Annotated in this window: 66 protein-coding genes and 2 tRNA genes (1 of these 68 running past the window's edge); 40 read left to right on the top strand and 28 right to left on the bottom strand. The window is 64.1% G+C overall.

Translation table 11 applies throughout. From position 1 onward, the window contains the following. Positions 1 to 144 precede the first annotated feature (144 nt). From WHZ77_RS17905 to WHZ77_RS17895, 3 genes are read left to right on the top strand one after another with little or no spacing between them, the layout of a single operon-like run. Positions 145 to 399 carry a PilZ domain-containing protein gene (locus WHZ77_RS17905; protein WP_375309146.1) on the top strand — a complete coding sequence of 85 codons (255 nt, stop codon included), beginning with the start codon at positions 145 to 147 and terminating at the stop codon, positions 397 to 399. 55 nt (positions 400 to 454) lie between these two features. Continuing rightward, positions 455 to 703, top strand: coding sequence for a porin (locus tag WHZ77_RS17900; RefSeq protein WP_375309145.1), 249 nt, complete (start codon positions 455 to 457; stop codon positions 701 to 703). Between the two features lie 5 nt (positions 704 to 708). Next, positions 709 to 876 carry a hypothetical protein gene (locus WHZ77_RS17895; RefSeq protein WP_375309144.1) on the top strand — a complete coding sequence of 56 codons (168 nt, stop codon included), beginning with the start codon at positions 709 to 711 and terminating at the stop codon, positions 874 to 876. Positions 877 to 997: 121 nt separating this feature from the next. Here the strand turns inward: WHZ77_RS17895 and WHZ77_RS17890 are convergent, their stop codons facing one another. From WHZ77_RS17890 to WHZ77_RS17875, 4 genes are all read right to left on the bottom strand, one after another. After that, positions 998 to 1,636 (bottom strand): glutathione S-transferase family protein, encoded by a 639-nt coding sequence (locus tag WHZ77_RS17890; protein WP_375309143.1) that lies wholly within the window; start codon positions 1,634 to 1,636, stop codon positions 998 to 1,000. 297 nt (positions 1,637 to 1,933) lie between these two features. Beyond that, complete coding sequence (locus tag WHZ77_RS17885; RefSeq protein WP_375309142.1) at positions 1,934 to 2,386, bottom strand: VOC family protein; 453 nt, start codon at positions 2,384 to 2,386, stop codon at positions 1,934 to 1,936. A gap of 136 nt (positions 2,387 to 2,522) precedes the next feature. Then, positions 2,523 to 3,182, bottom strand: a complete 660-nt coding sequence (locus WHZ77_RS17880) for an oxidoreductase (RefSeq protein WP_375309141.1) — start codon at positions 3,180 to 3,182, stop codon at positions 2,523 to 2,525. A gap of 185 nt (positions 3,183 to 3,367) precedes the next feature. After that, entirely contained in the window at positions 3,368 to 3,835 is a 468-nt protein-coding gene (locus tag WHZ77_RS17875) for a MarR family winged helix-turn-helix transcriptional regulator (protein WP_375309140.1), read from the bottom strand. Positions 3,836 to 3,889: 54 nt separating this feature from the next. On the opposite strand from WHZ77_RS17875, the gene WHZ77_RS17870 reads away from it, so the two are divergent. From WHZ77_RS17870 to WHZ77_RS17860, 3 genes are all read left to right on the top strand, one after another. Continuing rightward, complete coding sequence (locus WHZ77_RS17870) at positions 3,890 to 4,258, top strand: VOC family protein (RefSeq protein ID WP_375309139.1); 369 nt, start codon at positions 3,890 to 3,892, stop codon at positions 4,256 to 4,258. Positions 4,259 to 4,438: 180 nt separating this feature from the next. Further along, complete coding sequence (locus tag WHZ77_RS17865; protein WP_375309138.1) at positions 4,439 to 4,639, top strand: hypothetical protein; 201 nt, start codon at positions 4,439 to 4,441, stop codon at positions 4,637 to 4,639. Next, positions 4,639 to 4,917 (top strand): hypothetical protein, encoded by a 279-nt coding sequence (locus WHZ77_RS17860; RefSeq protein ID WP_375309137.1) that lies wholly within the window; start codon positions 4,639 to 4,641, stop codon positions 4,915 to 4,917. The genes WHZ77_RS17865 and WHZ77_RS17860 overlap by 1 nt, the downstream gene beginning before the upstream one ends. Positions 4,918 to 4,973: 56 nt before the next feature. Here WHZ77_RS17860 and WHZ77_RS17855 read toward each other — a convergent pair whose 3' ends face one another. After that, positions 4,974 to 5,174: a hypothetical protein gene (locus WHZ77_RS17855; protein WP_375309136.1), complete on the bottom strand. Its 201-nt coding sequence runs from the start codon at positions 5,172 to 5,174 to the stop codon at positions 4,974 to 4,976. Positions 5,175 to 5,671: 497 nt separating this feature from the next. Between WHZ77_RS17855 and WHZ77_RS17850 the strand changes: the two genes are divergently transcribed. Continuing rightward, positions 5,672 to 5,839: a hypothetical protein gene (locus WHZ77_RS17850; protein WP_375309135.1), complete on the top strand. Its 168-nt coding sequence runs from the start codon at positions 5,672 to 5,674 to the stop codon at positions 5,837 to 5,839. Positions 5,840 to 5,881: 42 nt separating this feature from the next. On the opposite strand, the gene WHZ77_RS17845 is transcribed toward WHZ77_RS17850, so the two are convergent. The 3 genes from WHZ77_RS17845 to WHZ77_RS17835 all read right to left on the bottom strand — a co-directional run bounded on the left by WHZ77_RS17845 (position 5,882) and on the right by WHZ77_RS17835 (position 7,270). After that, the gene (locus WHZ77_RS17845; protein WP_375314753.1) at positions 5,882 to 6,376 is read right to left on the bottom strand and encodes a hypothetical protein; all 495 of its coding nucleotides are present in this window, start codon (positions 6,374 to 6,376) and stop codon (positions 5,882 to 5,884) included. Positions 6,377 to 6,725: 349 nt separating this feature from the next. Further along, the gene (locus tag WHZ77_RS17840; protein ID WP_167527508.1) at positions 6,726 to 6,902 is read right to left on the bottom strand and encodes a hypothetical protein; all 177 of its coding nucleotides are present in this window, start codon (positions 6,900 to 6,902) and stop codon (positions 6,726 to 6,728) included. Between the two features lie 65 nt (positions 6,903 to 6,967). Continuing rightward, entirely contained in the window at positions 6,968 to 7,270 is a 303-nt protein-coding gene (locus WHZ77_RS17835; protein ID WP_375309134.1) for a hypothetical protein, read from the bottom strand. 195 nt (positions 7,271 to 7,465) lie between these two features. Between WHZ77_RS17835 and WHZ77_RS17830 the strand changes: the two genes are divergently transcribed. Both WHZ77_RS17830 and WHZ77_RS17825 read left to right on the top strand, forming a co-directional pair. Further along, the gene (locus WHZ77_RS17830; protein ID WP_375309133.1) at positions 7,466 to 7,642 is read left to right on the top strand and encodes a DUF3606 domain-containing protein; all 177 of its coding nucleotides are present in this window, start codon (positions 7,466 to 7,468) and stop codon (positions 7,640 to 7,642) included. A gap of 456 nt (positions 7,643 to 8,098) precedes the next feature. Further along, on the top strand, positions 8,099 to 8,308 hold the full coding sequence (locus WHZ77_RS17825) for a hypothetical protein (protein WP_375309132.1): 210 nt from the start codon (positions 8,099 to 8,101) through the stop codon (positions 8,306 to 8,308). Positions 8,309 to 8,456: 148 nt separating this feature from the next. Here the strand turns inward: WHZ77_RS17825 and WHZ77_RS17820 are convergent, their stop codons facing one another. Then, positions 8,457 to 8,600: a hypothetical protein gene (locus WHZ77_RS17820; RefSeq protein ID WP_375309131.1), complete on the bottom strand. Its 144-nt coding sequence runs from the start codon at positions 8,598 to 8,600 to the stop codon at positions 8,457 to 8,459. 106 nt (positions 8,601 to 8,706) lie between these two features. Between WHZ77_RS17820 and WHZ77_RS17815 the strand changes: the two genes are divergently transcribed. After that, positions 8,707 to 8,901, top strand: a complete 195-nt coding sequence (locus WHZ77_RS17815) for a hypothetical protein (protein WP_375309130.1) — start codon at positions 8,707 to 8,709, stop codon at positions 8,899 to 8,901. A gap of 287 nt (positions 8,902 to 9,188) precedes the next feature. Continuing rightward, positions 9,189 to 9,482 carry a hypothetical protein gene (locus WHZ77_RS17810; protein WP_375309129.1) on the top strand — a complete coding sequence of 98 codons (294 nt, stop codon included), beginning with the start codon at positions 9,189 to 9,191 and terminating at the stop codon, positions 9,480 to 9,482. A gap of 109 nt (positions 9,483 to 9,591) precedes the next feature. Here WHZ77_RS17810 and WHZ77_RS17805 read toward each other — a convergent pair whose 3' ends face one another. Beyond that, positions 9,592 to 9,777 carry a hypothetical protein gene (locus WHZ77_RS17805; protein WP_015686278.1) on the bottom strand — a complete coding sequence of 62 codons (186 nt, stop codon included), beginning with the start codon at positions 9,775 to 9,777 and terminating at the stop codon, positions 9,592 to 9,594. Between the two features lie 317 nt (positions 9,778 to 10,094). Between WHZ77_RS17805 and WHZ77_RS17800 the strand changes: the two genes are divergently transcribed. Next, positions 10,095 to 10,391 (top strand): HU family DNA-binding protein, encoded by a 297-nt coding sequence (locus WHZ77_RS17800; RefSeq protein WP_007591377.1) that lies wholly within the window; start codon positions 10,095 to 10,097, stop codon positions 10,389 to 10,391. Between the two features lie 315 nt (positions 10,392 to 10,706). On the opposite strand, the gene WHZ77_RS17795 is transcribed toward WHZ77_RS17800, so the two are convergent. Beyond that, the gene (locus tag WHZ77_RS17795; protein ID WP_375309128.1) at positions 10,707 to 10,925 is read right to left on the bottom strand and encodes a hypothetical protein; all 219 of its coding nucleotides are present in this window, start codon (positions 10,923 to 10,925) and stop codon (positions 10,707 to 10,709) included. 279 nt (positions 10,926 to 11,204) lie between these two features. Here WHZ77_RS17795 and WHZ77_RS17790 point away from each other — a divergent pair, with 279 nt between their 5' ends. The 3 genes from WHZ77_RS17790 to WHZ77_RS17780 all read left to right on the top strand — a co-directional run bounded on the left by WHZ77_RS17790 (position 11,205) and on the right by WHZ77_RS17780 (position 12,250). Beyond that, entirely contained in the window at positions 11,205 to 11,342 is a 138-nt protein-coding gene (locus tag WHZ77_RS17790) for a hypothetical protein (protein WP_375309127.1), read from the top strand. 258 nt (positions 11,343 to 11,600) lie between these two features. Next, complete coding sequence (locus WHZ77_RS17785) at positions 11,601 to 11,726, top strand: hypothetical protein (protein WP_375309126.1); 126 nt, start codon at positions 11,601 to 11,603, stop codon at positions 11,724 to 11,726. Between the two features lie 326 nt (positions 11,727 to 12,052). Beyond that, entirely contained in the window at positions 12,053 to 12,250 is a 198-nt protein-coding gene (locus WHZ77_RS17780) for a hypothetical protein (RefSeq protein ID WP_151650354.1), read from the top strand. Here the strand turns inward: WHZ77_RS17780 and WHZ77_RS17775 are convergent. Together WHZ77_RS17775 and WHZ77_RS17770 are read right to left on the bottom strand one after the other, a co-directional pair. Then, positions 12,247 to 12,372 carry a hypothetical protein gene (locus tag WHZ77_RS17775; protein WP_375309125.1) on the bottom strand — a complete coding sequence of 42 codons (126 nt, stop codon included), beginning with the start codon at positions 12,370 to 12,372 and terminating at the stop codon, positions 12,247 to 12,249. The two genes, WHZ77_RS17780 and WHZ77_RS17775, sit on opposite strands and share 4 nt — an antisense overlap. A gap of 71 nt (positions 12,373 to 12,443) precedes the next feature. Further along, the gene (locus tag WHZ77_RS17770; protein ID WP_375309124.1) at positions 12,444 to 12,674 is read right to left on the bottom strand and encodes a hypothetical protein; all 231 of its coding nucleotides are present in this window, start codon (positions 12,672 to 12,674) and stop codon (positions 12,444 to 12,446) included. A 281-nt stretch (positions 12,675 to 12,955) separates the two neighbouring features. Between WHZ77_RS17770 and WHZ77_RS17765 the strand changes: the two genes are divergently transcribed. Further along, positions 12,956 to 13,243 (top strand): hypothetical protein, encoded by a 288-nt coding sequence (locus tag WHZ77_RS17765; protein WP_375309123.1) that lies wholly within the window; start codon positions 12,956 to 12,958, stop codon positions 13,241 to 13,243. Between the two features lie 67 nt (positions 13,244 to 13,310). Here WHZ77_RS17765 and WHZ77_RS17760 read toward each other — a convergent pair whose 3' ends face one another. Further along, positions 13,311 to 13,475 (bottom strand): hypothetical protein, encoded by a 165-nt coding sequence (locus WHZ77_RS17760; protein ID WP_014495457.1) that lies wholly within the window; start codon positions 13,473 to 13,475, stop codon positions 13,311 to 13,313. Positions 13,476 to 13,762: 287 nt separating this feature from the next. On the opposite strand from WHZ77_RS17760, the gene WHZ77_RS17755 reads away from it, so the two are divergent. The 4 genes from WHZ77_RS17755 (at position 13,763) to WHZ77_RS17740 (ending at position 16,178) form a co-directional block, all read left to right on the top strand. Further along, positions 13,763 to 14,524, top strand: coding sequence for an NAD-dependent deacetylase (locus WHZ77_RS17755; RefSeq protein ID WP_375309122.1), 762 nt, complete (start codon positions 13,763 to 13,765; stop codon positions 14,522 to 14,524). A 198-nt stretch (positions 14,525 to 14,722) separates the two neighbouring features. Further along, the gene (locus WHZ77_RS17750) at positions 14,723 to 15,385 is read left to right on the top strand and encodes a cold-shock protein (RefSeq protein WP_375309121.1); all 663 of its coding nucleotides are present in this window, start codon (positions 14,723 to 14,725) and stop codon (positions 15,383 to 15,385) included. A 147-nt stretch (positions 15,386 to 15,532) separates the two neighbouring features. After that, the gene (locus WHZ77_RS17745) at positions 15,533 to 16,015 is read left to right on the top strand and encodes a DUF192 domain-containing protein (RefSeq protein ID WP_375314752.1); all 483 of its coding nucleotides are present in this window, start codon (positions 15,533 to 15,535) and stop codon (positions 16,013 to 16,015) included. Between the two features lie 86 nt (positions 16,016 to 16,101). Further along, positions 16,102 to 16,178, top strand: a tRNA-Pro gene (locus WHZ77_RS17740). A gap of 49 nt (positions 16,179 to 16,227) precedes the next feature. On the opposite strand, the gene WHZ77_RS17735 is transcribed toward WHZ77_RS17740, so the two are convergent. After that, complete coding sequence (locus WHZ77_RS17735; RefSeq protein WP_375309120.1) at positions 16,228 to 16,449, bottom strand: RNA-binding protein; 222 nt, start codon at positions 16,447 to 16,449, stop codon at positions 16,228 to 16,230. Between the two features lie 277 nt (positions 16,450 to 16,726). Between WHZ77_RS17735 and WHZ77_RS17730 the strand changes: the two genes are divergently transcribed. Together WHZ77_RS17730 and WHZ77_RS17725 are read left to right on the top strand one after the other, a co-directional pair. Continuing rightward, positions 16,727 to 17,101, top strand: coding sequence for a hypothetical protein (locus WHZ77_RS17730; protein WP_375309119.1), 375 nt, complete (start codon positions 16,727 to 16,729; stop codon positions 17,099 to 17,101). 748 nt (positions 17,102 to 17,849) lie between these two features. After that, on the top strand, positions 17,850 to 18,044 hold the full coding sequence (locus tag WHZ77_RS17725; protein ID WP_375309118.1) for a hypothetical protein: 195 nt from the start codon (positions 17,850 to 17,852) through the stop codon (positions 18,042 to 18,044). Positions 18,045 to 18,080: 36 nt separating this feature from the next. On the opposite strand, the gene WHZ77_RS17720 is transcribed toward WHZ77_RS17725, so the two are convergent. Then, positions 18,081 to 18,479, bottom strand: a complete 399-nt coding sequence (locus WHZ77_RS17720; protein ID WP_375309117.1) for a translational machinery protein — start codon at positions 18,477 to 18,479, stop codon at positions 18,081 to 18,083. Positions 18,480 to 18,654: 175 nt separating this feature from the next. After that, positions 18,655 to 19,833 carry an OpgC domain-containing protein gene (locus WHZ77_RS17715; RefSeq protein ID WP_375309116.1) on the bottom strand — a complete coding sequence of 393 codons (1,179 nt, stop codon included), beginning with the start codon at positions 19,831 to 19,833 and terminating at the stop codon, positions 18,655 to 18,657. A 261-nt stretch (positions 19,834 to 20,094) separates the two neighbouring features. Here WHZ77_RS17715 and WHZ77_RS17710 point away from each other — a divergent pair, with 261 nt between their 5' ends. The 3 genes from WHZ77_RS17710 to WHZ77_RS17700 all read left to right on the top strand — a co-directional run bounded on the left by WHZ77_RS17710 (position 20,095) and on the right by WHZ77_RS17700 (position 21,622). Continuing rightward, positions 20,095 to 20,400, top strand: a complete 306-nt coding sequence (locus tag WHZ77_RS17710) for an ETC complex I subunit (RefSeq protein WP_375309115.1) — start codon at positions 20,095 to 20,097, stop codon at positions 20,398 to 20,400. A gap of 201 nt (positions 20,401 to 20,601) precedes the next feature. Then, on the top strand, positions 20,602 to 21,102 hold the full coding sequence (locus tag WHZ77_RS17705; protein WP_375309114.1) for an Lrp/AsnC family transcriptional regulator: 501 nt from the start codon (positions 20,602 to 20,604) through the stop codon (positions 21,100 to 21,102). A 223-nt stretch (positions 21,103 to 21,325) separates the two neighbouring features. Then, positions 21,326 to 21,622: a DUF3551 domain-containing protein gene (locus WHZ77_RS17700; protein WP_375309113.1), complete on the top strand. Its 297-nt coding sequence runs from the start codon at positions 21,326 to 21,328 to the stop codon at positions 21,620 to 21,622. 66 nt (positions 21,623 to 21,688) lie between these two features. Here the strand turns inward: WHZ77_RS17700 and WHZ77_RS17695 are convergent, their stop codons facing one another. Then, on the bottom strand, positions 21,689 to 22,717 hold the full coding sequence (locus tag WHZ77_RS17695; RefSeq protein ID WP_375309112.1) for an AraC family transcriptional regulator: 1,029 nt from the start codon (positions 22,715 to 22,717) through the stop codon (positions 21,689 to 21,691). Between the two features lie 144 nt (positions 22,718 to 22,861). Between WHZ77_RS17695 and WHZ77_RS17690 the strand changes: the two genes are divergently transcribed. The 4 genes from WHZ77_RS17690 (at position 22,862) to WHZ77_RS17675 (ending at position 28,600) form a co-directional block, all read left to right on the top strand. Next, positions 22,862 to 23,989: an isovaleryl-CoA dehydrogenase gene (locus WHZ77_RS17690; RefSeq protein WP_375314751.1), complete on the top strand. Its 1,128-nt coding sequence runs from the start codon at positions 22,862 to 22,864 to the stop codon at positions 23,987 to 23,989. Positions 23,990 to 24,059: 70 nt separating this feature from the next. Continuing rightward, positions 24,060 to 25,664, top strand: a complete 1,605-nt coding sequence (locus tag WHZ77_RS17685) for a carboxyl transferase domain-containing protein (RefSeq protein WP_375309111.1) — start codon at positions 24,060 to 24,062, stop codon at positions 25,662 to 25,664. Between the two features lie 4 nt (positions 25,665 to 25,668). Continuing rightward, positions 25,669 to 27,684, top strand: a complete 2,016-nt coding sequence (locus WHZ77_RS17680) for an acetyl/propionyl/methylcrotonyl-CoA carboxylase subunit alpha (protein WP_375309110.1) — start codon at positions 25,669 to 25,671, stop codon at positions 27,682 to 27,684. A gap of 4 nt (positions 27,685 to 27,688) precedes the next feature. After that, positions 27,689 to 28,600 (top strand): hydroxymethylglutaryl-CoA lyase, encoded by a 912-nt coding sequence (locus WHZ77_RS17675; RefSeq protein WP_375309109.1) that lies wholly within the window; start codon positions 27,689 to 27,691, stop codon positions 28,598 to 28,600. 19 nt (positions 28,601 to 28,619) lie between these two features. On the opposite strand, the gene WHZ77_RS17670 is transcribed toward WHZ77_RS17675, so the two are convergent. The 3 genes from WHZ77_RS17670 to dctP are packed head-to-tail and all read right to left on the bottom strand — an operon-like array spanning position 28,620 to position 31,548. After that, positions 28,620 to 29,978: a TRAP transporter large permease gene (locus WHZ77_RS17670; protein ID WP_375309108.1), complete on the bottom strand. Its 1,359-nt coding sequence runs from the start codon at positions 29,976 to 29,978 to the stop codon at positions 28,620 to 28,622. After that, a complete protein-coding gene (locus WHZ77_RS17665) occupies positions 29,975 to 30,529 on the bottom strand; it encodes a TRAP transporter small permease (RefSeq protein WP_375309107.1) in 555 nt (184 codons plus the stop codon). Before WHZ77_RS17665 ends, WHZ77_RS17670 begins: the two co-directional genes overlap by 4 nt. Continuing rightward, positions 30,526 to 31,548 carry a TRAP transporter substrate-binding protein DctP gene (gene dctP, locus WHZ77_RS17660; protein WP_375309106.1) on the bottom strand — a complete coding sequence of 341 codons (1,023 nt, stop codon included), beginning with the start codon at positions 31,546 to 31,548 and terminating at the stop codon, positions 30,526 to 30,528. The genes WHZ77_RS17665 and dctP overlap by 4 nt, the downstream gene beginning before the upstream one ends. Positions 31,549 to 31,926: 378 nt before the next feature. On the opposite strand from dctP, the gene WHZ77_RS17655 reads away from it, so the two are divergent. Next, positions 31,927 to 32,169 carry a pentapeptide MXKDX repeat protein gene (locus WHZ77_RS17655; RefSeq protein WP_375309105.1) on the top strand — a complete coding sequence of 81 codons (243 nt, stop codon included), beginning with the start codon at positions 31,927 to 31,929 and terminating at the stop codon, positions 32,167 to 32,169. Positions 32,170 to 32,297: 128 nt separating this feature from the next. On the opposite strand, the gene WHZ77_RS17650 is transcribed toward WHZ77_RS17655, so the two are convergent. After that, a complete protein-coding gene (locus WHZ77_RS17650) occupies positions 32,298 to 32,645 on the bottom strand; it encodes a DUF6481 family protein (RefSeq protein ID WP_375309104.1) in 348 nt (115 codons plus the stop codon). Positions 32,646 to 32,913: 268 nt separating this feature from the next. On the opposite strand from WHZ77_RS17650, the gene WHZ77_RS17645 reads away from it, so the two are divergent. From WHZ77_RS17645 to WHZ77_RS17635, 3 genes are all read left to right on the top strand, one after another. After that, positions 32,914 to 33,150, top strand: a complete 237-nt coding sequence (locus WHZ77_RS17645; protein WP_375309103.1) for a hypothetical protein — start codon at positions 32,914 to 32,916, stop codon at positions 33,148 to 33,150. Between the two features lie 76 nt (positions 33,151 to 33,226). Next, complete coding sequence (locus WHZ77_RS17640; protein ID WP_375309102.1) at positions 33,227 to 33,481, top strand: hypothetical protein; 255 nt, start codon at positions 33,227 to 33,229, stop codon at positions 33,479 to 33,481. A 176-nt stretch (positions 33,482 to 33,657) separates the two neighbouring features. Continuing rightward, the gene (locus tag WHZ77_RS17635; RefSeq protein ID WP_375309101.1) at positions 33,658 to 34,473 is read left to right on the top strand and encodes a hypothetical protein; all 816 of its coding nucleotides are present in this window, start codon (positions 33,658 to 33,660) and stop codon (positions 34,471 to 34,473) included. A gap of 89 nt (positions 34,474 to 34,562) precedes the next feature. Here WHZ77_RS17635 and WHZ77_RS17630 read toward each other — a convergent pair whose 3' ends face one another. Then, positions 34,563 to 34,724, bottom strand: coding sequence for a hypothetical protein (locus WHZ77_RS17630; RefSeq protein WP_375309100.1), 162 nt, complete (start codon positions 34,722 to 34,724; stop codon positions 34,563 to 34,565). Between the two features lie 116 nt (positions 34,725 to 34,840). On the opposite strand from WHZ77_RS17630, the gene WHZ77_RS17625 reads away from it, so the two are divergent. Continuing rightward, complete coding sequence (locus WHZ77_RS17625; protein WP_375309099.1) at positions 34,841 to 35,164, top strand: hypothetical protein; 324 nt, start codon at positions 34,841 to 34,843, stop codon at positions 35,162 to 35,164. Positions 35,165 to 35,460: 296 nt separating this feature from the next. Here the strand turns inward: WHZ77_RS17625 and WHZ77_RS17620 are convergent, their stop codons facing one another. The 3 genes from WHZ77_RS17620 to WHZ77_RS17610 all read right to left on the bottom strand — a co-directional run bounded on the left by WHZ77_RS17620 (position 35,461) and on the right by WHZ77_RS17610 (position 37,020). Then, positions 35,461 to 35,679: a hypothetical protein gene (locus WHZ77_RS17620; RefSeq protein ID WP_375309098.1), complete on the bottom strand. Its 219-nt coding sequence runs from the start codon at positions 35,677 to 35,679 to the stop codon at positions 35,461 to 35,463. Between the two features lie 204 nt (positions 35,680 to 35,883). Continuing rightward, positions 35,884 to 36,780: an exonuclease domain-containing protein gene (locus WHZ77_RS17615; RefSeq protein ID WP_375309097.1), complete on the bottom strand. Its 897-nt coding sequence runs from the start codon at positions 36,778 to 36,780 to the stop codon at positions 35,884 to 35,886. Between the two features lie 163 nt (positions 36,781 to 36,943). Continuing rightward, positions 36,944 to 37,020 (bottom strand) — tRNA-Arg (locus WHZ77_RS17610). 402 nt (positions 37,021 to 37,422) lie between these two features. Here WHZ77_RS17610 and WHZ77_RS17605 point away from each other — a divergent pair. From WHZ77_RS17605 to WHZ77_RS17580, 6 genes are all read left to right on the top strand, one after another. After that, positions 37,423 to 42,627: an alpha-2-macroglobulin gene (locus tag WHZ77_RS17605; protein WP_375309096.1), complete on the top strand. Its 5,205-nt coding sequence runs from the start codon at positions 37,423 to 37,425 to the stop codon at positions 42,625 to 42,627. 134 nt (positions 42,628 to 42,761) lie between these two features. After that, the gene (pbpC, locus tag WHZ77_RS17600; protein WP_375309095.1) at positions 42,762 to 44,822 is read left to right on the top strand and encodes a penicillin-binding protein 1C; all 2,061 of its coding nucleotides are present in this window, start codon (positions 42,762 to 42,764) and stop codon (positions 44,820 to 44,822) included. A 50-nt stretch (positions 44,823 to 44,872) separates the two neighbouring features. Continuing rightward, positions 44,873 to 46,615 (top strand): ArnT family glycosyltransferase, encoded by a 1,743-nt coding sequence (locus WHZ77_RS17595; RefSeq protein WP_375309094.1) that lies wholly within the window; start codon positions 44,873 to 44,875, stop codon positions 46,613 to 46,615. A 1-nt stretch (position 46,616) separates the two neighbouring features. Beyond that, positions 46,617 to 47,462, top strand: a complete 846-nt coding sequence (locus tag WHZ77_RS17590) for a phosphatase PAP2 family protein (protein ID WP_375309093.1) — start codon at positions 46,617 to 46,619, stop codon at positions 47,460 to 47,462. 69 nt (positions 47,463 to 47,531) lie between these two features. Continuing rightward, on the top strand, positions 47,532 to 48,266 hold the full coding sequence (locus WHZ77_RS17585; RefSeq protein WP_375309092.1) for a glycosyltransferase family 2 protein: 735 nt from the start codon (positions 47,532 to 47,534) through the stop codon (positions 48,264 to 48,266). Continuing rightward, positions 48,263 to 48,601, top strand: a complete 339-nt coding sequence (locus WHZ77_RS17580; protein WP_375309091.1) for a lipid-A-disaccharide synthase N-terminal domain-containing protein — start codon at positions 48,263 to 48,265, stop codon at positions 48,599 to 48,601. Before WHZ77_RS17585 ends, WHZ77_RS17580 begins: the two co-directional genes overlap by 4 nt. 26 nt (positions 48,602 to 48,627) lie before the next feature. Here the strand turns inward: WHZ77_RS17580 and WHZ77_RS17575 are convergent. After that, positions 48,628 to 49,570, bottom strand: a protein-coding gene (locus WHZ77_RS17575) for an IS630 family transposase (protein WP_375309090.1) whose coding sequence is annotated in 2 segments (ribosomal slippage) — positions 48,628 to 49,233 and positions 49,235 to 49,570 — 942 coding nt in all. Because the reading frame shifts where the segments join, the coding sequence is not laid out codon by codon here. Positions 49,571 to 49,659: 89 nt separating this feature from the next. Further along, positions 49,660 to 51,240, bottom strand: partial view of a Na/Pi cotransporter family protein gene (locus tag WHZ77_RS17570; protein ID WP_375309089.1) — the 3' portion only. The gene runs 111 nt beyond the window's last position; 1,581 of the gene's 1,692 nt are visible here — the last part of the coding sequence; its start codon lies off the right edge, out of view; it ends in the stop codon at positions 49,660 to 49,662.

Below are 51,240 nucleotides of genomic sequence, written 5' to 3'. Positions count from 1 at the left end.
ATAGTGGCCTTTGGGCCGGTCGGCAAGCCGTTCGGGACCGGTCTTTTGCGCCCCGTGGATAGCTGTCCCGGAATCATTCCAGGGGCGATTTCAACGGTTTCTTAGGTTCCCCGGCGTAGCGCTGGAGCGGGAGATTTTTAGCCGATGCCACCGCCCAAGAAGCGCGCAGCCCGCAAGCTGCTGTCGCAGCACGCCTGGATCACGCTCGACGGCGGGTTCGCGGCGCGGCATTGCCTGGTCCAGGACATCTCGGCCTCGGGCGCGAAGATCACGATGGACGACGACGCCAGCCAGCTGCCGGGCGTCATCCGGATGGCGTTCGCGCGCGATGCGCGGACCGGGCAGAGCTGCCAGGTGGTCTGGCGCCGCGGCAAATCGGCCGGCATCAAGTTCATCTGATCGGGGCACCCGGACCCGGATGGCGCGGCGCGCCGGTCCGGGCTAGAACGGCGGCATGCGCACGCCGCCCCTCATCCTCATCTCGTTGCTAGCCTCGTCCGCAGCGGCTGCCGAGGCCCTGCGCCTGCCGGCCACCGAGCCGGCGCAGGCCAGCAAGACGCTGCCGCTGAAGAAGGGCACAGGCGGCATGGCGAAGGCGGGCGCCTGCGCCTCCTATGGCCGTGGCTACTACATGGTCGAGGGCACCGGCACCTGCGTCAAGATCGGCGGCTCGATCAGCGTCGAGACCACGGTCAGGCGGTAGGCCGCATGCCGCCGGATCTGTTGCGGCTCGATCTGGTCGTCCCCGTGCTGATGTATTGCGCGCTGCTGTGGTGGGTCGGCCGCGGCCTGAGCTGGACCGCGCGGCTTGCCACTGCGGCCGTGACGCTGGTGCTGATCATCTGCGTGCTGCTGGTCGAGCGCGGCCGGGGCTGAAACAAAAAGCGCGAAAACAACCCCATGCACAGTAGCCGTCAAGTGCGGGGGCGCCGCAATCCGCGTGCGCCGGCACGCCGATTCATCGCGCTCTCACCGCAGCTTGCGCCGCGCCAGGTCGTCACGACATCGGCGGTGCGACGAACTGCGCAAATCCGGCGCGCTTGCCGAGCTCGGCGAGCCAGCGCGTCAGGTGCGGCTGCGCCGGCCGGGTGATCCCCTCGACGCCGAGCCAGCGCCGCGCATAGGAGCCGATGGCGATGTCGGCGAGCGTGAACTGCTCGCCCTCGATGAAGCGGCGCGCGGCGAGCAGGCGGTCGGCGATCGCCCAGACCTCGGCGGCCGCATCGGCATCCTTCTGCACCTGGACCATGTCGCGCTCGGCGGGGGCCGTGCGCACGATGCCCCAGAACACCGGGCGGTCGACCGGCTGCACCGCCGACAGCGTCCAGTCGAGCCAGCGGTCGACGCTGCTGCGCAGCTTCGGCGCCTCCGGATAGATCGGCGTGCCGCGCCCGTGCGCGAGGCAGAGATAGCGCATGATCGAATTGGACTCCCACAGCACGAAATCGCCATCGACCAGCGTCGGGATCCGCGCATTGGGATTCATCGCGAGATAGTCGGCCTCGCGGGTCTTGCCGTATTGCATGCCGGCGTCGATGCGCTCGAAGGGAAGGCCGAGCTCGGTCAGGCACCACAGCACTTTCTGCACGTTGACCGAATTGGCGCGGCCCCAGATCGTGAGTTTGGCGTCCGGCATAACAGTTCTCCCGCGCGTTTTTCGTTGTCCATCGTGCGCGGGTGATAGCGGAATTCGGCGATGGCGGCGAGCCGCGATTGCGGCGCGCCCTCATGCAAAAAGCTCCGCCGACAGGCGGAGCTTTCATTGCAGCGTTGCGCGATGATCAGCGGCCGAAGAACAGCCACAGCAGCAGGATCACCGGAATCGGCACGCCCAGCATCCACAACAACAATCCACGTCCCATGTCGTCCTCCTCAGTTGCATTTGTCGAGGAGTGAACGCGCCGGACGGGCGGTGGTTCCTGCCGTAAAAACCCTACCAGTGGCCCGTATTCGGCATCGAGGCCCACGGCTCCTGCGGCGGCTTCGGCTCGCCCTTCTGCAGCAGCTCGATCGAGTGCAGGTCGGGCGAGCGGACGAAGGCCATGTTGCCGTCGCGCGGCGGACGGTTGATGGTGACGCCGGCCTTCATCAGTCTGTCGCAGGTGGCGTAGATATCGTCGACCTCATAGGCGAGATGGCCGAAGAAGCGGTCCTCGCCATAGGTCTCCTCGTCCCAATTGTAGGTGAGCTCGACCAGCGGCGCTCCACGCGTCTGCGGCTGCTTCTTCAGCGCCTCGAGATCGTCCGACGAGCACAGGAAGACGAGCGTGAAGCGCCCCTTGTCGTTCTCGATCCGCCGCACCTCCTTCAGCCCGAACGCATCGACATAGAATTTCAGCGCGACATCGAGATTGCGCACGCGCAGCATGGTGTGGAGGTAACGCATGGGTGGGGCTCCCTGGAACGGTGGGGTTTTGCTTTGGGCCGGGACGGCAGGGGACAGGAGATAGCAGGAAAGTGGGAAGAGGGGCAGGGGGCGTGGGCACATGTGCGTGAAGGCCGTCCGTTCGGCTCAGATTGCTTCACGTCCGAAGCAGTGCGGCCATCTCCTTCCAATGATAGATTCGTACTTTCTCCGTTTGATGTCGTGTGGCATTGGCGATGGCGTGCGCGATCTCGTTGCCGGTGAGCCCGCGATACCGGTCGGCTGGGCCAGCGAGCAGCGGATTGAGAACGCTCCATATCGCGATGAAGAGCCGCTCACGCGGGCGGTCTTCATCGCGCTCGCCCAGGATCATCGACGGGCGGAAAATATGCGTGTGGTCGAAATTGAGCGCCCGAATGTCCCGCTCCACCTCACCCTTGGTCCTGACATAGAACACGCCGGAGCCGGCGTTGGCGCCGACCGCCGTGACCAGAAACACCGACCGCGCGCCGTTTGCCTTGGCGATCTCGGCCGCCCGCAGCGGATAATCATGATCGATCTTGTAGTACTCAGCCTCGTCGGGCGTGTGCTTGCGCGTCGTTCCCAGCGCGATGAAGATCTCGTCCGCGACCAGTTGCGGCTTCAGCGCGGGCAGGGAGGCGAGATCGCCGATCAGCACCGTGAGCTTCGGATGGTTCAGCGCGAGCGGCTTGCGAACCACCGCAATGACCCGCGAATAGTCGGGGCTGTTCAACAGGTCTTGCAGCAAATGCGAGCCGATGAAGCCTGTGGCGCCGAAGATAAGTGCAGTTTTCATTCAAGCCGCCGTTTAGTGTTGATTGTCTGATCGCCTGTTGAGGGCCAGAAGAGTCGGTGGTCGAAGGCAGTTCATCTGGGAATTACGGTGCACTCAATTGACGGTGTCCGCGAAGCGTTGACCGAGCTGCGCGGCCGGCAGGGGCGACGTCAAATGAATGGAATGCACTGTCTATCCGTAACTCTTCAGACTTTGGAACGGTCGTCGGCGCTCTCGAGCGCCTTGGCGCAGCGACGGAGTAAGCTGCCAAGTAGCTTGGCTTCTTCAGGATTCAGGTTCGAGAGCATTTGACGCTCGACCGTATCGGCCGCAATCGCCCCCGCCTGCACAGCTTTGCGTCCGGCCTTGGTCAACTCGGTCACGATGATCCGTCCGTGGACCGCATGAGGGCTGCGCACGATCAGGCCCGCCCGCTCGAGATTGACTAGAATCCCCTGCATCGTTTGAGGCGTTACGAACGCGGAGCGTGCCAGGGTAGCGTTGGAAATGCGTGGGTTTGCGGCAACTGCCTGCAGGACCGCGTTCTGCGGGGCTGAGATGCCAATCCCAGCGAGCTCGGCGTCAAGTCTCTGTCGCAGCAAGTGTTGCGTAATTTTGAGACTATAGCCGATCCAGCCACCCTCGGCATCCGGGTCCATTTTTGACGTTGACATATAAGGGACCTGATAATAAATATAAGGAGCCTTATATTACATTGGAAAGCAGCCATGACAACGATTTTCGGCCCCGACTTCCTCGCGCTACAAGTCCGCAACCTCGAAGCGTCGGTCAAGTTCTACAAGGATGTGTTCGGCTTCGAGGCTGAAGCCAAGAGCCCCCCCGGCGCGGTGCTTTTCAGAACCAAGCCGATCTCGCTCGCGCTGCGAGAGCCACTCCGTCCGCTTCCTGAGACAGGCCCGCTCGGCGTAGGCATGTCGCTTTGGGTTGGTTGCGAGGACGCCAACGGTCTTCACGATCTGATTGTGAACAAGGGCGGCGCAATCCTCAGCCCGCCTAACGACGGCCCATTTGGACGCTTCTTTGTCGCGCGCGACCCTGATGGCTACGGCATCACTTTCCACACCGCTCGCGCCTAGGTGAACTGGCGCTTCGCCGTGTTGATTTACAGATTACGGCGACAGTGCACTCAATTAACGGTGCCGCCCATTCATTGACGAAGCGGCGGGGCTAACGGGATGGTGAATGCACAGTCCTGCAATCTAGTTCATGGTCCTTAGCCCAATTGAACCGTGCTGGAGCTGTGGCGACTAAACGCCATGGCCGCTGTCTTCGCAGAACTGTTGTTTTACCTCGTCAAAAGTCTCGTCGGTGAGTGCCTGAGACAGGCTGCATTGGCCGTTTGCGCGTGGCTCGATACGAAGGTCCGCGGCCGCACGGCGAGGTTCGCCGTGGGAGGCCTTCTCGGGCTCGCCGCCTTTATCCTCATTCCTGTTGTCGCCGGGCTGTTGGGCTTGTGATGCTCTCCGTGAAGGCGAACCTCATCATCGCATTGGCTATCGGGGCGATCATCTCGGCGGTGCTGCTCGCCCTGGAGCCGGTCACCGACTACGCTGTTCTGTCGTGGGAGGGGCCTGGCATCTCGGCGGCGTATTTGTTCTGGGGGGCAGCCGGGGGCTCCTCCTTCGTCGGGATTGCCATTTGCTGGGTCGTGAATGCGCTCACCTATGGTCTCAGTGCTTTCGCCATTCTCATCGTTCTCGGTGCTCTCAGGCGGCAGGCCAGGTCGACGACTTGAGACGTGCGGATTCGCTTGGAGCTCATAAACCGATCCGGCCGACGGCGTCAGATAAATCAGGATACCGCGGGTGGCGGGACAGCGATTCCGGTCTCATTGTCAGGCTGGCAGGGCTGAATGGTGTACCCGTCTTCCAGGACTGTCTTCCCATCGACAATGTCAACAAGGCCGGCTTCATCGGCGTGAGTCCAGACGTCTTCCTCGGTGGGGAATTCCTTGCTGAGCTTCTGGTCGTCTTCAAATAGTGCGTAGGGCATGTGAGTTCCTCTCCCGAGAGAACGCCTTGAGCGAGGGGCGGGTTCATGCGCACGGACTCCCTCATTCGTCAATCGTGACCGTCCGCGAAGGGGTAGGCGGGCGTCCCTTAACTGTGAACACAGCACTGAAGGGTTGAAGGCACGCCTTAACGGTATCGTTTGGTCGGCGACGAAGGGAGGGCGTGAGAGGAGCTGTTTAATGAGTTGTTTCGGAGATGGGCTTGGTCTTTTTCAGAGGATCGAGCCCGTCGCAAACAATGCATTGAAGCTCGGTCTTGCCGTAAAGGCCGGGCACCGGGATTGTTCTTTTGCCGCACCGCAGGCAACGCGTGACTTTGTCCATGAGGGCTCCTTTTGCGCGCTAACGGATGTCGGGAGCCAGGGTTCCATAGGAACAGCCACCACTATCGCAACTTGACCCGGACGGTTTCCTCCCGCCGTCCAACTGCGCGCGGTTTCTTCAATCTTTGGGGCCGCGCGCTTTTCAGGAGAACGATATGCCGACAGAGCCGATCAATGGTCGCGAGCCCGAACTGTCTGAAGACGATATCCAGCGCCAACAGCTGGGGCGGCGTGGCGTGCCGGGAAAAGAAAGCCCCACCAAGATGACGCCGCAGCGGGAAAAGAAGACACCTGGGAATGTCGATCCCGGGCACACGGCATAACCTCGCGCTTGGATTGGAAGGTGAGATGGTGGGTTTGCCGCTCTACCGCTTCAAGCCTTCCTTGCTGCGCCTTGCCTCCTCAGCCTCGTCCACGAGCCTCAAGGCGGTCCCGTCGTAGCTCAGCTTCAGTCCGCGGCCGACGATCCAGATCCATCCCTCGCGGGCGTCCCGGGTCGGCTGGGCGTTGAACTGGTCGGAGATCGATTTGACGGCGGTCTCTTGCGGGCCCGGATTGTTCAGCTCCGCGGTGACGCGCCGGATCGGGTGCCTTTCGTCGACGTCGTCGCTGTCGATCGTGACCCGGGCGCCGTCGACGGCGCATTCGAGGGTACGGGAGTCGCGAAGCTGGCGGCAGCGGTAGCGGCGTTGCGTGACGAGCTTGGTGGTCTCCTCGAAGGTCATCCCGGGCGAAAAGCCGAGGATGTCGGATTTCTTCACGAGAGTGAGCGACGCAGGCTTCAGGAAGCCCGGCTGAATCGCCACGAGGGCGGCAATGACAACAATGACCAGGCCGGCGATAACAATGGCAATCTTCATCAGTCCCTCGCGCAAGACATCCGACCTTACAACAGCCGGAGCATCGCGCCAGTCGGGTTTGGGCGTGAACGGCATCGACGCGCTGACGGTGCGTTGAATCGACGCCGTGCGTTTACGATCGGAGGAAGCGCGCGCCGAGACGGTTGGGGAGGGCGCGGCGTGTGGAGCTGGAGCTTGCTTCTGCAACGCATCCTTCGAGACGCCCGCCTGCGGCGGCCCCTCAGGATGAGGTCACGTTGTGCGGCCGGATATCAGAACCGGATTCAACGCTGACCGACCCCTAGACATGAAAATCTCGACATGAAAAACCGCCCCTGACATGGCCAGGGGCGGTTTTCGAAAAGTCGGTCTAGTGACCGGTGCCGGGCTTCGTCGTCTTCGGCGCCTTGCCGTCCTCGACTCGGCCTTCGTTGCGGAGGTCACGGCCTTCCTGAGCCTTCTTCTGGCTCTCGGGGGACTTGCCGTGCTCGTACAGCTCTTCCTTGACGAAGCCGGCGGCTTCCTTGGCTTTGCCTTCAACGCTCATTGCAATCTCCTTATTTGGAGATGAGACAATGCGTGTGAGGGCCGGGCGTTCCTCGTCGTCTGTCGCTAGGCTGCGATGCGCTGCTCGATGGGAGCCGTCAAAATCTTGAGCGCTTGCGCGTGTTGCAGGTCGGGAACCGCGATGGCCGTGTGGCTGTAGGTCGCATGTGTCCGTGATTTCGCGATCCCGTCCAGGATCTCGCCGCCCTTGATGACGTGGAGGCCCATGCCTTCCTCGGAGGGGAAGATCGCCAGCACGACATCATAAGCCGTGATGACGGACCTCAGCGCTCCAGCCTTGTCCTCGGCGACATCGACAAACACGCGAACGTCTGCTGCGAGTTCGCGCAGCTCATGAAAATCCAGCACTGTGGGGTACTCCAACGCAACGATACTGACAGAGAGCTTGGAGCCGTTGGGTTACTGAAGTCTGAACAATGCGTGCCGGGCCACAGGTTTCACGATGAGATGTGGGCAGGTAAATGAGACCGGGTGCCCGCGCTGCGTGACGACTGAACCAAACAGGCCCGCAATCGTTAGTTGTTGACGACAATTGGAGGGGCAATGCCCGACGATCGCGGCAGACGAGATCAAACCCGTATCGATCTCGGCGAGGACCACCAGGTCAGGTACTGGTGCGAGAAGATCGGTTGCACTCGGGACGAATTGATGCATGCGGTTGCCCAAAAGGGCGTCATGTCCGAGGACGTCGCGAACTATCTGAGGCGGACGAAGCGCTGACGAGGCCGGCGTTGACTTGCGCAAGCATTCAATTGGATCGATTGTGCACCGGATTTGATGTCCACCGGACAATCCCCCTCGCATTGTGAGCTGTAAGAAACAGCTTGCGATGCGGGTCCGATCGAAGATCGCGGCATCACCGCACAGCAGCGGGCGTCGATCGGTGATGGAGAGCGGGCTCTCCGCCTGCGTCAGGGCGAAGCACCATGATGATGTTTTGCAGACCATCGTGCCCAAAGTGCCAGACAACCACCATGCTGGCGCGTATCACCCCGGGGCCCTCGGGCTTCGACATCCGGCATTCGCGTGCCCGGCGTGCGACCAGGTTCATCAGACCGCCGAACTAACTGATCCCATGAGATCTGTCGCGATCAATGGCTGGCAATTGACGGCGCCGACGTAAGGACCGCAGCGAGAGCGGGAGGAACAGCCGGGCCGGCGCGGCGTTCGTCTGTCATGACCGAACCACTCCCGCTTATCATCGAGAGCTCACTTCAGATCGCCTGGGACTTCCTGGAGCGATCGGGCGAGATCACCGATCCGCAGCAGACGGCTGAAATTCTTCTGGGAAGCATCAAGACCCAGATCCTGAAGGGAGAGAGCCGCACGCTTATGCTGTCCAACAGGGCTATCGCTGCCGTCGAGCAACGCCGAAAGGCTGCCTGAGTTGGCGGCGTGAGCCGGCCGCAGAGGCGCACGGCGTGTGACGGTATCCGGCGCAGGCCCGCGCGATCGTGTCACACGGCGAACATCACATATGTCATGAGGATGATCGCGACGCTGATACCCACCATCGCGATCAAGAACCGGCCCATCAGTCCCGGTCGTCCACTTCTGGCTTGAGCTGGGGCGGGGTGTGGCCGAGCTCGATCTTTTGAGCCAATTGGGCTCGTTCCTTGTCCGCAGGCTGATCTTCTCCGCGGACGCGTGTGATCCCGTGGTCTGATGTCTTGGTCATGTGACCTCCTGACGACCAAGCTCCGGCGCCAGACGACGTTCCAAAACAAAGCCGTCCCAGCGACCGCGTCACGGGAACTCTGGTTCCATCCGCGACGTTAGTGTGCATGGAAACGATTGAAAAGATCATGCAGGCGTACGGGATGATGGTGAACCTGACGTCCGAGCAGAACGACGCCGCCCGCCAGCGCCTTGCGGTGTTTCTCGCCGACAAGTCCGAAGACGATTCCAACCTGACGATCGAGGGTTTGAAGTTTCTCCGTGGCGACCGGGTGGCAAGGACACGGCGTGCGAAATCCTGACTGCAGGATCTGTCGCGGTCTCGGCTGGGTTTGCGAGAACCATCCCGACAAGGAATGGTCGCGCGAATTCGGCTGCCAGTGCGGGGCAGGGATGCGGTGCGCGTGTCAGGGGATTCAGATAGCAATCGTCGAGCCCGGCATTACCGACGTGAGCGAGCAATCGCCCAAGCCGAAGGCTTGACCGGCTCGCCGCGCTGATGGGCACTTATTAATGTCGAACGGCGACTTCGCCAGCAACCTATCCAACAGGCGCCCGTTGCCATGCTGGTATCACGAAAGGAACCAGTATGAACAAGGCAGCACTTATCGCCGCGACGATCGCAGCGCTCGGAGCGACCGCCATTGCCGCGCCGGCAGAGGCGAGGGGCGGCCGCGGATTCGGTGGAGCCGGAATCGGCCTCGGCATCGCTGCCGGCGCACTCGCAGCCGGGGCCTACGGCGCGTACGGTCCGGGTTACGGATATGGCTATGGCCATGGTTACTACAGGCCCCGGCACGTCTACGCTCCGGGTTATGCCTACGGCCCCGGATATGGCTACGAGCCGGGCTATTATCGACCGCGCTATTACCGCGCTTATTGATCTCAAAAAGCCCGGATCGCTCCGGGCTTTTTCTTTGGCCGCAATTGCTTCACTTGATGAGTCTCTCGACCGGTGACTTTGCAGAAGATTCTGCAAGTCGCTTTGCGGATTACTTGGCGTAACCCTGCGAGCGGAGCCACGCGATCTTGCGATCCCCGTTCATCCAGTCGTCGGCATCAGCCTTGCTGGTGAATCCCGTGATTTCACGCTGCTCGCTGCCGGGATAGTCCGCCAGGATTTTCCAGTCGCCATCGGCGATCCGGACCGCTCTAAACGTCACTTTTGTTTTTGCCATGCCTCACTATGCAGCAATTGCTTGCGAAAGAGAACCCGCTTTGGCGATGCGGGCGTCATCCTGTCTGGCGGCGAACCGGCAGAACCCTCTCCACTCATTGCCGAATCGATGCGCGGGATGCCCCGGCAGACGCTGCTACCAGCGGCGAAACAGCCGGAACTCCCGTCAAACTGCGGCTTGCGTTTTCGGCCTTGATGGGTTCTAAGCCCGGTGACTTCCCGACCGTTGGCACGACCACAAAGCGCGCTGCGCGGCTTTGTCGCGTGCCCGGCCGTCATTTCACAGCGCGTGCGCACCCCATCCAGAGGACTTCAGACATGGCGAAGATGACCAAGACTCAATTGATCGATGCAATTGCCGAGGGCACGCAGTTGTCGAAGAACGACGTGAAGTCGGTCATCGAGTACATGGCGACGGTCGGATACAAGGAGCTCAACGAGTCCGGCGAGTTCGTCATTCCCGGTTTCGTGAAAATGTCGGTCGTGAACAAGCCGGCGACCGAAGCCCGCATGGGCGTCAATCCCTTCACCAAGGAGCCGATGCAGTTCGCGGCCAAGCCGGCGAGCAAGTCGGTCAAGGCCTCGCCGCTGAAGGTTGCCAAGGACTCGGTCTGATCCGGATCGATCGCGCGCCGTCTGCATGCCAAGGGGCACGCAGACGCGCGGGGCGGTGCCCGCAAAAAGCGAAAACCCCGCCTGGGGGGAAGCGGGGCTTTCTGATGGGGTGAAGCCTGGGGGAAGCTTCAGATATAAGACGCCCCAGCGCGACAAAGGTTCATCCGCCCGCCGCCAAAAAGAGAAAAACCCCGCGCGGGGGCTGCGGGGTTCTTCAAAGCTGAAGGTCGCGTCGCACAACCGCCAGCACCACTGAAATCTCCCTGACAATGCCGATGCGGGCATTTCGTTCCGCGCATGAAGCGCGGGATCGCATCACGCGGTCACGTCGACGATGGCCGGTGTCTCGACCGCGCGCTTGCGCCAGACGATGAATTCCGTCTTTGCATTGAGCCATTCATATTCGCCGCCGCGGGCCTTCAGATGCTCGAGCGCCGCGCCTTGCGCCGCCTCCTCGTCGGCCGCCTCGACGATGATCTCGACCGTCTCCTCGATCTGCCGAACGACCTCGACCGCGTAGAATTTTCTTGGCATCTGAACCACCCTCGGCACCGGTAACGGGCAGGGGGAGCAAGGCGTTCCATGCGAGGTGGGGCAGGGCGATCGCATAGAGGATCCAGAATCGCGCGGCAAAGCGCGACCTCGTCGTGAGGGCCACCGCAGGCGGGCGCCGCGAAGGATGCCGCAGGCAAGCTCCCCGCCACGTCTCTCTTCATATGCGATCGCCCGGGAAATCACGCGCAGGGGACTGGACTTTTTGTTCTCATTTTGTTCTAGTGAGCCCTCATCTTTGGAATCTCTGCGAGGTGACTCATGACCGTCGAGAAACAGCGTGAAGTGATCAGGCTCTGGAACCAGCTCAGGAAGGTCGAGGGGCCGGCCGCGGAGGAGCTCCGCATCCAGATTCTCGAATGCTTCTCGGAGAAGGGCAAGACGAAGCGGGCGGCGTGAGGAGCCTCGGCGAACGCCGATGGCGGGCGGCCGTCGGCAAGCGCGATGCGTTGCGCAGCTTCATCGATCGTTAGGAATTGCTTCGCGCCGATTTTTCCGACTTCGATTCGTTCTTTGAGAACGAAGTGGAGTCGGATGCAGAACAAGCCGTGGCTTCTGTGTCGATACGGGACGTTGCGGCTCCAGCGATGCCTGCGTGATTCCTCGCACAGTCCCGTCCTCGTGCCATCGTTATGCAGTGGGGCGAGGGAGAGCGACATGGATGCGTGCTGGTTTCTCGCCGAGATCGCCAAAGTGTTCTGGTACGACAGGCATCCGCGGCTGCGCAAAGGCAAGCCGTCGGTGCCGCAGGTGCCGCCGCCAAAGAGCGATGACGCCAGGTGAACGCGAAACGGGATCGCAACATGGGATCGCGCGTGCGTTCACGATCTTTCGCGATGACTCGTCGCCGCGCGCGATCCTCATGTCTTTTTAAGAGCTGCTCCGCATCGGTTTTTCGATTCCGATTCGTTCTTCGAGAACGAAATGGAGTCGAAGCTGGAACAAAGCCGGTCGCTCGCGGCGCGCGCAACTCCTAACCAAAACTTGCGCGAAAGCCGATAAGCCTATTCGGTTAGGTTAAAAGCCCAATCGCGTTGCGCTTGCTGCGGGTTGGAGTAGGTGTCTGGCAAAGACAACCAAAAAACGGCTTTGCCAAGAAGCGATCTGCCATGACACCTTTTTCAGAACCGTCCTTCTATCAAGGCGACCGGCACACCTACCGCCGCGTCGCCATCGTCGGTACGCTGTTCTGTCTCGCCTTCGTGGTGATCAGCGTCTCGCTGCGGCCGCAGCTTGAGGACACGCGGGTCGCGGTCAAGGCCGACAGGCTGGTGCGCACGGCAGGCCAGGCGCCGCACGCGAACTAGCGCCCGCCGCCACAGATACGCTCGTCAGCGGAGACACCATCGGGCGCGGCGCCGCGGGTCGCTAGCGCGACGAAGCCGGCATAGCCGGACAAATTGAGTAAAACTTCGAGCCACACCGACATGATGGACCTCCTCTCGTGAAGGCCCGGTCAACGTGCGCGCGCAGCGCATGTTCCCCTGGCGGACGATCCGATCAAAGCGGGGTCGAGGGATCGAGCCGCCGGCCGAGGGTCGCAACGGATTCCGTGGAGGGCGTATCCTTGAGGAATTCGGCAATGGCCCGCGCGAGTTCGCCGTCGCTCATCGGTGTCGGCGGCGGGCGCAGCGAACCGACACCGAAACTGCGGACGATCTCGTCGTAGTGCGGATCCCTGTTTTTGGGAACCAGCGTGCGGATGCGGGCGAGCAGTGCGGATATCGGCAATGTGTCCTCCTCGGCGTCCGCCCAGTTGGCAGCCTTTGTCGTTTGCTGCCGTTTGCTCCCGTGAAACCAAAAACCCCGCCAGCACCGCGGAGGATGCTGACGGGGTCTTCGTGCTGTCGCCTGGCCGGATGGCTGCGGCTTCCGCACTTACGAGTGCAATCCAGGCGGCGTGATTTCGTTCCGCCTCCATCGCATTTTTTTGCCGGGGCGGGTTCCGCGAGCTGTGCGCAACCCTCGCAGGCTCCCCGCGTTGTCCCGGCGAGATGCGAAGGAGGACAATCATGAAGAAGACACTGGCAGTTCTGGCCACCGTCGCCGTTGGCGTCACCGCAATTGCGGCGCCTGCGCCCGCCGAGGCACGCGGTCGCGGCATCGGCCCGGGCCTCGCCTTCGGCCTTGCCGCCGGCGCGATCACCGCCGGCGCGGTCGCGGCGTCCCGTCCGTATGGTGGCTACTATGGTCCGGGGTACGGCTACTATGGCGGCCCCGCCTATTACAGCCCGGGTCCGTACGCCTATTATGGCGACCGACCGTACTACCGGCATCGCCACTATTATCGCCACTGGTAACCGCGAAGAATTGAAAAGCCCGGAGCGCTGCTCCGGGCTTTTTTCATGCGAGGCAATAAGAACCGTCTTACGGCCACAGCGAAGGCCGTTCCACCTTGCGCGCGTTGTCGAGCGTCGAGACGAAATACTCTTCGCGCTCGCGCTGGAATTTTTCCTGGGTGGCACGGAAGGCGGCGACACGGGCGGCGATCTCTTCGCGTTCGCGGATCTTGCGTTGTTCATCCTCTGTCATGTGAATCCCCTCTACACCTGAGTATGTGCACTACCGAACTCAAGCTCTGCCGCCGCAAATCACTTTGAGTCGCATTCAACACATGCATTGGCGCTTCTGATTGGGGCGTCAATGGGGAGGAGGCATTGCAGGATTGTGATAAGCGAAGGTCGGAAGAAATTGTCGCCCATGATGTGATTCACATTTGCCCGTCTTGCCTCGCGCTTCTTTTCGCGGTGGATAAGAGCGTCAACAATCTTGTCGCTTGCGCATCTTGCCGCTAGCGCGAACCAAATCGGGAGACCGCGATGATTGCATCGGATCTTCGCAGCGGCGTCGAACGGCTCGGCGACATGATCGCCGAAGCCAAGACCATCGTGCCGTTCACCGGCGCCGGCATCTCGACCGAATGCGGCATCCCCGACTTCCGCTCGCCGGGCGGAATTTGGACGCGCTACCGTCCGATCGAGTTCGGCGAGTTCGTCGCCAGCCAGGATGCGCGCGACGAATCCTGGCGCCGCCGCTTTGCGATGGACGAGGTCTTCGCGGCGGCGAGGCCCGGCCGCGGCCATCGGGCGCTGGCCTCGCTGTACCGCGCCGGCAAGATCCCCGCGGTCATCACCCAGAACATCGACAATCTGCACCAGGCCTCCGGCTTCGCCGCCGAGCACGTGATTGAACTTCATGGCAATACAACTTACGCGAAGTGCATCGGATGTGGGCAATCCTATCCGCTCGACTGGGTGAAGCAGCGGTTCGACCAGGACGGCGCCGCGCCGAACTGCACGACGTGCGACGAGCCGGTGAAGACGGCGACGATCTCGTTCGGCCAGATGATGCCGGAGGATGAAATGCAGCGCGCGACACTGCTGTCGCAGGACTGCGATCTCTTCATCGCGATCGGTTCCTCGCTCGTCGTATGGCCGGCGGCGGGGTTTCCGGTGATGGCGAAGAACAACGGTGCACGTTTGGTGATCATCAATCGCGAACCGACCGATCATGACGACATCGCCGATCTCGTCATCCGCCACGACATCGGCGAAACCCTCGGGCCCTTTGTCGGCAATTGAGGCGTCAGTTTGATTCGCGGGCGTGCAAGCTGTTCATAGGTTCCGGCGAATCTCTTTTTTGTCTATGCGTCGCAACCGGGAGTGTTATCTTTTGAGTCGGAAGATTCGCGTCGCGTCGAATTGAGAACATTCTCTAAAGACGCGTGATTCGACGCCGCCAATCAGGCGGGTTGCATGGAATGTGTGGGGTCCGGGGTTATGGGGTCGTCGGACGGATTTGAGTCCAAGAAGCTCGGGGTTCCCGGGCAGGGCGCATCGCCGGGGCGGGTGACGCCCGGCGAACACGGCGGCGCCGGTCGCGATGGTGTGCTCAGTCCCTTCAGTGGACTTGGCGAGGCCAGCGCCAATCTCGTCGAGGTCCACGGCGTCATCAAATGGTTCGACGCCTCCAAGGGCTACGGCTTCGTCGTTCCCGACAATGGCTGGCCCGACGTGCTCCTGCACGTTACCGTGCTTAGGCGCGACGGTTTCCAGACCGCGTATGAGGGCGCCCGCATCGTCGTCGAGTGCATCCAGCGCGCCAAGGGCTACCAGGCGTTCCGCGTGGTCTCGATGGACGAGTCGACCGCGATCCATCCGGCGCAGATGCTGCCGCCGCGCACCCATGTCACGGTGACCGCGACCAGCGGGCTCGAGCGGGCCCAGGTCAAATGGTTCAACCGGCTGCGCGGCTTCGGCTTCCTGACCTGCGGCGAGGGAACGCCCGACATCTTCGTGCACATGGAGACGCTGCGCCGCTTCGGCATGACGGAATTACGGCCCGGCCAATATGTGCTGGTCCGCTTCGGGCCCGGCTCCAAGGGCATGATGGCGGCCGAGATCCATCCCGAGACGGGATCGCCGGGACTTTCGTCCCACTAGCCGGTCGCCGTCGTGCGCATTCGCCAGTTCCCGCAATCGTGAGCAGAGGCGCGCCGGCGAGCTGGCGCGCCTCTTTCTTTTCCGGCGACCGCCGCGTAAGGACTGTCGCAGTCCAACGCCCCGAGTGCACTTCCGATGCGTTTTGCCATCAATCCTGACCGAGATGCCGTCTGGTCCGTAGCAAAGGGCTGGCTTGCCGCAATCCTCGTCATCGTCTTTGCCGTCGCGAGCGCGCCCGTCGGTGCCGCCAGCTTCCAGCCGCTCGAGATCGTCACCAGGAACGGCGTGCAGGTGTTCTCGGTGGAAATCGCCACGACCGAGCAGGAGAAGCAGACCGGCCTGATGCACCGCAAGGAACTGGCCGACGGCAAAGGCATGCTGTTCGACTTCAATCCCGAGCAGGAGGTGTCGATGTGGATGAAGAACACCTATGTCTCGCTCGACATGATCTTCATCCGCGCCGACGGCCGCATCCTGCGCATCGCCGAGAACACCGAGCCGATGTCGACCAGGATCATCTCGTCCCAGGGCCCGGCCCGGGCCGTTCTGGAAGTGGTGGCGGGAACGGCGCAGAAATACGGCATCCGTCCCGGCGACCGCGTCGGCCACCCCCTGTTCGGCAGCAAGTAAGCGCCCAACAAGACCCCAAATAAGATCCATGGGCGAGCCTTGCTGGCCGCTTTGGAAGCGTGTATCGACGGGGCTCGCCGGACATTCGGGGTATAGCGCAGCCTGGTAGCGCGGCAGTTTTGGGTACTGCAGGTCGTTGGTTCGAATCCAGCTGCCCCGACCAGTCCCGGCTCGATAGCCCAAGGTTGCGCTCGGGGCTTTGAGGCTCGACCTCAGAACAACAACCAACCCGTAAGGCGCCAGGCGATCCAGGCGAGGGCGCCGATCCAGCCCAGCATCGCAATTCCGGCCACGCCAAGCCCGCAGAGCGCGAACAGCGAGTTTCCACTCTCCGGTGTGTCCTGGAGTTTCTCAGTCGTATCAATCTGACTCACAGCATCCCCTTGCCTTGCGGCCTGCTGTTCATTGGTCTCCGCTCGCTCGTGAAAATTCACCGCCCGTGCTCCTGCTCACACGGACGTGAGACGAGATGACTGTCCATCCATCGCGGGCGACCGCCGGATGCGGCCGCGCGCGGCTTCCCCGGACAGGTGGGAAGAAGCGGCAACTCGCGGCGGGGTGATTGGTTGCTGTCCCGGGAGCGGGAATGCGCGCTGCATCGATGCTTTTTCGCAGCTGCGGCGCGCCTGCTTCGGTCAGCCGCCGCGTTGAAGGGAGAGCCGGGCGCGCGATCGGCGCGATGCCCGTGGTTTCCCTGCGAGCGAGGCTTTCATGTCGATCAGTGCGATTGCATCATCCAGCGCGGCCGTGACGGCTTCGACGTCCCAGCCGACGGCAACAACGTCATCTTCGGTGGCATCGTCGACGTCAGCCACATCGGAGACGTCAGCGGCCTCATCCTCGCAATCGGCGGACGGCAGCTCTGGCTCGGGCGGCGGTGGCGGCTCGACCAAAACCATCGTCAGCGAGGTCTCCATCACCATCGACGGCGTCACCACCACGACGATCACCTATTCCGACGGCACGACCGAGGTCGAGACCTCTGCGAGCGCACAAGCCAGTCAAGGCAATCAGACGGGACAGACCTACAACGCGCGCGGCGCGCTCGGCGGCGATGCCCAGACCACGTCCGGCGCCGGCGTCTGAGCGGGTCTCCATTGCAGGGCGGACTGAGGCGTCCCGGCATGCGTGTGTTCCCCGCCTGAAGCCTGAGCGCTTGTTCTGGTGGCAACGCCACTTCTGCGCGATATTTCAAGGGATTATGGCCGGCGGACTGGCGCAAAATTGCCAAAACCGATCGAACCTTTGGCTGTCGCTGCAGACCAATCAGTATTGGGGATTTCAGCGCCCAATACCTAACGGACGCCGCCAAGCGATGATATTCCGCTTGCGCGGCGTTGCGCTTTTTGAAGGATCAGTTCGTTGCGTACCAGCCGAACGGAAACGGCAGGAACGGCCAGACCATCTGGTTGTCGTTGGCTGCCCTGGGGGCCTCCTGGACGGACATCCTGATGAGTGGAGCAGGCGGCGTCGATCGCACCGCCAAGCGTAGCCATGCACACTGCAAATTCATTGTGGTCGTCCCGGTCCCGTCAATTCTTTTCAAAAATGTCAGTTCAAAATCCGGCGTCAGTTCAAAATCGCTGCACGCCCAAACGGCGCGCTCATTCTCAAATCACGCATGTATTCTAGAAAAATCGACGCGGGCTTTCAACCGGTCTGGCCGGCTGTACACGGGAAGTAAGGTTGACCGGTTAGGTTAAGGGCGAGCGGTTGTTGCGGCCGCTTTGGCGGCTGCTATCAGATCGGTCCCGGCTCGCGATGGCTGCCTGAAATCCGTGCCCACACAGCAGCACGGTTCGTCGCGGCGCTCGTATCCTGTGAGTTCTGCGTCATGTCTTTCGATCGCAACGTCCGAACCGTCAGTCGGCGGTCGAGCTGGACCGAGATCTGGCATCTCTGGACCGTGGTCCTGCCGCGCCGCTCGATCAACGGGCAACTCGTCTATGGCAAGGTCTGGCGCCGCCATGACGGCCGCGACTGGATCTACAAGAAGTTCACGGAGTTCGACAGCGAAGAGGCGGCCTAGAAGACCGCCTCGTCTCAATCCGGCGCTGCTCGCAGGCTATCCCGGAGCCTGCACGCGCGGCAGCGGCAATTTGAAATGCCGTTTCGCATAGGCGACGATTTCGTTGTCCGAAGGATGATCGGCTGCTTCCACCGCGACGATCCGCTTGGCGATGTCGGGCGCGTGTGCGCGAATGTGGCTGGCGAGCTCCGTCTTCGCGCTTGCCGGTCCGATGATCAGGACTTCGCCGGCATCGGCGAGGGCTTTGGTCACGTCGGTGTAGAACGCCTTGTCGGGCGCGGCATGACCGCTGCCGATCTCGTTGGCCTTGTGATGAAGATGACGCGTTGCCAGTTGCGGATGCAGCGTGACTTCGTCGGAGCCGTTCAAGCCGAGATGAAAGATCTTGGCCTGGGAATGGTCGATCCAGACCACGGCATGAAAATGAGAGGGCATGTGTTTGGGCCTTGTCTACGGGGAGGACGCCGACATTGATGTGGCGGCGCATGTCGGGCCGACACTATTCCCGCCGGCGGCCCTTCTGGTTGACGCAGGTCAATCCGATCCCGGACCAACCGAAAACGGTACGGCCAACCCAACGACGCGCCTGGAGGGCTGGCGCGTCGCGGGCTCAGGCGGCCTTGGCGGGCGAGGCGGCCGCCGGCTTGGCCGGCGGCGGCTTCAGCGGCTTGTCCTGCTTCTTCGACCACGAGATATAGTAGGCGACCGTGGTCATGATCGCGATGCCGGCGACGCTGACGAAGATCTGTGCCAGCAGCGAGCCCGAGCTCATCGACAGCTCGAAATGGCCGACGAAGGACAGGAACACGCCGACGCAGAACACGGCGAGCGATTGCTGGCCGCAGACGATCAGCGGGTCGAACACTTTCCACTCCAGGCCCGGCCACTCCTTCGGGACGAAGCGGATCACCATGATCACGATCACGACGAAGTGGATGAAGCGGTAGGGCGCAAGGTTGGTCTTGTCGTTCGGGTTGAACGCCGAGAACAGCCATTCCGGGAACATGCCGCCGAGGGTCGGGAAGCGGCCGGCCATGGTCATGACCAGCGCGAACAGGAGATAGCCGAGGCAGAGCCACAGCGTGATCGGCGAGTTGATCACCGTCATCGAGCGCCGTGCCCCGCCCATCGCGCACCAGGCGCCGAACACGAACAGCACCTGCCAGGCATATGGGTTGAAATACCACTGGCCGGCCGGATAGGCGGTCAGGTTCAGGCCATAGTGGCGCGCGGTGAGCCACAGGACGATCGACAGCGCCATCGTCAGATCCGGCTTGCGCAGCATGAACCACAGCACCGGAGGAAACAGCCCCATCAGTACGATGTAGAGCGGCAGCACGTCGAGATTGAGCGGCTTGAAGCGCAGGAACAGGCCCTGGCGCAGCGTCTCGGTGGCGTTGTCGACGAGGCCGGCGACGTTGAACTCGTTGATCATCTCGGAATCGCCAAAGCGCAGCGCCAGATAGCTGATCGAGGCGATATAGATCACGAACAGGATGATATGGGCGACGTAGAGCTGCCAAACCCGCTTGGTGAGCCGGGTCGCGCCGACGATGAAGCCGCGCTCCAGCATCATCCGCGCATAGACGAAGGAGGCGGTGTAGCCGGAGATGAAGACGAACAGGTCGGCGGCGTCGGAAAAGCCGTAATTGCGGGTCGTGATCCAGTTCACGACGTTGTCGGGGATATGGTCGAGGAAGATCGCCCAGTTCGCGACGCCGCGAAACAGGTCGAGCCTGAGGTCGCGGCCTTTCTCGGGAAGGGTAGCGCTGATGTTCAGGAAGGCCATGCGAGGGGGCTTTCGGAGGGGGCGGTTACGCTGAGGTCGGCGAGGCGGTGCTGCCGGGTGGGGATCCCGGCGCGCGGAAGGCGGGTACGCAATTGTCACGGTGCAGCATAATGACTATACGGTCGGTGAGGCGACCCGGGGGCCGGAATCACTGATCAGTTCCCGAAAGGTGTCTCTATACTATCTATGCCCACGGTTTCCACCAACTGCCACCGTGACGCATCGAATTCGAACGAAAAGACGAAGAGGGCCGGACAGCCAATGACCGCACGCATTTTCAAGCCCGCCAAGAACGCGATGCAATCCGGCCGGTCCAAGACCAAGGAATGGCAACTGGACTACGAGCCGGAGCAGCCGCGCGCGGTCGAGCCGCTGATGGGCTGGACCTCGTCCGGCGACATGAAGCAGCAGATCACCCTGCGCTTCCATTCCAAGGAAGAGGCCGTCGCCTATTGCGAACGCAAGGGCATCGCCTACCAGATCATCGAGCCCCAGGATTCGATCCGCCGCCCGGTCGCCTATGCGGACAATTTCTCGTTTCGGCGCGGCGAGCCCTGGACGCATTGAGCCCAGCCAGACTCTATCGAGACGTCATGCCCGGGCTTGTCCCGGGCATCCACGTTTTGGGGCCGATGAAAGAACGGGGATGGCCGGGACAAGCCCGGCCATGACGACGGGAGCGGCTAATCGCCGAGCTCGCGAACCCTTGGCACCCATACCGCCGCGTGCTTCGCTGCCTCGCATGACACGACCATGACGAGGTGGGGGATGGCCGGGCGTGACCAGCTCGACGGCGTCGATCTGAAAATACTTTCCGAGCTGCAGCAGGACGGGCGGGTTCGCAACAACGAGCTGGCGCTGCGCGTCGGTGTGTCCGCGCCCAATTGCCTGCGGCGGCTGAAATCGCTGTTCAGCCGCGGCGTGATCCGGGCGATCCGCGCCGTTATCGACGAGCGGCGGCTGGGCTTTGAAGTGGTGTCGTTCGTCTCGATCCAGCTCGGCAGCCAGGCCCAGCCGGTGCTGGAGGCGTTCGAGAGCTCGATCGCTGCGATCCCGCGCATCCAGCAGTGCTGGCGGATTTCGGGCGACACCGACTATCTCCTGAAATGCGTCGCGCCGAGTGTCGAGAGCATGCGCCAGCAATTGCTGCATTTCGCCGCGATGCCGAACGTGAAGAACGTCCGCAGCTTCCTGGTGCTGGGCGTCGCCAAGGACGTGCCGCTTCCGTTGCAGGAGCTGGCGGCGTCGGCAACCCAGGCTATGCGGTAGAAACTCCGAATAAGGAAGGCGGCCCCTACGGGAATACAGTTTCGATTATTATGAAATAATTACTTAGTAACTCACTTAACTGTGACATGTGATTTAAACAGTCCTGCAATGCGCCTATCCGTGATTGCCGGAACCGGTGCGCCGCCTAGATGCAAGGAGTGACCTCAGTGTGCGTCGCATGCCGAGGACTCTTTTGTGGGACCCTGAAGCAGGAAAAGACAACATGACCTCGACCTCGAAGACGTTCGTCGCCTCCGCTGCGACGCTGTTTGCCTCTGCGTTTCTCATGATGAGCGCGCCGGCTGCCAGGGCCGACGATTACTGCATCACCAACGGCGCCCAGGCTGCGCATGGCTGCGGCTATCCGACGATGGAAGCCTGCCGGCAGGCGGCCGGCGGTATCGGCGGCTCGTGCTCGCAGGCCGGCGGCGCGAAGACCAACGATGCGCTCGCCTTCCAGCCGAAGCAGACGCAGTCGCGCACCAAGCTTCGCTCCGGCGGCCAGACCAACTCGAACTAAGTCCAATATCAGCGTAACGGTGCGGCCTCTGCGTTCGACCGCGGAGGCCGTACGCACTTGGATGGCTCAACGATACCGACCGCGAAACTCGCGTGGGCTGGCGCCGGTCCAGGTTCGGAATGCACGGGAAAAACTCTTCTCGTTGCGGAAGCCGGCGATCTCCGCGATGCGCTTGATCGGCGCACGTCCACGCATCAGCTCCTGCTTGGCGAGCTCGAACTTTGCCTCTTCCTTGAGATCGCGTAACGAGGTTGCTTCCTCGCGCAGGCGCCGATGCATGGTGCGGGTTGATAGCGCCAGCTCGCTTGCGACGTCCTCAGCACCGAGACTGCGGCCCCGCCCGTTGCGGAGTACGCGGCGAACGCGCTCCACCAGCAGGCGGTCGCGCCTGTAAGGCAGCACTGTCAACCGCAACGCGCCCTTCAGCATGCTGTCGAGATCGGCCGCGCTGCGCGTGAGCGGCAGGGACAGATAGTGCTTGTCGAACACGATGTGGGCCCCCGTCGCATCAAAACTCAAGCTCTTGCAGAAGATGGTCGGATAGACCGAGACGTGGCCGGGCTCGGCAAAGGGAAATTCCGCCGCGCGGAGCGCGATCGCGGAATCGACTGCCCAGCACGAGAAGCCGAGGACATAGCGGAGCAGGGTGACCAGGCAGAATTCGCGGAGAGCTCCGAGGTCGCGCTGCTCGCGAATGGAGATGGTCGCGGTCTCGTCGCCAACCGCGAGCTCGAACAGCACGTCCTCGGTCAGCAGACGATGATGCCGGCACCAGCGCTTGAGCGCGACTTCGAGATTGGGCGCCGTGATCGAGGCGCGGCAGAGCATGCCGTAGGTTCCCCAAGGCAGCCGGCGCGAGAACCAGCCGAGCGCCTCGTCGTCGAGCTCGCGCATGGCATGGCCGGCCAGCGCTTCGAACTGGGCCGCCGTGACCCGCCCGTCCCCGGATTGAACGAGATCTTCGCTGACTTGGCCCTTGCCCAGGGCCTCGGCCGCGTCCCGCCCGTAGCGGGCATAGGCAGCGACCACGCCGCGGACGAAGGCGGCGGGGGTCATGGCGCGGCGGGGCGTCGCGGTTGCGGCTTGAAAAGTCATGAAAAATCCTCGCCAAACTTGGCGGAAAATGCAACCTTTTCGACGGCCAAGGCGCCCGGACGGAGGTAGGTTCGGGCGATAAAAGACGGAGGAATCGCCTTGAACATCCCGAGCATCGATTTCGATCTGGGCGAAGACATCAGCATGCTGCGCGACACTGTGCGCGCCTTCGTGGAGGCGGAGATCACGCCGCGCGCCGCCGAGATCGAGAAGGCCAATCTGTTCCCGGCCGATCTCTGGAAGCGCCTTGGCGACCTCGGCCTGCACGGCATGACCGCGCCGGAGCAATATGGCGGCTCGAACATGGGTTATCTCGCCCACATCGTTGCCATGGAAGAGGTCTCGCGCGGCTCCGCGGCCGTCGGTCTGTCCTACGGCGCCCATTCCAATCTCTGCGTCAACCAGATCCGCCGCAACGGCAACGACGCGCAGCGGCAGCGCTATCTGCCAAAACTGATCTCCGGCGAGTATGTCGGCGCGCTCGCGATGTCCGAGCCCGGCGCGGGATCGGACGTGGTCTCGATGAAGCTGCGCGCCGACAAGCGCGGCGATCGCTATGTGCTCAACGGCTCCAAGATGTGGATCACCAATGGCGGCGACGCCGACGTGCTGGTCGTCTATGCCAAGACCGATCCGGAGGCCGGCCCGCGCGGCATGACCGCCTTCCTGGTCGAGAAGGGTTTTAAGGGCTTCACCCACGGCCAGCATCTCGACAAGCTCGGCATGCGCGGCTCCAACACCTATCCGCTGTTCTTCGACGAGTGCGAGGTGCCTGCGGAGAACGTGCTGGGCAAGGTGGGCGAGGGCGTCAGGGTGCTGATGTCCGGTCTCGACTATGAGCGCACGGTGCTCTCAGGCGGTCCACTCGGGATCATGGCGGCCTGCATGGACGCGGTGGTGCCCTACATGCACGAGCGCAAGCAGTTCGGCCAGCCGATCGGCGACTTCCAGCTGATGCAGGGCAAGCTCGCCGACATGTACGCGACCTGGCAGGCCACGCGCGCCTATGTCTATGCGGTCGGCCGCGCCTGCGACCGCGCCGACCATGCGCGCACGCTGCGCAAGGATGCCGCCGCTGCGATCCTCTATTCCGCCGAGAAGGCGACGTGGATGGCGGGCGAGGCGATCCAGGCGCTTGGCGGCGTCGGCTACACCAGCGAATTCCCGGTGGGACGTCTCTGGCGCGACGCAAAACTGTACGAGATCGGCGCCGGCACCTCGGAGGTTCGCCGCATGCTGATCGGCCGCGAACTGATGGCGGAAACGGCCTAAGCTTCCGTTCATCTAGAACGACCGCGGATTGTCGCGGCCTCTCATCACGTCACCAGAAACGCGGGACCTCATGCCGCTTCATTCCAGTATCGATCCTTCCTCGTCGGATTTCGCGCGCAACGCCGAATCCATGCGCGGCCTCGTCGCCGATCTGCGCGAAAAGCTCAGCCAGGTCGCCGGCGGCGGCGGCGAGGTTTCGCGCAACCGCCACACCGCGCGCGGCAAGATGCTGGCGCGCGAGCGCGTCGACCTCTTGGTCGATCCCGGGACCTCGTTCCTGGAGCTGTCGCCGCTCGCGGCCTACGGCCTCTACGGCGGTGACGTGCATTCGGCCAGCGTGGTGACCGGGGTCGGGCGCATCGCGGGCTGCGAATGCGTCATCGTCGCCAACGACGCCACCATCAAGGGCGGCACCTACTATCCGATGACGGTGAAGAAGCATCTGCGCGCGCAGGACGTGGCGCGGCAGAACAATCTTCCCTGCGTCTACATGGTGGATTCCGGCGGCGCCTTCCTGCCGCTGCAGGACGAGATCTTTCCGGACGAGCGGCATTTCGGCCGCATCTTCTACAACCAGGCGCAGATGTCGTCGCAAGGCATCCCGCAGATCGCGATCGTGATGGGCTCCTGCACGGCAGGCGGCGCCTATGTGCCGGCGATGTCGGACGAGAGCATCATCGTGCGCAATCAGGGCACCATCTTCCTCGGCGGCCCGCCGCTGGTGAAGGCCGCGACCGGCGAGGTCGTCAGTGCCGAAGAGCTCGGCGGCGCCGACGTGCATTCGCGGCAGTCGGGCGTGACCGATCACTACGCCCAGAACGATGCCCATGCGATCGGTATCGCCCGGCGCATCGTCGGCACGCTGAAGCCGTCCACGCGGCCGAATCTGAACATGCATCCGCCGCGCGATCCGCTGTTCGCGGCGGAGGAGATCTACGGCGTGGTGCCCGTCGATGGCAGGAAGCCGTTCGATGTCCGCGACATCATCGCGCGCGTCGTCGACGGCTCCGAGTTCGACGAGTTCAAGAAGCTCTATGGCACGACGCTGGTGTGCGGCTTCGCCCATATCTGGGGTTTTCCGGTCGGCATCATCGCCAACAACGGCATCCTGTTCAGCGAGAGCTCGCTCAAGGGCGCCCATTTCATCGAGCTGTGCTGCCAGCGCGGCATTCCGCTGGTGTTCCTGCAGAACATCACCGGCTTCATGGTCGGCAAGAAGTACGAGGCCGGCGGCATCGCGCGCGACGGCGCCAAGCTGGTCACCGCGGTTGCGACCGCCTCTGTACCGAAGTTCACCGTCGTGATCGGCGGCTCCTACGGCGCCGGCAATTACGGCATGTGCGGCCGCGCCTATTCGCCGCGCTTCCTGTGGATGTGGCCGAATGCGCGCATTTCGGTGATGGGCGGCGAGCAGGCCTCGATGGTGCTGAGCCAGGTCCGCCGCGACAACATCGAGGCCAAGGGCGATAGCTGGTCCAAGGACGAGGAAGATAAATTCCGCGAGCCCATTCGCGCGCAGTATGACAGCCAGGGGCATCCATACTACGCCACCGCGCGTCTCTGGGACGACGGCGTGATCGACCCGGCCGATACACGGCTCGTGCTCGGCCTTGGCCTCTCGGCGGCGTCGAATGCGCCGATCGAGCCCACGAAATTCGGCCTGTTCAGGATGTGATGCGATGGACCGCTCAAAGCTCTACCGGCGTTTTCGCACGCTCCTGATCGCCAACCGCGGCGAGATCGCCTGCCGAGTCATCCGCACCGCGCGCGCCATGGGCCTGCGCACGGTCGCGGTCTATTCCGAGGCCGATCGCGACGCGATGCATGTCGCGCTCGCCGACGAGGCCGTGCTGCTCGGGCCGGCACGGGCCCGCGACAGCTATCTCAACGTCGAACGGCTGATCGAGGCCGCCCGCAAGACCGGTGCCGAGGCCGTGCATCCCGGCTACGGCTTCCTGTCCGAGAATGCCGAGTTCGCGCAGGCATGTTACGACGCTGGCCTCGTCTTCGTCGGCCCGACTGCCGGGATGATGACGGCGATGGGCTCGAAATCCGGCTCCAAGGCGCTGATGGAAAAGGCCGGCGTGCCGCTGGTGCCCGGCTATCACGGCGATGCCCAGGACGATGCGACGCTGGCGAAGGCGGCCGAGAAGGCCGGCTTCCCCATCCTGGTGAAGGCTTCCGCCGGCGGCGGCGGCCGCGGCATGCGCATCGTGCGCTCGGCCGACGAGCTTGGCCCTGCGATCGTCAGCGCCAAGCGCGAGGCCAAAGCCGCGTTCGGCGACGACCGCATGCTGATCGAGAAATATGTCGACAATCCCCGCCACATCGAGGTGCAGATCATCGGCGACAGTCACGGCAACCTGCTGTCGCTGTTTGAACGCGAATGCACTTTGCAGCGCCGGCACCAGAAGGTGATCGAGGAGGCGCCGTCGCCGACGCTCAATCCTGCCCAGCGCGAGACGGTCTGCGCCGCCGCGCGAAAGGCGGCGGGCGCGGTGAACTATGTCGGTGCCGGCACGATCGAGTTCGTCTCCGACGGCAAGGACGTGTTCTTCATCGAAATGAACACGCGTCTGCAGGTCGAGCATCCCGTGACCGAACTGATCACCGGGATTGACCTCGTCGAATGGCAGCTGCGCGTCGCCTTCGGCGAGGCGCTGCCGCTGAAGCAGGACGAGATCCGGCTCAACGGCCATGCCGTCGAGGCGCGCGTCTATGCCGAAAACCCGACCAAGAACTTCATGCCGTCGGTCGGCAGGATCTCGACCTGGCGTCTGCCGGCGGAAGGCGGGGGCCTGCGCATTGATGCCGGCTATCGCGAGGGCGATAGCGTCTCGCCGTATTACGACGCCATGCTGGCCAAGATGATCGCGTGGGCGCCGACGCGGGATGTCGCGATCGAGCGGCTCAACCGCGGGCTGGAAGAGTCGGACGTTCGCGGCATCGTCACCAACATTCCGTTCCTGTCGGCGCTGATGACGCATCCAAAAGTGCGGAAAAACGCGATCGACACCGGTTTCATCGAGCGCGAACTGGCGGTGCTGACGTCGGCCGCGGCAGCGCCCGGCGAGCTTGAGCTGTGCGCCGCGGTCGCCGCTGTTATCAACGACGAGCAGCAGGCCGCGCAGGCAAACGCGGCGTCGCCCTGGCAGACCTTTGGCTGGATGCCGGTCGGCCGCCGGCAGCGCAATTTCGTCTTCCGGGTGGGCCATGGCATCGGACTTGGGACGGAGCAGAAGGTCACGCTGAATTACGGCAGCGGCCCGTGGACGCTGGTGATCGGCGGCCGCGAACTGGCGTTCGCGATTGCGCCGAAGGACGGCGGCTTCGGTCTGACGCTCGATGGCGTCAAATCGCAGGTCGCGGCCGTGATCGACGGCCACGAATTGTACTTGCGCACGCGCAACGGCCGTTTCGACCTGCATTGGGTCGATCCGTTCGGCGGCGAGACCGAGGAGCAGACCGGCGCGGACAAGATCGCGGCGCCGCTGCCGGGCACGGTGGTCGCCGTGCTGGCCGAGGAGGGGGCAACGCTCGAGAAGGGCGCGCCGATCCTCACGCTGGAGGTGATGAAGATGGAGCAGACGCTGCGCGCGCCCTATGCTGGCGTCCTGAAGTCCATCAAATGCAAGGTCGGCGACATCGTCCAGGAAGGCGTCGAGCTCGCCGTGGTCGAGCCGGCGGGCGAGTGAGACCATGAGCGATCCCGTCCGAATCATCGAAATGGGGCCGCGCGACGGCCTGCAGAACGAGAAGACGCCCGTGAGCGTCGAGGCCCGCATCGCCTTCATCGAGGCGCTGGTCGCGGCCGGGCTGAATACGGTCGAGGTCGGCGCCTTCGTGTCGCCCAAGGCGATCCCGCAAATGGCAAGCTCCGACGCCGTGCTGCGCGGCGTGAGCCACATCAAGGGCGCCGAATTCCACGTGCTGGTGCCGAACGAGAAGGGCTATGACGCCGCGCGCGCCGCCGGCGCGAAGGTCGTCTCCGTGTTCGCGGCTGCCTCCGAGGGTTTTTCGCGCGCGAACATCAACTGCACGGTCGCGGAGTCCATCGAACGGTTCAAGCCGGTGCTGGCGCGCGCCAAGGCCGATGGCGTCAGGGTCCGCGGTTATATTTCCTGCGTGCTGGGCTGTCCGTTCGACGGTGAGATCAAGCCGAAGGCGGTTGCCGATCTCGCCAGCACGCTGTGGGAGCTCGGCTGCTACGAGATCTCACTCGGCGATACCATCGGCGTCGGCACGCCGACCAAGGCGAAAGACATGCTGCGCGCCGTGAGCGCCAACATTCCCGCCGCCAACCTCGCGATGCATTTTCACGACACCTACGGCCAGGCACTCGCCAATCTCTATGCCGGCCTGGAGGAGGGCGTCCGTGTCATCGACGCCGCCGCCGGCGGCCTCGGCGGCTGCCCCTACGCGCCGGGCGCGACCGGCAATGTCGCGACCGAGGATGTCGTCTACATGCTCGAAGGCATGGGCGTCAGGACCGGCGTGGACATGGACAAGCTGCTGGCCGCGACCAACGCGATGAGCGGCGTGCTGGGCAAGCCGCCGGTGAGCCGCGTGGCCTCCGCGCTGAACGCGAAGATGAGGCGGGCTCCCTCCTAGTTCTCCGTCATTGAGAGCGTCACCTGCTCCCGTCCGGCCCCATCACCAGATCCGGCAGGCCGGTCGAGATCCCCGGCACCAAGCACAGCAGTAGCACCGCGAGCATCATCAGCAGCACGAAGGGCAGGGTGCCCCAAATCACCTCGCGCAGGGGAATATCCGGCGCGACGTTGCGGATGACGAAGATGTTCAATCCGACCGGCGGGTGGATCAGGCCCATCTCCATCACGATGGTCATGACCACGCCGAACCAGATGATGTCGAAATTGGCGGCGCGTAGGGGTGGCAGGATGATCGGCGCGGTCATGAGAATGATCGATACCGGCGGCAGGAAGAAGCCGAGCACGACGACCATGACGAGGATCGCGAACAGCAGCTCCCAACGCGGCAGATGCATCGCGACGATGGATTCGGCGACCGACTGCGAGATGTGCAGATAGCTCATCACGTAGGAATAGAGCAGCGACATGCCGATGATCATCATCAGCATGGTCGATTCCCGGATCGTCGATTTCATGATCGGGGCGAGGTCGCTCGGCCGCCAGACGCTGTAGATCGCGGCGATCAGCGCCAGCGCGAGCAGCCCGCCGAGGCCCGCGGTTTCCGATGGGGTGGCATAGCCGCCATAGAGCGCGATCATGACGCCGGTGAGCAGCAGCACGAACGGGATCACGCGCGGCAGCACGCTGAAGCGTTCGGCGAGCGTGTACTCGTCGCGGGCCAGAATCGCAGCTTCGGGGCCGCCATTCTTGTAGATGGCTTCAGCGGCGGCATATTCCCGGCGGAAGCGGAACACCGCGTAGACGCCGAACAGCGTGACGAGCAGCAGGCCGGGCCCGATGCCGGCGAGGAACAGCCGGCCGAGCGACTTTTCCGCCGCGACCGCGAACAGGATCATGGTGATCGAGGGCGGCAGCAGGATGCCGAGCGTGCCGCCGGCGGCGATGATGCCGGCAGCAAAACCGCCGGAGTAGCCGCGCTTGCGCATCTCGGGGATGCCGGCCGAGCCGATCGCCGAGCAGGTTGCGGGCGAGGACCCGGCCATCGCCGCGAACAGCGCGCAGGCAAAGACGTTGGCGACGCCGAGACCGCCGGGCACGCGATGCAGCCAGGCATGCAGCGCCGAATAGAGATCCTGGCCGGCGCGGGACTTGCCGATCGCGGCCCCCTTCAGGATGAAGAGCGGAATCGACAGCAGCGTGATCGAAGCCATTTCCTCGTAGACGTTCTGCGTCACCGTATCGAGCGAAGCCGATGGCATGTAGATGCCCATGAACACGACCGCGACCGCGCCCAGCGCGAACGCAATGGGCATGCCCGAGAACATCACGAACAGCGTCGCCAGCCCGTAGGCGAGACCGATACCGAAGACGCTCATGGCCGCTTGGCCCCTGTGAGAGGCAGCGCAAGCTGCACGACGATCTGGACGCAGAGCAGGCTCATGCCGAGTCCCATCAGCGTATAGGGGATGGCGAGCGGCGGGGACCACATCGAGTTCGAGACCTGGCCGTCGACATAGGCTTCATGCGCCAGGGTCCACGATTTCCAGGCGAAGAAGGCGCAGAACAGCAACGTCGCGGCATCGACGAGCCAGAGCCTGACCTTGTTCGCCAGCGGCGAGAGCAGGCCGACGAAGGCCTCGATGCCGATATGACCGCGGTTCTGCTGGACATAGGCGGCCGTCATGAAGGTCGCGCCGACCAGCAGGAACACCGCAGCCTCGTCCTGCCAGTAATTGGCGGCCTTGAACAAGGCGCGGCTGAGCACGCTGTAGCTCAGGATGGCGCAGGCCGCGATCAGCGCGATCGCTGCGAATACGACGATGATGCTGTTGAGGATGGCGAGACAGCGATCGAGCGCCACCGCGAGGCCTGTGCCTGCGGCGGCGTTTGCCGGGCCGTCACGATCCGGAACCGGACCGTGGATCATGCCGCGACGTCGGTGGCGAGCTTGAGAAGGTTCGCCGCGGTCGCGGTCTTGGCGCCGTAATCCTTCCAGGCGGTGTCGCGGGCAATGTCGCGCCATTTGCCGACGGTCGCCGCATCGAGCGCCGAGACCTTGGCGCCGGCCTTCTCGTAGACCTTGGCGACCTCGACGTCGTCATCCTGCGCACCCTTGCGGCCGAAGGCCTCGAGCTCGGTGCCGACGGTGAGCAGGATGTCCTGCTGGTTCTTTGGCAGCTTGTCGAAGATCGCCTTCGACATCATCAGCGGCTCGAGCATGAACCAGTAGGACGTGCCCGCGCCCGAGGTCAGCGACTTCGCGACCTCTTCGAGGCGGAACGAGATCAGGCTGGTGGAGGAGGTGATGCCGGCGTCGCAGGCGCCGGTCTGCATCGCCGCGTAGATTTCGTTCGACGGCACCGACAGCACCGAGGCGCCGGCGGTCTGCAGCACCATGTCCATCTCGCGCGAGCCGCCGCGCACCTTCATGCCCTTGGCATCTTCGGGCGCGACGATCGGCTTGGAGCGGCTGGCAACGCCGCCGGCCTGCCACACCCAGGTGAGCAGGATGATGCCCTTGTCGGCGAGGAAGTCGGTCAGCGCCTTGCCGACCGGCTCCTTCTTCCAGCGCAGGCCCTGGTCGTAGGTGGTGACGAGGCCGGGCATCAGGCCGATATTGGTCTCCGGTAGTTCGCCGCCGGCGTAAGGCATCGGATACAGCGAGATGTCGAGTGCGCCCTTGCGCATTGCGGAGAACTGCGCGTTGGTCTTGATCAGCGAGGAGTTCGGATAGATCTCGGCGGCGATATCGCCATTGCTGCGCTTGGCGACTTCAGCGGCGAACATGCGGCAGAGCCGGTCGCGGAAATCGCCCTTGTCGATGGTGCCACCCGGGAACTGATGCGAGATCTTCAGCGTGGTCGCGGCATGCGCGGTACCGGTGCCGAAGCGGAGGATGGCGGGTGCGGCGACGGCGGTCGCGATCAAATGGCGGCGCGTGAGCATGGTGTGATCCCCTTGTAACGTTTCTTTGGATGGTTCTTGTTGGCGTGACTTTTCGGCGTGACCTGTTCGTGTGATCTGGGGCAGGTCTTGGAAGACCGGCGCTAGGCCCATCCTAGCCGGTCTTTCGCCCGATATTCTCTCATCTGATAGTTCGAGATCGAATGCCGCGGCAAGGGCCGGCCTTGCTGCGCTGCACACTGCCATGGGGCCTGCCCGCGTGGCGGATCCGATGCAGCGGATGTCATTGCGGCGAATGCGGGGACGGCAACGGCACGCAGAAATTTATCGGCGACGCCGTAACAACGCAGGCGGTCGATCCGTCGAGATGAGATAGCGGCGTCCGTCGCTAACAAACGTCATCTCGAAGGGAAGACTCTCATGACCATTCGTACGCGCATCGTGCTCGGCGTCTCGGCTGCCGCTCTCTCGCTTGGCCTGGCGCTGTCGCCAGCCGCCTTTGCCCAGGACAAGATGGGCAAGGACGACGGCATGATGAAGAAGGACACGATGTCCAAGGACGGCATGAAGAAAGACACCATGTCCAAGGACGACGCCATGAAGAAGGACCACATGTCGAAGGACGGGATGAAGAAGGACGACGGGATGACGAAGAAGAACTGATCGTCCGCCATCGTCGGGCGCGCTTGCGAAAGGCAGACGCGTGCTCTCGTAACTCCGGGGGCGGTCACGTGGACCGCCCCCGGAGTGAAGCTATTAATTCAAGTTCAATTGAACGTGACTTTTGAACGTTACTTGCGCTTGGCCTTGCGGGCGGCGTAGCGAGCGTCGCGCCTGGCCTTTTGCTCGGCCTCGGCCTCGGCTGCCTTCGCGATCGCTTCTTCGGCTTCGCGGGCAATCCGCGCCGCCTCGAGCGCCGCAGCCTCTTCCTGAAGGCGCTTCTGCTCGGCCTTTTCCGCCTCGCGCGCAGCCTTTGCCTCGGCGCGCTTGGCTGCTAGGGCCTCGCGTTCGGCACGCTTCGCCAATACCGCGGGGTCATCCGGCCCGGGCTGCGACTTGAATTTGTTCAAAAGATTTTTGCGTGCTTCCTGCGCGGCCTTTTGCCGGTCGGAAAAACCTGGTTCCCTGAATCCACTCATCGAACGAACCTTGTCATCCTCGCTTTCAGTCCTACATCACTGCCGGTTGGTACGTCGGCTGGGCATAGCGGGCGCCGCGCGACGAAGAAGCGTGTACATCGGCGCGCGTCGCGAAGCCACCTATAATCGCAGCCGATCAGGTAGACGAAAAATCGCCACCCCCCGACGATCTCTCGTAGCCCCGAAAAACTGCCGAATTGTGATGTCCCTCATAAAGGGCCCACGGAGCGGCGCCTAGCGTCCGCCCGGTACGAGACGGAGCACGGGCATGACCATCTCAAGACTGAGCCTGAAGGCGTCTGCAATCGCCGTCGCGGTGGCGGCCGTGGCCGGCGCCGCGCTGCTGCTCGCCCGTCCGCAGCCGATCGAAAGTGCCGTTCTTGGTGCCGATTGGGAATGCACCCGGACCGCCTTCGTGCTGACGAGCTGCGCGCCGCGGGTCCGCGAGGCGATTCCGGCGGTCGAAACCTCGCGCAAGGATGCGATCCGGCAGACCCGGGGGTAACGCCGGGGCATCGGGCAGGATGTGACGCCAAGCCGCAGAGGTGATAAAGCCCGCTCACCTCTGCGGTCGGTCAGCCATGTCCAAGACTGAACATAAGACTGAGCCCAAGACTGGGCCCAAATCCAAGCCAGAACCAGGCGAAGCACCAAAATCGCCGCCGAAGCCGCCATCCGGTGACAACCGCCGCGGTGCCATGGCCGGATTGGTCATCGCCATCGTGATCCTCGGCGTCGGCTGGTGGCTTGCCCGCGATCTCACCGCGGCCAGCAAGATGCAGGACTGCCTGATGTCGGGGCGGAGCAACTGCAACGTCATCGAGCCGGCGCGCTAGAGACGCTGCAGCCGCGGCCTGCGCAGACGAAAAAATGCCGTGATCTTAATCATTTGTAACGGGACTTAGCCGACCAAAGCAGATCAGTTATGTCAGCCGGCATCAGCCCGGCGCGAAGCGAATCGTCTATCGCGCATGGGACCACGGCAATCGAAAGAGTAGGGGGTCCAGCACGCATGAGCGCGTCCAGCCGCATGAAGATCATCATTCCCTTGGTTTCGGCCATGGCGTTGCTCGCCGTCCCGGCGCAGGCACAGGATTCATTGCCGCCCAGGCCCCAGGCCCGTCCGCAGGCGGGGCCCGGCGCAGGTGCGCCGCCCCCGAACAATCAGCAGAACATGCGCAAGGGCCCGCCGCCGCAGCAGGCGGTCAGGCCTCAAGGACAGCCTGGCGGCCCGCCTCAGGCTGGCGGCCCTCGTCCCGGCTATGCGGGTCCCGGTCCCGCTGGACCTGGTCCCCGCCCACACAATGCCGGCGGTCCACCGCCGGGACGCAACTATGCCCGCGGGCCGGCACCGACACGCGACTGGGGCGGCCACGCCTATCGGGGCAACCGCGCCTGGGATGGCGGGCGCTGGCGCCAAGCGGTCCGCAACGGCCGCTCCGGCTGGTGGTGGGACGTCGGCGGCGTCTGGTATTACTATCCGCAGCGGATGGCCGGTCCGCCCGCCTACATCTCGGAAGACTATTACGACGACGTGCCGGTGGCCTACGCCCCGCCGCCGGTCGCCTACGAACCGCCGCCTCCGCCGCCGCCGGCTGATCCCGGCGTGAGTGCACTTGGCGGTGCCATCGTCGGTGGTGTGCTCGGCGGCCTGATCTCGGGCAATGCCTCGGGGGCGGCCGCAGGTGCGGTGATCGGCGGCGCGACCGGTGCGATCGCCGGCGCGACGGCCGCTTCGCGCCCCGGCTACTATCTGGCCGAGGGCAATTGCTACTACCGCTATCCCAGCGGCCAGTATGTGCAGGCCGACCCCCGCGCGTGCTATTGAGTTGCAGTCAAGGATCTGGCGTGAAGGAGCGGGCGAAAGGCCCGCTTCTTTTTTGGTGGGAGCCGTCCATCAATTGATCGGTTCGGGCGTCAGGCTACGAGCCAGTTGAAGAACGTCATCGTGGCCCAGACCAGGCCTGCGATCCAGGCCAGCATCACGATGCCGATCGCCGCGAGAAACGCGGCCCCGAACAGGTCGGACCTGCCGCGCTGGGCCGGGACGTGAACCTCGGCCGCTGCTTCTCGTGCCATAACAGACCACCCATGCCCTCTCGCGCCGGTGCGAGCGGTTGACGTGATTTTAGCCGAGGCCCGGGAGCCAGGCTGTGATGCAATTCACAGATGCGTCTGCATGAAACCCAATCCGATTGCGCCTTGCCGAAAATGTCTGGAAAGATCGCGCTCGCCTCGGTCTTCTGGCCATCCGTATCAATCGGAACGGGCTCGCGATCGGCTTGCTCGAAGGGCGGGAAAACCACCCCGCATTCATACGGAGGAAATTGCCATGCGCCCGTCGAAATCGGTCGGCTAATGTCGGCTTCATGTGCACGAAGTACGACCCGCAGCACGAAGCCGAGGCCGCAATGAAGCGGGCCGCGGCCTCCGAAGGCGCCGACCGGCAGCGACTGATCCAGCTGGCCCTGGCCTGGCACCAGCTCGCCCGCGATCGGCGCGACGCGCAACCGGACTGATCGCTCGTCCGCCGGCATGACTGCCGGTCAAGGCCTCAGCCTTCGATCTCGGAGGAACGAGATCCAGCCGGACGCGTCGTCTCGCCGGCACGGCTCGGCCCATATTTTGACTTGGGGCACACGGTGCGGCCGTGCGCGACGGACATTGTCAGGATGCGCCGCTGCGCGATCAATCCGCGCGAGCGAAACGCAGCGTTAAGAGATGTGCGGTGACGGTTTTTGCGGTCGCGATTCGTGCTTTGGGAACGAAGCGGAGTCGGATCGTGAACGAACGAATGGCCGACCGGCTGTCCCGATCAATCGATCGCCAGTGTTTGTTGTATAGATTGCTTCTGGTGGCTTCCCCGCGCCCACGCCTGAACGGCGAAGGCGAGTTGATGCTGACTCGCAGCCATGTTCGCGATGGACGCCTGCGCCATCTCGATGCGCTTCGTGATCGCACTGGAGTTAACGACCCCTGCGTCGATTGCCAAAAAACACATCGCGATCGCGGCCACCGCAGATGCGATCGCCATTCTCGTCCACTCGGTTCGCATCGTATTCCTTATCGGGCGCGCGTCGCCCGGCGCATAGATAGGGCTCATCTGCCGGGATCAAAGTCCGCGGCGAAGGCACCCACGCGTTCGTGAAGGACGGCGGATTGGCAGTAGGCCTTCGTTAGGCGGATCAAGCGGCAACGAAATCCTCACAAACCGCGTCACGAGCCCACGCGGCTAGACTCAGTTTGCCGTCATAACCATGAAATCGCTCTCGCCGACGATCTTGATACTACGGCCCTTTGCGATCAGCTCCTCGGTCTTGCGATGCTTCGTACTCTTCTCCTGGCCTTTCGTGGCGCGCAGATCCTGATCGCCAACCACGAGGATGGTTGTGCGTTTGGTGACGTTGTCATCGACATCGGCGCCAGCAACAGAGGCTTGGCTTGCGGCCTTATCGCGCGACATGCTCAGCCTGCCTGTGAACGTCACGGTTTCGCCAAGAAGCGGACCGTCGCCGTCACCCTTGCGGGCAACCTTGGGATACACAGGGGCTTTGATCCTTCTGGGCGCTACGCCGGGCGAGCTGGAAGCGTATCCGAGATCGTCAAGCCATTGCTGGAGGGGGACGCCACCATCGGCAATCGCCTCGAGGAGCAGAAGACCAGCGACGCGAGCATCCTCCGCGGCGTCGTGGTGCCGGAATTCAAGGCTGAATGCTTGGGCCAGATTGGCAAGGCCATAGCCGCCGTCAAGCTTGAAGCGATCCCAGGTTTTGCGTGCCACTTGGAGATTGTCGAGCCAGTAGCAGGGCAAGCCGTCTGCTCCATATTTTTCCGCAGCCCTCCAGAGCGCTGTCCGATCGAAGGGGCTGTGATGCACGATCGCTGCATCCTGTAATGCCGCGCCGACGACGGGAAACACTTTTGCCATTGTCGGTTTACCGGCCACATCTTCGGGGCGAATGCCGTGGATGCTGACATTGATGGGATCGAAATCGTCCTCGGGATCGACAAGAACAGTGATGCTCTTGAAGACGTCTCCGCCTTTGAAGTGCACGAGTCCGATTGAGCAGATGCTCGCGAGATCCGCATTCGCCGTCTCGACGTCCAATGCAATAAAGTCGGTAATACCTTTCATGAAAGCGCTCTCTCCCGCCTAGGAATTGTTAAAATAATTCCTCATCTTAAACGGGAGCGCAAGGAGAGGGAGGCGGGTCCGACGCAGCAAAATCGACTCACGGTGCGCCGGCGATAGGCGCTTTCCGATGCACATTCCACGCGCATGCCAATTCAATGGTGGCTGGCGATCCCGGCAGGAATCGAACCTGCAACCCTCAGAGTAGAAATCTGATGCTCTATCCAGTTGAGCTACGGGACCGTCTGGAGCCGGCCTCGGCTACCGCCTGCCGGTCTTCTATCACGTCAAATATGAAAAATCCTCAAGTCAGCCAAGCCTGAACCGAACCGTTTTCCCAGTCGACGCGACAAAGCGGGACGGTGGGGTGTCAGGGTGCCGGGTCGAGCGGCAGCGGACTGGACGATGGTTCACATCGCTGGGAACGCTGTTCCAGCTTCCGGGACACGACCGCCGGTTGACGGGTCAGGTACGGCTGCGCGCTCAGGACGGCGTGCGCGGCGGTATCTCGATCGGTCACCTCAGGGCTTGCTTTGCCATGGCGAATGCGACGATTTGCACATCTGGTTCCATCGCCTTGAGTCCGTCACCTTTCCGCGCACTTCATGCTCACGCGGCGTTCGTCCGCGATCCCGGGAGTCCATCATGATCGGTCTTGTTCGCGCCGTCACATTCTGCGCCGCGCTGGCGTTCGGCCTCGTGGCCGCGCACGCCGCGGACAAGGCGTTCAAGCGCGACGACCTCGCCGATTCCGCGATCAAGCTGGAGGCGCAGATCAAGAGCGAGGCGGGGCCGGTCGCCAAGACCGGCGCGACGCTGCGCACCGACGCGGACACCGCCTTCCGGCGCAATGATTTCCGCACCGGGCTGTCGGTGCTTGGCCAGATCGCCGCGACCACACCCGACGACGCCGGAAACTGGCTGCGGCTCGCCAAGGTCATCTTCCAGATCTCGCCGAAGAGCTCGAGCGAGCAGACGTTCCTGCTGGAGCGCGCCTCGACCGCCGCCTACATCGCCTACCAGCGCGCCGGCAATCCGGGCGAAGAGGCCGACGCGCTCGCCGTGCTCGGCAAGTCGCTGGCCGAACGCAAGCTGTGGCGGCCGGCGCTGGATGCGCTGCGGCTATCGCTCGACATGCGCGAGGTCGCCGACGTCCGCGGGAGTTACGAAAAGATGCGCGACGAGCACGGTTTCCGGCTGCTCGACTACACCGTGGACTCGGATTCGGCGAGCCCGCGCGCCTGCTTCCAGTTCTCCGAGGAGCTTGCCAAGCGCACGGATTTCGCGCCGTACCTCGCGCTGGCGGGCCAGGACAAGCCGGCGCTGTCGGCCGATGGCAAGCAGCTCTGCGTCGACGGGCTGAAACATGGCGAGCGCTACAACATCAACTTACGCGCCGGCCTGCCGTCCACAGTGAAGGAGGGCCTGCCGAAATCGGCCGAGTTCAACGTCTATGTGCGCGACCGCAAGCCCTTCGTGCGCTTCACCAGCCGCGCCTATGTGCTGCCGAAGACCGGCCAGCGCGGCATCCCCGTGGTCAGCGTCAACACGCCCGCGGTCAGCGTCAACGTCTTCCGGATCGGCGACCGCAATTTGATCAACACGGTGGTCGACAGCGATTTCCAGAAGACGCTGTCAAAATACCAGCTCAGCGATCTCGGCGGCGAGCGCGGCGTCAAGGTCTGGAGCGGCGAGCTGGCGACCGCGATGACGCTCAACCAGGACGTCACCACCGCATTTCCGGTCGACCAGGCGCTCGGCGAGCTGCAGCCCGGCGTCTACGTGATGACGGCCGCGGCCAAGGGCCCGGGCTCGGACGACGACTATCAGCTCGCCACGCAATGGTTCATCGTCTCCGATCTCGGCGTCTCAGCCTATTCCGGCAATGACGGTATCCATGTCTTCGTGAACTCGCTGGCCTCGACCGATCCGGTCGGCAAGGCCGAGGTTCGGCTGGTTGCCCGCAACAACGAGATTTTGGCGACGCGAAAGACCGATGACAGCGGCCACGTGCTGTTCGAGGCGGGCCTCGCGCGCGGCGAGGGCGGCCTGTCGCCGGCGATGCTGACCGTCACGGGTGAGAAGGCCGACTATGCCTTCCTGAGCCTGAAGACCTCCGCTTTCGACCTGTCCGACCGCGGCGTCTCGGGCCGCGCGGTGCCTGTTGGTGCCGACGCCTTCGTCTATGCCGAGCGTGGCGTCTACCGCTCCAGCGAGACCGTCTATCTCACTGCGCTGCTGCGCGACGGGCAGGGCAATGCCGTCACCGGCGGGCCGATGACCCTGGTGATCGAACGCCCCGACGGCGTCGAATACCGCCGCGCCGTGCTGCCCGACCAGGGCGCCGGTGGCCGCTCGCTCGCCGTGCCGCTCAACTCGGCCGTCCCGACCGGCACATGGCGCGTGCGCGCCTTCACCGATCCGAAGGGATCGTCGGTCGGCGAGACCACCTTCATGGTCGAGGACTACGTCCCCGATCGCATCGAATTCGAATTGTCCGCCAAGGACAAGCTGATCAAAGCTAACGCTCCAGTGGAGCTTAAGGCGGACGGCCATTTCCTCTATGGCGCGCCGGCCTCGGGGCTCCAGCTCGAAGGCGACATGCTGATCGCGCCCGCGTCGGAACGTCCGGGCTTTGCCGGCTACCAGTTCGGTGTCGCCGACGAGGAGACCACCTCGAACGAGCGCACGCCGCTGGAGAATTTGCCCGAGGCGGACGCCAACGGTGTTGCGACCTTCCCGGTGACGCTGGACAAGCAGCCGGCCTCGACGCGTCCGCAGGAGGCGCAGATCTTCGTCCGCATGGTCGAGACCGGCGGGCGCGCGGTCGAGCGCAAGCTCGTGCTGCCGGTCGCCCCCGCGACCGCCATGATCGGCATCAAGCCGCTCTTCGCCGACAAGAACGTCTCAGAGGGTGACAAGGCCGAGTTTGACGTCGTGTTCGTCTCGCCCGAGGGGGAGCGACTACGCCGCGACGGTCTGCGCTACGAGCTCCTGAAGATGGAGTCACGCTACCAGTGGTACCGCCAGAACAATTACTGGGAGTACGAGCCGGTCAAGTCGACCTCGCGCGTTTCGGATGGTGACGTCACCATCGCCGCCGACAAGCCGTCGCGGATATCGCTCAGCCCGCAGCCCGGCCGCTACCGGCTCGACGTGAAGTCGAACGACGCGGACGGCCCGGTCACTTCAGTGCAGTTCGACGTCGGTTGGTATTCCGACGGCAGCGCCGACACGCCGGACCTGCTGGAGACCTCGATCGACAAGCCGCAATATGCCTCCGGGGATACGATGACCGTGTCGGTCAACGTCCGCAGCGCCGGCAAGCTCACCGTCAACGTGCTCGGCGACCGCCTGTTGACGACGCAGACCATCGACGTCAAGGAAGGCACCGCGCAGGTGAAGCTTCCGGTCGGCAAGGACTGGGGCACCGGCGCCTATGTGGTGGCGACGCTGCGCCGTCCGCTCGACGCCGCCGCCCAGCGCATGCCCGGGCGCGCCATCGGCCTGAAATGGTTCGGCATCGACAAGCAGACCCGTACGCTGCAAGTGAAGCTGACGCCGCCGGCGCTGATCCGGCCGAACGCGATGTTGAAGATTCCGGTCAAGCTTGACGGGCTCAATCCGGGCGAAGACGCCAAGGTGGTGATCGCAGCGGTCGATGTCGGCATCCTCAACCTCACCAATTACAAGCCGCCGGCACCCGACGATTACTATCTCGGCCAGCGCCGCCTGAGCGCGGAGATCCGCGATCTCTACGGGCAACTGATCGACGGCATGTCGGGCACGCGCGGCCAGATCAAGTCCGGCGGTGACGCCGGCGCGGCCGAGCTGCAGGGCTCGCCACCCGCGCAGAAGCCGCTGGCGCTCTATTCGGGCATCGTCACGGTTGCCGCCGACGGTACTGCCGAGGTGAGCTTCGACATTCCGGAGTTCGCCGGCACCGCGCGCGTGATGGCGGTGGCGTGGACCGCGACCAAGCTCGGCCGCGCCAACACGGACGTCGTGATCCGCGACCCCGTCGTGCTGACCACGACTCTGCCGCGCTTCCTGCTCAATGGCGACCACGGCACGGTCAACCTCGAGATCGACAATGTCGAGGGCCAGGCCGGCGACTACGTCATCAACGTGAAGACGGGCGGTCCGGTGAAAATGACGGGCAATCCCGCCACCACGGTCAAGCTCGCCGCCAAGCAGCGCAACTCGTTTGTACTGGCGATCGACGCGACCGCGGCGGGGCAGGCGACGCTCGACGTCGACATCAAGGGACCGAACGGCCTGGCGCTGGCGCGCCACTATGCACTCGACGTCAAGGCGGCGACGCAGGTGCTGGCGCGGCGCTCGATCCGCACACTGGCGAAGGGCGAGAGCTTGACGCTGACCTCGGACATGTTCGCCGACCTCGTGCCGGGCACCGGCAGCGTCTCGGTCTCGGCCAGCCTGTCGACCGCGCTCGACGCGGCGACGATCCTGAAGGCGCTCGACCGCTATCCCTATGGCTGCTCGGAGCAGATCACGAGCCGCGCCATGCCGCTGCTCTATGTCAACGACTTAGCTGCCGGCGCGCATCTGGCCATGGACACCGAGGTAGACCAACGCATCCGCGACGCGATCGAACGGCTTTTGGCCCGTCAGGGCTCCAATGGCTCGTTTGGCCTGTGGTCGGCGGGCGGCGACGATGCCTGGCTCGATGCCTACGTGACGGACTTCCTGACCCGCGCCCGTGAAAAGGGTTTTGTGGTGCCGGACGTGCTGTTCAAGAACGCGCTCGACCGTATCCGCAATTCCGTGGTGAACGGCAACGAGCCGGAGAAGGACGGCGGGCGCGATCTCGCCTATGGCCTCTACGTGCTTGCGCGCAATGGCGCTGCACCGATCGGCGATCTCCGCTATCTCGCCGACACCAAGCTCGCCAACCTCGCAACGCCGATCGCGAAGTCGCAGCTCGCTGCCGCGCTGGCGCTGGTCGGCGACCGCAATCGAGCGGAGCGGGTCTATGGTGCGGCCCTCGACAGCCTCGCGCCGAAGCCTGTGCTGGAATTCGGCCGCACCGATTACGGTTCGCAGCTGCGCGATGCCGCCGCGCTGGTCTCGCTCGCAAGCGAGGGCAACGCGCCGAAGGCGACACTGACGCAAGCGGTGGCGCGGGTCGAGACCGCGCGCGGGCTCACGCCCTACACCTCCACGCAGGAGAACGCGTGGCTGGTGCTGGCGGCGCGGGCGCTGGCCAAGGAGAACCTCTCGATCGAGGTTGACGGTCAGAGCGTCAAGACCGCGCTCTATCGCAGCTACAAGGCCGCGACGCTGGAAGGCAAGCCGCTGAAGATCACCAACACCGGCGAAGCGCCGGTGCAGGCGGTGATCTCGGTGTCGGGCTCGCCGGTGACGCCGGAGCCGGCAGCGTCCAACGGCTTCAAGATCGAGCGCAGCTATTTCACGCTCGACGGCAAGCCCGCCGACATCAGCAAGGTCAAGCAGAACCAGCGCTTCGCGGTGGTGCTGAAGATCACCGAGGCCAAGCCCGAGTACGGCCACATCATGGTGTCCGACTATCTGCCCGCGGGTCTGGAGATCGACAATCCGAAGCTGGTCTCGTCGGGCGACAGCGGCACGCTGGACTGGATCGAGGACGGCGAGGAGCCCGAGAATACCGAGTTCCGCGACGACCGCTTCAACGCGGCCGTTGACCGGGCCTCGGATTCCAAATCGGCCTTCACCGTCGCCTATGTCGTGCGCGCGGTCTCGCCCGGCAAATACGTGCTGCCGCAGGCCTATGTCGAGGACATGTACAACCCCTCGCGCTACGGCCGGACAGGCACGGGCACCGTCGAGGTGCGGACGGCGAAGTGAGCGACATGGGCGAAGCTGACAACGGATCTCGTCATTCCGGGGCGGTGCGAAGCACCGAACCCGGAATCTCGAGATTCCGGGCCTGGTCCTTCGGACCATCCCGGAATGACAGCAGCGGAGCAGGGCGCGCGACCATGCGTATCCTCTCTGCGTGCGCGCTCACGCTTATCCTCGCCATCGCCGGCTTCGTCGGCTGGGTCTACTCCCTCGGTTCTCTCCCGCTCGACGAAGCGCGTCAGGTCTCCACCACCATCGTCGACCGCAACGGCAAGCTGCTGCGCGCCTATGCGATGGCCGATGGTCGCTGGCGGCTACCGGTCGACGCCAAGGCCAATGTCGATCCGACCTATCTGAAACTGTTGCTCGCCTATGAAGACTGGCGCTTCTACGCGCATAACGGTCTCGACCCGCTCGCGCTGGGGCGCGCCGCGTTGCAGCTTGGGACGCGCGGCCACATCGTCTCGGGCGGCTCGACCATCAGCATGCAGCTCGCGCGCCTGATGGAGCCGCGGCGGCAGCGCTCGCTCTATGCAAAGCTGCGGCAGATCGTGCGGGGAATCGAGATCGAGCGCAGCCTGAGCAAGGCCGAGATCCTCGATCTCTATCTGGCGCTGGCACCTTACGGCGGCAATCTCGAAGGCATCCGCGCGGCGTCCATCGCCTATCTCGGCAAGGAGCCGAAGCGGCTCTCGCTGGCCGAGGCCGCGCTGCTGGTGGCGCTGCCGCAATCGCCGGAGACGCGCAGGCTCGACCGCTATCCCGAGGCCGCGCGCAAGGCGCGCGATCGCGTGCTCGACCGCATGGTCGAGGAGCATGTGGTCAGCGCCGACGACGCGACGCAGGCCAAGGCCGTCGCCGTGCCAAAGCTGCGCAAGCCGATGCCGATCCTTGCCCCGCACGCCTCCGACGCGGCGCTCTCGACGGTCAAGGATACGCCGGTCATCAAGCTGACGCTCGATGCGACCTTGCAGAAGGTGCTGGAGCCGCTTGCGCGGGACCGCGCCATTGCGCTGGGACCGAACATCTCGGTCGGCATCATCGTGGTCGACAATGACAGCGGCGATGTGCTCGCGCGGGTCGGCTCTGCGGATTATTTCGACGAGAGCCGGGCAGGGCAGGTCGACATGACCCGCGCCATCCGTTCGCCGGGCTCGACGCTGAAGCCGTTCATCTATGGGCTCGCCTTCGAGGACGGCTTCGTGCATCCCGACAGTCTGATCGACGACCGGCCGGTCCGTTTCGGCTCCTACGCGCCGGAGAACTTCGACATGACGTTCCAGGGCACGGTGCCGGTGAAGAAGGCGCTGCAACTGTCGCTGAACGTGCCGGCAATCGTGCTGCTCGACCGCGTGGGCGCGAGCCGGCTGTCGTCGCGGCTGCGGCAGGCCGGCGGCAATCTGGTGCTTCCCAAGGACGAGGCGCCCGGTCTTGCCATGGGCCTCGGTGGCGTCGGCGTGACGCTGCAAGACCTCGCCCAACTCTATGCCGGCTTCGCCCGGCTCGGCACCACCAAGCCGCTGCGCGAGGTCATGGCCGCCAAGGACGACCGTGAACCGCGGCGGCTGCTCGATCCGGTCGCGGCCTGGCAGGTCGGCAATGTGCTCTTGGGCACGCCGCCGCCGGAAAACGCCGCGCACAACCGCATCGCGTTCAAGACCGGCACCTCCTACGGCTATCGCGACGCCTGGTCGGTCGGGTTCGACGGCCGCATGACCATCGGCGTCTGGGTCGGCCGGCCCGACGGCGCGCCGGTTCCCGGCCTGATCGGGCGCGTGGCGGCCGCGCCCATTCTGTTCGATGCCTTCGCCCGGACCGGCAAGACGCTGGTCCCGCTGCCGAAGTCGCCCAAGGGAACCCTGGTCGCCAGCAACGCGAAGTTACCGTTGCCGCTGAAGCGTTTTCGTCCGGTCGGGGAACTGGTACGGACCGGCAGCGAGCAGGCGCTTCACATCCAGTTCCCGCTGAACGGTTCGCGGATCGACGTCGATCGTTCCGGCGGCGCTGAGAGTGCGGCGATGCCGGTGAAGGTCGCCGGCGGCGTCCTGCCCATGACGGTCATGGTTAATGGCGCTGCGCTCGGCGAGATCGATGGCAGGCGCCAGCGCCTGATCGATCCACCCGGTCCCGGCTTTGCACGGCTCACCGTGATCGATGCCACTGGCGCTGCGGACACAGTCGTCATTCGAATTCAATGACCCGGCCTTAAGCGGTTGTCGGAATGACGGTTTCAGCGTAAGCGGAACCAATGGCCGAGACCTATCCCAGCCCCCGTTTTGGCGCACCGCGCGAGCCGAAAGCACCCGTGAATCCGGGCAGCCGGCTCGTGCTCGTGCTCGACTACGTTACGGCCAGCCATGCCCGTGCGGTCGCCTTCCTGTTGCTCTGCGCGCTGCTGCTGTTCCTACCGGGCTTCTTCACCATTCCGCCGGTCGACCGCGACGAGGCGCGCTTTGCCCAGGCCACCAAGCAGATGGTCGAGAGCGGCGACTATGTCGACATCCGCTTCCAGGAGGACGTCCGTTACAAAAAGCCGGTCGGCATCTACTGGCTGCAATCGGCGGCGGTTGAAATCGCCTCGGCGCTGAAGCTGCCGAAGGCCGAATTGCGGATCTGGGTCTATCGGATTCCGTCGCTGATCGGCGCGGTCGGCGCCGTGCTCATGACCTATTGGGCCGCGCTCGGCTTCGTCACGCGGCGCGCCGCAGTGCTTGCCGCGCTCCTGATGAGTGCTTCCGTGCTGCTCGGCGTCGAGGCGCGGCTCGCCAAGACCGACGCGATGCTGCTGTTCTGCGTCGTTGCCGCGATGGGCGCGATGGCGCGGGCTTACCTGTCGTGGCAGCGCGCCGAGGACGAGACGCACCCGCCCTGGAGTTGGCCCGCGATCTTCTGGACGGCGCTCGCCGTCGGCATCCTGATCAAGGGCCCGCTGATCCTGATGTTCGCAGGACTGACCATCGTCGCGCTCGCGATCCAGGACCGCGATGCCTCCTGGCTGTGGAAGTTGCGCCCGCTCTGGGGCCTGATGTGGATGCTGGTGCTGGTGCTGCCCTGGTTCGTCGCGATCTTCTGGCGCGCGGGCGATGCCTTCTTTGCGGACTCCGTCGGCGGCGACATGCTGAGCAAGTTAGGGGCCCAGGAATCCCATGGCGCACCGCCCGGCCTGTACCTGGCGCTGTTCTGGATCACCTTCTGGCCGGGCGCGCCGCTGGCGGCAATGGCGGCGCCTGCGGTGTGGCGGGCGCGGCGCGAGCCCGGCGCGCAGTTCCTGCTGGCCTGGCTGGTCCCGTCCTGGATCGTGTTCGAGGCGGTGCTGACCAAGTTGCCGCATTACGTGCTGCCGCTGTACCCGGCGATCGCGATCCTCACCGTCGGTGCGCTGGAGCGACGCGTGCTGTCGCGCTCCTGGCTGATGCGCGGCTCGGCCTGGTGGTTCGCGATTCCCGCCGCTGGCTCGATCATCGCGGTGGTCGGCGCGGTCATGCTGACGCGGCAGCCGGCTTTCGTCGCCTGGCCGTTCATCGCGGCCTCGCTGATCTTCGGCCTGTTCGCCTGGTGGCTCTACGACAACAACCGCGCCGAGCGCTCGGTGCTCAACGCGCTGGTCGCAGCCCTGATGCTGGCGGTCACGGTCTACGGCATCGTGCTGCCCTCACTGACGCCGCTGTTCCCGAGCATCGAGATCGCGCGCGCGCTTCGCAACGTCACCTGCGTCGGGCCGAAGGCGGCTGCGGCCGGCTATCACGAGCCCAGCCTCGTGTTCCTGACCGGCACCCAGACGCTGCTCACCGACGGCTCGGGCGCGGCGGATTTCCTGCGGCAGGGCAGCTGCCGTTTCGCGCTGATCGAGCAGCGGTCGGAGCGCAGCTTCGCGCAGCGCGCCGAGGCGATCGGGCTGCGCTACAAGGTCGGCACGCGTATCGACGGCTATAATTTCTCGCAAGGGCGCGCGATCTCGATCTCGATCTTCCGCTCGGAAGGCACCGAGTAGGATGTCGGCCCCGACCAACATCGCACCGCGCCCGGGCTATCCCGCGCAATTGCTCGCCGTGTCGGGCCGTGCGCTGGCTCAGCTTGTCCGCACGCCCTCGCATTCGCGGCGTGCCGAGGCCGCACGCAAGCTGGCGCGGCATTCGCTGTGGCTGAGCGCGGCAGGCGCCGCGCTCGTCATCGTGCTGATGGTTCTGTTCGACCAGACCGAGATCCAGTTGATGCCGGCTCGCGGCACGCCGAGCCTGTGGCCGATCCGCATCCTCACCGATTTCGGCAAGGACGAGTATGTGCTCTCGGTGCTGGGGCTTACGCTGGTGGTCGTGGCGCTGGTTGCGGCCGGACGTCACGGCACCAACCGCGCGCTGCTGCTGGGCCTCGGCACGCGGCTCCAGTTCCTGTTCCTGTCCGTTGCCCTGTCCGTGTTCGTCGCCGAGATCCTGAAATATCTGATTGGACGCGGCCGTCCGTTCGTCGGCGGCAAGGCCAATCCTTTCAACTTCGTCCCGTTCGAGGGGACGGGCGCTTATGCCAGCCTGCCGTCGGGGCATGCGGTGACGGCGTTCGCGCTGGCGTTTGCGGTCTCGGCGCTGTGGCCGCGCCTGCGCGTGTTCATGTTCACTTACGCAATCGTGATCCTGCTGACGCGTCTCGTGCTGCTCGCGCATCACCCGAGCGATGTCGTGGCCGGTGCTCTGGTCGGCATGGTCGGCGCGATGGCGGTGCGCTACTGGTTTGCCGCCCGCAGGCTGGCCTTTGCCATCCGCGCCGACGGCACCATCGTGCCCCTTCCGGGGCCGGTCCCTGGACGCTTCAAAAGGGTTGCCCGCGGGGCATCCGCCCCATAAAAGCGGCTTTCTGCGGGGGCTGCCGGTTCCGCGAGGCGCGCAGGCCAATTCCAACCACGAGCTTTCGATTTGTCGTCGTCCCAGCCTTCGGTTTCCATCGTCGTTCCCGTGCGCAACGAAGCCGACAACATCGCGCCCCTGATCGAGGAGATCACGACGGCGCTCGATGGCCGCTGGGCCTATGAGATCATCTATGTCAACGACGGCTCGACCGACGCGACCGGCGAGCGGCTTGCTTCGATCATGACGCAACGGGACAATCTGCGTCAGCTTCGTCACGCCCGATCGGGGGGCCAGTCGGCGGCGGTGCGCAGCGGCGTGCGCGCGGCGCGCGGTGCGATCGTGGCAACGCTCGACGGCGACGGCCAGAACAATCCGGCCTTCCTGCCGGACCTGATCGCGGCCGTCGAGAAGGGCAGCAACATCGGACTTGCCGCAGGCCAACGGGTCGGCCGCAAGGATACCGGCTTCAAGAAATTCCAGTCGCGCGTGGCGAACAAGGTCCGCAACGCGATTCTGCAGGACGGCACGCGGGACACCGGTTGCGGGCTGAAGGCGTTCCGGCGCGACGTCTTCCTGATGATGCCCTATTTCGACGGGCTGCATCGTTTCCTGCCGGCGCTGGTCCGACGCGAAGGTTTCGACATCGCCTATGTCGATGTGATCGACCGGCCGCGCCGTTCCGGCGTGTCCAATTACGGCTTCTTCGACCGGCTGTGGATCGGGATTATGGATCTCGCCGGCGTCTGGTGGCTGATCCGTCGCAAGAAGCCGACGCCAGAGGTGACCGAGGTGCAGGCATGATCATCCATTACGGCCAGGCGCTGAATGACTATCTCTACGACGTCTTCGTCGCCAAGTTCGATTTCTGGCTCGCGTTCGGCCTCGTCGCGCAACTGTTCTTCACCGCGCGCTTCCTGGTGCAGTGGATCGCGAGCGAGCGTGCCGGCAACAGCGTGGTGCCGATGGCGTTCTGGTTCTGCTCCATGGGAGGCGGGCTGATGACGCTGGTCTACGGCGTCGTCAAGCGCGAGCCCGTCATCATCCTCGGGCAGGCGCTCGCGACCATCATCTACATCCGCAACATCATGCTGATCATCAAGAACCGTGGCCGCGCCTCGAAGACGCTGGAGCGGTGATCGAAGGGATTTAGAGCGTGCTGTTTTTATACGGAAACATAGCCTGAATTTTTGAGATAGTTGGCGCATTCCTGCGCGGAGAAGAGGTCGAGCAGTTCACCGACCTTGCGCCAGGTTGCCTCGACGTCACGCGGCTCTGCAGCTCGCATCAGATGTTTGAGCTTGGCGAAGACCTGTTCGATCGGATTGAGGTCGGGACTGTAGGGCGGCAGGAAGAGCAGATGCGCTCCGGCGGCGCGGATGGCATTGCGGGCGGACTTGCCTTTGTGACTGCCGAGATTATCGAGGATGACGACCTCGCCTTTTGCCAGCGTTGGCACCAGAACCTTCTCGACATAGAGGGTGAAGAGTTCCCCATTGATGGGGCCGTCGATGACCCAAGGTGCGCTGATCTGGTCGTGCCGCAGCGCTGCAATGAAAGTCATGGTCTTCCAATGACCGAAAGGCGCGGATGCCTGGAGCCGCTGTCCACTCGGACCCCAGCCGCGCAGTGGTGCCATGTTGGTCTTGATCCAGGTCTCATCGATAAAGATCAGGCGTGAAGCGTCAATCTTGCCTTGATGGGCCTTCCAGCGCGTCCGTTTACGAGCGATATCGGGGCGATCTTGTTCGGCCGGCAGGATCGTTTTTTTTGAAGCTCAGCCCTTCGGCATGCACAAACGTCCACACGGCCCGCACATCTGTCTTGATCCCGCGTGCTGCCAACTCCTGTGTCAGCTTCCGTAAGGTGAATGGCCCAGAGAGAACGCGCTTGCGTAGCCAGTCGGCATGGGCACCGGATAGAACCGGCTTCTTGTGACCACCAATCTTGCCAGGCGAAACGCCTCCAGTCTCCCGCCTCAGATTCTTCCACTTCGTTACACAGGACGGGCTGATCTCAAGCGCCTCTGCAATCGAGCGAACCGTCTCCCCTGCGTCAGCCCGCGCCAGAGCCCGTTCACGAAGGTCTTCCGAATAGGGTCGCGTCATCCATGCTGGCCTCCGTCCTCCAGCATGAACTTTGAATCAGAAATCGGCTCCCCTGGGAATCCCGATTCCGGTAAAAAACAACATGCTCTCTAGCGCGGCAGCGCTGACGCCGCGCCTGTTGCGGGCAGGGCGGCTGTATCCGTTTCGGGCCTGCGATAGGGCTCGCCCGCCGCGTCCAGCACGGGATAGGCGACCGAGCAGATGTGCGAGTGGATGCGGCGCAGGTCGCGCAGCACGTCCAGATGCAGCGATGTGGTCTCGAGGGTCTCCGGGCGGCCCTCGCGCAGGCGGTCGAGATGGCGCTCGACGGCGGCGAGCTCGGTGTTCTTCAGCGCCGTCTTCTCCACCAGCAGCTTGCGCGCCTCGTTGGCGTCGCCCGACATGAAGACGCCGAAGGCGATCCGCAGCGATTCCATCGTGCGCTTGTGGAAGGCGGCGAGCTCCTCGGCGCCTTCGGCCGAGAACTGGAATCGCCGCTTGATCTTCTTGGTGGCAAGCTCGCTCAAATTCTTGTCGATGATGTCGCCGATATGCTCGAGGTTGATGGCGAAGGAGATGATTTCCATGGCGCGCCGGCCTTCGCCTTCGTCGAGGCTGCCGCGCGTCAATTTGGTCAGATAGAGCTTGATGGCCTCGTCGAGACTGTCGACGACATTGTCCATCTTGGAGACCTGGTCGACCAGCGAGCGGTCGCCCGTCATCATCGCCGTCATCACCTTGCGCAGCATGACCTCGACGAGGTCGCCCATGCGCAGCGCCTCGCGGGCGGCGTCGGCGAGCGCCAGCGACGGCGTCTCCAGCGCGCTCTCGTCGAGATAGCGCGGCCGGGCGGGATCGGTCTCCTGCACGCGATCGGGCAGGAGGCGGGTCAGCAGGCGCGACATGGTGCCGAGCAGGCCGATGAAGATGACGGCGGTGCCGACGTTGAAGGCGATGTGGAGCGCCGCAATCATCCTTGCAAGATCGGGCTGCCAGGCATGCATGTGCTCGGCGATCGCACTCAGGAACGGCAGCACGAGGACGATGCCGACCACGCGGTTGATCAGATTTCCGAGCGGCACGCGATAGCTCGCGGGATCGTCGCGCCTTGCGCCCTCGAACACGGGGTTGATGGCGCTGCCGAGATTGGCGCCCAGCACCAGTGCCAGCGCCGCGTAAGGCGTGATGAACTGCGAATAGGCCAGCGACATGATCAGCAGCACGCTGGCAACGCTCGAATGCACCGCCCAGGTGATAAGCGCCGCGATCATGATGCAAAGAACGGGATCGCCCGTGATCGCCGAAATCACGACGCGGACACCGGGCGCGTTCTCGGCCGGCGCCAGTGTGTCGAGCAGGATATGCAGCGACAGCAGCATCAGGCCGAGGCCGATGCAGACGCGGCCGATGTCCTTGATCCGCGAGCGCGGTCCTGAGCGGAAGGCGACGAGCCCGAGCACGAACAGCACGGGTGCTACGGCCGCGATGTTGAACGACAGCACCTGCACGATCAGCGTCGTGCCGACATTGGCCCCCAACATGATGGCGAGCGCGGCAGCGACGCTGACGAGGCCCCCGGCTGCGAAGGAGCTGGTGAGCAGCGCCGTCGCCGTGCTGCTCTGGAGCAGCGCGGTGAGACCGAGGCCGGCGGCGAAGGCGCTGAAGCGGTTGCTGAGCGCCTTGCCGAGCAG

The sequence above is a fragment of the Bradyrhizobium sp. A5 genome (genome assembly GCF_042076515.1).
GTDB lineage: Bacteria > Pseudomonadota > Alphaproteobacteria > Rhizobiales > Xanthobacteraceae > Bradyrhizobium > Bradyrhizobium cosmicum.
Note: the sequence above shows the minus strand (reverse complement) of the source record. Positions and strands in the feature narration are given on the sequence as shown.

Bases quoted from the DNA above. Each gene is read 5' to 3' on its own strand.
- WHZ77_RS17830 (WP_375309133.1), top strand. From the start codon at position 7,466: ATGCCCGACGATCGCGGCAGACGAGATCAAACCCGTATCGATCTCGGC.
- WHZ77_RS17645 (WP_375309103.1), top strand. From the start codon at position 32,914: ATGACCATCTCAAGACTGAGCCTGAAGGCGTCTGCAATCGCCGTCGCG.
- WHZ77_RS17870 (WP_375309139.1), top strand. From the start codon at position 3,890: ATGACAACGATTTTCGGCCCCGACTTCCTCGCGCTACAAGTCCGCAAC.
- WHZ77_RS17680 (WP_375309110.1), top strand. From the start codon at position 25,669: ATGGACCGCTCAAAGCTCTACCGGCGTTTTCGCACGCTCCTGATCGCC.
- WHZ77_RS17695 (WP_375309112.1), bottom strand. From the start codon at position 22,717: ATGACTTTTCAAGCCGCAACCGCGACGCCCCGCCGCGCCATGACCCCC.
- WHZ77_RS17865 (WP_375309138.1), top strand. From the start codon at position 4,439: ATGGCCGCTGTCTTCGCAGAACTGTTGTTTTACCTCGTCAAAAGTCTC.
- WHZ77_RS17880 (WP_375309141.1), bottom strand. From the start codon at position 3,182: ATGAAAACTGCACTTATCTTCGGCGCCACAGGCTTCATCGGCTCGCAT.
- WHZ77_RS17605 (WP_375309096.1), top strand. From the start codon at position 37,423: ATGATCGGTCTTGTTCGCGCCGTCACATTCTGCGCCGCGCTGGCGTTC.
- WHZ77_RS17805 (WP_015686278.1), bottom strand. From the start codon at position 9,777: ATGGCAAAAACAAAAGTGACGTTTAGAGCGGTCCGGATCGCCGATGGC.
- WHZ77_RS17810 (WP_375309129.1), top strand. From the start codon at position 9,189: ATGAACAAGGCAGCACTTATCGCCGCGACGATCGCAGCGCTCGGAGCG.
- WHZ77_RS17845 (WP_375314753.1), bottom strand. From the start codon at position 6,376: ATGAAGATTGCCATTGTTATCGCCGGCCTGGTCATTGTTGTCATTGCC.
- WHZ77_RS17730 (WP_375309119.1), top strand. From the start codon at position 16,727: ATGTCGATCAGTGCGATTGCATCATCCAGCGCGGCCGTGACGGCTTCG.
- WHZ77_RS17685 (WP_375309111.1), top strand. From the start codon at position 24,060: ATGCCGCTTCATTCCAGTATCGATCCTTCCTCGTCGGATTTCGCGCGC.
- WHZ77_RS17640 (WP_375309102.1), top strand. From the start codon at position 33,227: ATGTCCAAGACTGAACATAAGACTGAGCCCAAGACTGGGCCCAAATCC.
- WHZ77_RS17755 (WP_375309122.1), top strand. From the start codon at position 13,763: ATGATTGCATCGGATCTTCGCAGCGGCGTCGAACGGCTCGGCGACATG.
- WHZ77_RS17775 (WP_375309125.1), bottom strand. From the start codon at position 12,372: ATGTCGGTGTGGCTCGAAGTTTTACTCAATTTGTCCGGCTATGCCGGC.
- WHZ77_RS17820 (WP_375309131.1), bottom strand. From the start codon at position 8,600: ATGACCAAGACATCAGACCACGGGATCACACGCGTCCGCGGAGAAGAT.
- WHZ77_RS17760 (WP_014495457.1), bottom strand. From the start codon at position 13,475: ATGACAGAGGATGAACAACGCAAGATCCGCGAACGCGAAGAGATCGCC.
- WHZ77_RS17900 (WP_375309145.1), top strand. From the start codon at position 455: ATGCGCACGCCGCCCCTCATCCTCATCTCGTTGCTAGCCTCGTCCGCA.
- WHZ77_RS17860 (WP_375309137.1), top strand. From the start codon at position 4,639: ATGCTCTCCGTGAAGGCGAACCTCATCATCGCATTGGCTATCGGGGCG.
- WHZ77_RS17635 (WP_375309101.1), top strand. From the start codon at position 33,658: ATGAGCGCGTCCAGCCGCATGAAGATCATCATTCCCTTGGTTTCGGCC.
- WHZ77_RS17595 (WP_375309094.1), top strand. From the start codon at position 44,873: ATGGCCGAGACCTATCCCAGCCCCCGTTTTGGCGCACCGCGCGAGCCG.
- WHZ77_RS17795 (WP_375309128.1), bottom strand. From the start codon at position 10,925: ATGCCAAGAAAATTCTACGCGGTCGAGGTCGTTCGGCAGATCGAGGAG.
- WHZ77_RS17715 (WP_375309116.1), bottom strand. From the start codon at position 19,833: ATGGCCTTCCTGAACATCAGCGCTACCCTTCCCGAGAAAGGCCGCGAC.
- WHZ77_RS17650 (WP_375309104.1), bottom strand. From the start codon at position 32,645: ATGAGTGGATTCAGGGAACCAGGTTTTTCCGACCGGCAAAAGGCCGCG.
- WHZ77_RS17780 (WP_151650354.1), top strand. From the start codon at position 12,053: ATGACACCTTTTTCAGAACCGTCCTTCTATCAAGGCGACCGGCACACC.
- WHZ77_RS17655 (WP_375309105.1), top strand. From the start codon at position 31,927: ATGACCATTCGTACGCGCATCGTGCTCGGCGTCTCGGCTGCCGCTCTC.
- WHZ77_RS17750 (WP_375309121.1), top strand. From the start codon at position 14,723: ATGGGGTCGTCGGACGGATTTGAGTCCAAGAAGCTCGGGGTTCCCGGG.
- WHZ77_RS17720 (WP_375309117.1), bottom strand. From the start codon at position 18,479: ATGCCCTCTCATTTTCATGCCGTGGTCTGGATCGACCATTCCCAGGCC.
- WHZ77_RS17765 (WP_375309123.1), top strand. From the start codon at position 12,956: ATGAAGAAGACACTGGCAGTTCTGGCCACCGTCGCCGTTGGCGTCACC.
- WHZ77_RS17855 (WP_375309136.1), bottom strand. From the start codon at position 5,174: ATGCCCTACGCACTATTTGAAGACGACCAGAAGCTCAGCAAGGAATTC.
- WHZ77_RS17630 (WP_375309100.1), bottom strand. From the start codon at position 34,724: ATGGCACGAGAAGCAGCGGCCGAGGTTCACGTCCCGGCCCAGCGCGGC.
- WHZ77_RS17905 (WP_375309146.1), top strand. From the start codon at position 145: ATGCCACCGCCCAAGAAGCGCGCAGCCCGCAAGCTGCTGTCGCAGCAC.
- WHZ77_RS17815 (WP_375309130.1), top strand. From the start codon at position 8,707: ATGGAAACGATTGAAAAGATCATGCAGGCGTACGGGATGATGGTGAAC.
- WHZ77_RS17885 (WP_375309142.1), bottom strand. From the start codon at position 2,386: ATGCGTTACCTCCACACCATGCTGCGCGTGCGCAATCTCGATGTCGCG.
- WHZ77_RS17700 (WP_375309113.1), top strand. From the start codon at position 21,326: ATGACCTCGACCTCGAAGACGTTCGTCGCCTCCGCTGCGACGCTGTTT.
- WHZ77_RS17875 (WP_375309140.1), bottom strand. From the start codon at position 3,835: ATGTCAACGTCAAAAATGGACCCGGATGCCGAGGGTGGCTGGATCGGC.
- WHZ77_RS17825 (WP_375309132.1), top strand. From the start codon at position 8,099: ATGACCGAACCACTCCCGCTTATCATCGAGAGCTCACTTCAGATCGCC.
- WHZ77_RS17710 (WP_375309115.1), top strand. From the start codon at position 20,095: ATGACCGCACGCATTTTCAAGCCCGCCAAGAACGCGATGCAATCCGGC.
- WHZ77_RS17675 (WP_375309109.1), top strand. From the start codon at position 27,689: ATGAGCGATCCCGTCCGAATCATCGAAATGGGGCCGCGCGACGGCCTG.
- WHZ77_RS17590 (WP_375309093.1), top strand. From the start codon at position 46,617: ATGTCGGCCCCGACCAACATCGCACCGCGCCCGGGCTATCCCGCGCAA.
- WHZ77_RS17840 (WP_167527508.1), bottom strand. From the start codon at position 6,902: ATGAGCGTTGAAGGCAAAGCCAAGGAAGCCGCCGGCTTCGTCAAGGAA.
- WHZ77_RS17580 (WP_375309091.1), top strand. From the start codon at position 48,263: ATGATCATCCATTACGGCCAGGCGCTGAATGACTATCTCTACGACGTC.
- WHZ77_RS17670 (WP_375309108.1), bottom strand. From the start codon at position 29,978: ATGAGCGTCTTCGGTATCGGTCTCGCCTACGGGCTGGCGACGCTGTTC.
- WHZ77_RS17690 (WP_375314751.1), top strand. From the start codon at position 22,862: ATGCTGCGCGACACTGTGCGCGCCTTCGTGGAGGCGGAGATCACGCCG.
- pbpC (WP_375309095.1), top strand. From the start codon at position 42,762: ATGCGTATCCTCTCTGCGTGCGCGCTCACGCTTATCCTCGCCATCGCC.
- dctP (WP_375309106.1), bottom strand. From the start codon at position 31,548: ATGCTCACGCGCCGCCATTTGATCGCGACCGCCGTCGCCGCACCCGCC.
- WHZ77_RS17895 (WP_375309144.1), top strand. From the start codon at position 709: ATGCCGCCGGATCTGTTGCGGCTCGATCTGGTCGTCCCCGTGCTGATG.
- WHZ77_RS17705 (WP_375309114.1), top strand. From the start codon at position 20,602: ATGGCCGGGCGTGACCAGCTCGACGGCGTCGATCTGAAAATACTTTCC.
- WHZ77_RS17615 (WP_375309097.1), bottom strand. From the start codon at position 36,780: ATGAAAGGTATTACCGACTTTATTGCATTGGACGTCGAGACGGCGAAT.
- WHZ77_RS17790 (WP_375309127.1), top strand. From the start codon at position 11,205: ATGACCGTCGAGAAACAGCGTGAAGTGATCAGGCTCTGGAACCAGCTC.
- WHZ77_RS17620 (WP_375309098.1), bottom strand. From the start codon at position 35,679: ATGGCGATCGCATCTGCGGTGGCCGCGATCGCGATGTGTTTTTTGGCA.
- WHZ77_RS17725 (WP_375309118.1), top strand. From the start codon at position 17,850: ATGTCTTTCGATCGCAACGTCCGAACCGTCAGTCGGCGGTCGAGCTGG.
- WHZ77_RS17890 (WP_375309143.1), bottom strand. From the start codon at position 1,636: ATGCCGGACGCCAAACTCACGATCTGGGGCCGCGCCAATTCGGTCAAC.
- WHZ77_RS17785 (WP_375309126.1), top strand. From the start codon at position 11,601: ATGGATGCGTGCTGGTTTCTCGCCGAGATCGCCAAAGTGTTCTGGTAC.
- WHZ77_RS17665 (WP_375309107.1), bottom strand. From the start codon at position 30,529: ATGATCCACGGTCCGGTTCCGGATCGTGACGGCCCGGCAAACGCCGCC.
- WHZ77_RS17800 (WP_007591377.1), top strand. From the start codon at position 10,095: ATGGCGAAGATGACCAAGACTCAATTGATCGATGCAATTGCCGAGGGC.
- WHZ77_RS17850 (WP_375309135.1), top strand. From the start codon at position 5,672: ATGCCGACAGAGCCGATCAATGGTCGCGAGCCCGAACTGTCTGAAGAC.